At 41.5% G+C, this 57,671-nt stretch carries 50 protein-coding genes and 1 pseudogene (2 of these 51 cut by a window edge); 20 read left to right on the top strand and 31 right to left on the bottom strand.

The window, feature by feature from the left end:
• The 4 genes from folK to mazG form a co-directional block, all read right to left on the bottom strand.
• Positions 1–217: the start of a 2-amino-4-hydroxy-6-hydroxymethyldihydropteridine diphosphokinase gene (folK, locus tag GFH30_RS02370; protein ID WP_153370722.1), read on the bottom strand. Its footprint begins 269 nt before the window's first position; the window shows 217 of its 486 coding nt (coding positions 1–217); its start codon is at positions 215–217; the stop codon falls past the left edge of the window.
• Complete coding sequence (pcnB, locus tag GFH30_RS02365; protein WP_153370721.1) at positions 214–1,689, bottom strand: polynucleotide adenylyltransferase PcnB; 1,476 nt, start codon at positions 1,687–1,689, stop codon at positions 214–216. The genes folK and pcnB overlap by 4 nt, the downstream gene beginning before the upstream one ends.
• A gap of 134 nt (positions 1,690–1,823) precedes the next feature.
• On the bottom strand, positions 1,824–2,183 hold the full coding sequence (locus GFH30_RS02360; protein WP_406565743.1) for a ComEA family DNA-binding protein: 360 nt from the start codon (positions 2,181–2,183) through the stop codon (positions 1,824–1,826).
• A gap of 16 nt (positions 2,184–2,199) precedes the next feature.
• Positions 2,200–3,015, bottom strand: coding sequence for a nucleoside triphosphate pyrophosphohydrolase (mazG, locus tag GFH30_RS02355; protein WP_153370720.1), 816 nt, complete (start codon positions 3,013–3,015; stop codon positions 2,200–2,202).
• An 89-nt stretch (positions 3,016–3,104) separates the two neighbouring features.
• On the opposite strand from mazG, the gene GFH30_RS02350 reads away from it, so the two are divergent.
• Positions 3,105–3,875, top strand: a complete 771-nt coding sequence (locus tag GFH30_RS02350) for an SDR family oxidoreductase (protein WP_153370719.1) — start codon at positions 3,105–3,107, stop codon at positions 3,873–3,875.
• Positions 3,876–3,929: 54 nt separating this feature from the next.
• On the opposite strand, the gene GFH30_RS02345 is transcribed toward GFH30_RS02350, so the two are convergent.
• Positions 3,930–4,574 (bottom strand): 4'-phosphopantetheinyl transferase family protein, encoded by a 645-nt coding sequence (locus GFH30_RS02345; RefSeq protein ID WP_153370718.1) that lies wholly within the window; start codon positions 4,572–4,574, stop codon positions 3,930–3,932.
• Positions 4,575–4,788: 214 nt separating this feature from the next.
• On the opposite strand from GFH30_RS02345, the gene GFH30_RS02340 reads away from it, so the two are divergent.
• A complete protein-coding gene (locus GFH30_RS02340) occupies positions 4,789–5,355 on the top strand; it encodes a hypothetical protein (protein ID WP_153370717.1) in 567 nt (188 codons plus the stop codon).
• A gap of 52 nt (positions 5,356–5,407) precedes the next feature.
• Here the strand turns inward: GFH30_RS02340 and der are convergent, their stop codons facing one another.
• The 15 genes from der to GFH30_RS02265 all read right to left on the bottom strand — a co-directional run bounded on the left by der (position 5,408) and on the right by GFH30_RS02265 (position 20,515).
• Entirely contained in the window at positions 5,408–6,817 is a 1,410-nt protein-coding gene (der, locus tag GFH30_RS02335; RefSeq protein WP_153370716.1) for a ribosome biogenesis GTPase Der, read from the bottom strand.
• A gap of 168 nt (positions 6,818–6,985) precedes the next feature.
• Entirely contained in the window at positions 6,986–8,134 is a 1,149-nt protein-coding gene (gene bamB, locus GFH30_RS02330; protein ID WP_153370715.1) for an outer membrane protein assembly factor BamB, read from the bottom strand.
• Entirely contained in the window at positions 8,131–8,832 is a 702-nt protein-coding gene (locus tag GFH30_RS02325; RefSeq protein ID WP_153370714.1) for a YfgM family protein, read from the bottom strand. Before GFH30_RS02325 ends, bamB begins: the two co-directional genes overlap by 4 nt.
• A 29-nt stretch (positions 8,833–8,861) precedes the next feature.
• Complete coding sequence (gene hisS, locus GFH30_RS02320) at positions 8,862–10,157, bottom strand: histidine--tRNA ligase (RefSeq protein WP_153370713.1); 1,296 nt, start codon at positions 10,155–10,157, stop codon at positions 8,862–8,864.
• Positions 10,158–10,160: 3 nt separating this feature from the next.
• Complete coding sequence (gene ispG / locus GFH30_RS02315) at positions 10,161–11,282, bottom strand: flavodoxin-dependent (E)-4-hydroxy-3-methylbut-2-enyl-diphosphate synthase (RefSeq protein WP_153370712.1); 1,122 nt, start codon at positions 11,280–11,282, stop codon at positions 10,161–10,163.
• Positions 11,283–11,305: 23 nt separating this feature from the next.
• Positions 11,306–12,091, bottom strand: a complete 786-nt coding sequence (locus tag GFH30_RS02310) for a helix-turn-helix domain-containing protein (RefSeq protein WP_153370711.1) — start codon at positions 12,089–12,091, stop codon at positions 11,306–11,308.
• Entirely contained in the window at positions 12,082–12,870 is a 789-nt protein-coding gene (gene pilW, locus GFH30_RS02305; RefSeq protein ID WP_196779986.1) for a type IV pilus biogenesis/stability protein PilW, read from the bottom strand. Before pilW ends, GFH30_RS02310 begins: the two co-directional genes overlap by 10 nt.
• A 26-nt stretch (positions 12,871–12,896) precedes the next feature.
• A complete protein-coding gene (gene rlmN / locus GFH30_RS02300) occupies positions 12,897–14,120 on the bottom strand; it encodes a 23S rRNA (adenine(2503)-C(2))-methyltransferase RlmN (protein ID WP_153370709.1) in 1,224 nt (407 codons plus the stop codon).
• Positions 14,121–14,242: 122 nt separating this feature from the next.
• Positions 14,243–14,674, bottom strand: a complete 432-nt coding sequence (gene ndk / locus GFH30_RS02295) for a nucleoside-diphosphate kinase (protein ID WP_035265623.1) — start codon at positions 14,672–14,674, stop codon at positions 14,243–14,245.
• A gap of 111 nt (positions 14,675–14,785) precedes the next feature.
• The gene (gene iscX / locus GFH30_RS02290; RefSeq protein WP_153370708.1) at positions 14,786–14,986 is read right to left on the bottom strand and encodes a Fe-S cluster assembly protein IscX; all 201 of its coding nucleotides are present in this window, start codon (positions 14,984–14,986) and stop codon (positions 14,786–14,788) included.
• A gap of 227 nt (positions 14,987–15,213) precedes the next feature.
• A complete protein-coding gene (locus GFH30_RS02285; RefSeq protein WP_227551545.1) occupies positions 15,214–15,996 on the bottom strand; it encodes an XAC2610-related protein in 783 nt (260 codons plus the stop codon).
• A gap of 86 nt (positions 15,997–16,082) precedes the next feature.
• Positions 16,083–16,934 (bottom strand): putative phage abortive infection protein, encoded by an 852-nt coding sequence (locus GFH30_RS02280; protein ID WP_153370706.1) that lies wholly within the window; start codon positions 16,932–16,934, stop codon positions 16,083–16,085.
• Positions 16,935–17,177: 243 nt separating this feature from the next.
• Entirely contained in the window at positions 17,178–18,194 is a 1,017-nt protein-coding gene (ilvC, locus tag GFH30_RS02275) for a ketol-acid reductoisomerase (RefSeq protein WP_153370705.1), read from the bottom strand.
• Between the two features lie 105 nt (positions 18,195–18,299).
• On the bottom strand, positions 18,300–18,791 hold the full coding sequence (gene ilvN, locus GFH30_RS02270) for an acetolactate synthase small subunit (protein WP_153370704.1): 492 nt from the start codon (positions 18,789–18,791) through the stop codon (positions 18,300–18,302).
• Positions 18,788–20,515, bottom strand: a complete 1,728-nt coding sequence (locus tag GFH30_RS02265; protein WP_153370703.1) for an acetolactate synthase 3 large subunit — start codon at positions 20,513–20,515, stop codon at positions 18,788–18,790. Before GFH30_RS02265 ends, ilvN begins: the two co-directional genes overlap by 4 nt.
• Before the next feature lie 681 nt (positions 20,516–21,196).
• On the opposite strand from GFH30_RS02265, the gene GFH30_RS02260 reads away from it, so the two are divergent.
• The 7 genes from GFH30_RS02260 to GFH30_RS02230 all read left to right on the top strand — a co-directional run bounded on the left by GFH30_RS02260 (position 21,197) and on the right by GFH30_RS02230 (position 30,952).
• Complete coding sequence (locus tag GFH30_RS02260; protein WP_153370702.1) at positions 21,197–21,529, top strand: DUF4124 domain-containing protein; 333 nt, start codon at positions 21,197–21,199, stop codon at positions 21,527–21,529.
• 122 nt (positions 21,530–21,651) lie between these two features.
• A complete protein-coding gene (gene leuS / locus GFH30_RS02255; protein ID WP_153370701.1) occupies positions 21,652–24,273 on the top strand; it encodes a leucine--tRNA ligase in 2,622 nt (873 codons plus the stop codon).
• Between the two features lie 286 nt (positions 24,274–24,559).
• Positions 24,560–25,084: an LPS-assembly lipoprotein LptE gene (locus GFH30_RS02250; protein WP_153370700.1), complete on the top strand. Its 525-nt coding sequence runs from the start codon at positions 24,560–24,562 to the stop codon at positions 25,082–25,084.
• A 10-nt stretch (positions 25,085–25,094) separates the two neighbouring features.
• Entirely contained in the window at positions 25,095–26,081 is a 987-nt protein-coding gene (gene holA, locus GFH30_RS02245; protein ID WP_153370699.1) for a DNA polymerase III subunit delta, read from the top strand.
• Positions 26,082–26,200: 119 nt separating this feature from the next.
• Positions 26,201–27,547: a MacA family efflux pump subunit gene (locus GFH30_RS02240; protein WP_153370698.1), complete on the top strand. Its 1,347-nt coding sequence runs from the start codon at positions 26,201–26,203 to the stop codon at positions 27,545–27,547.
• A 2-nt stretch (positions 27,548–27,549) separates the two neighbouring features.
• The gene (locus tag GFH30_RS02235; RefSeq protein WP_153370697.1) at positions 27,550–29,523 is read left to right on the top strand and encodes a MacB family efflux pump subunit; all 1,974 of its coding nucleotides are present in this window, start codon (positions 27,550–27,552) and stop codon (positions 29,521–29,523) included.
• A gap of 10 nt (positions 29,524–29,533) precedes the next feature.
• Positions 29,534–30,952, top strand: a complete 1,419-nt coding sequence (locus GFH30_RS02230) for an efflux transporter outer membrane subunit (RefSeq protein ID WP_153370696.1) — start codon at positions 29,534–29,536, stop codon at positions 30,950–30,952.
• Between the two features lie 57 nt (positions 30,953–31,009).
• Here GFH30_RS02230 and GFH30_RS02225 read toward each other — a convergent pair whose 3' ends face one another.
• From GFH30_RS02225 to orn, 3 genes are all read right to left on the bottom strand, one after another.
• The gene (locus tag GFH30_RS02225) at positions 31,010–32,833 is read right to left on the bottom strand and encodes a tetratricopeptide repeat protein (RefSeq protein ID WP_153370695.1); all 1,824 of its coding nucleotides are present in this window, start codon (positions 32,831–32,833) and stop codon (positions 31,010–31,012) included.
• Positions 32,834–32,931: 98 nt separating this feature from the next.
• Positions 32,932–33,702 (bottom strand): tRNA threonylcarbamoyladenosine dehydratase, encoded by a 771-nt coding sequence (locus tag GFH30_RS02220; protein WP_153370694.1) that lies wholly within the window; start codon positions 33,700–33,702, stop codon positions 32,932–32,934.
• 125 nt (positions 33,703–33,827) lie between these two features.
• The gene (gene orn, locus GFH30_RS02215) at positions 33,828–34,385 is read right to left on the bottom strand and encodes an oligoribonuclease (RefSeq protein ID WP_153370693.1); all 558 of its coding nucleotides are present in this window, start codon (positions 34,383–34,385) and stop codon (positions 33,828–33,830) included.
• A gap of 123 nt (positions 34,386–34,508) precedes the next feature.
• On the opposite strand from orn, the gene rsgA reads away from it, so the two are divergent.
• From rsgA to secB, 4 genes and pseudogenes are all read left to right on the top strand, one after another.
• Positions 34,509–35,567, top strand: coding sequence for a small ribosomal subunit biogenesis GTPase RsgA (rsgA, locus tag GFH30_RS02210; RefSeq protein ID WP_153370692.1), 1,059 nt, complete (start codon positions 34,509–34,511; stop codon positions 35,565–35,567).
• A 94-nt stretch (positions 35,568–35,661) separates the two neighbouring features.
• A complete protein-coding gene (locus GFH30_RS02205; RefSeq protein ID WP_153370691.1) occupies positions 35,662–36,069 on the top strand; it encodes a rhodanese-like domain-containing protein in 408 nt (135 codons plus the stop codon).
• A gap of 20 nt (positions 36,070–36,089) precedes the next feature.
• Positions 36,090–36,343, top strand: a pseudogene (grxC, locus tag GFH30_RS02200) (glutaredoxin 3).
• A 38-nt stretch (positions 36,344–36,381) separates the two neighbouring features.
• Complete coding sequence (gene secB, locus GFH30_RS02195; RefSeq protein WP_153370690.1) at positions 36,382–36,840, top strand: protein-export chaperone SecB; 459 nt, start codon at positions 36,382–36,384, stop codon at positions 36,838–36,840.
• A 144-nt stretch (positions 36,841–36,984) separates the two neighbouring features.
• Here the strand turns inward: secB and GFH30_RS02190 are convergent, their stop codons facing one another.
• From GFH30_RS02190 to GFH30_RS02160, 7 genes are all read right to left on the bottom strand, one after another.
• Entirely contained in the window at positions 36,985–37,791 is an 807-nt protein-coding gene (locus tag GFH30_RS02190) for an enoyl-ACP reductase FabI (protein WP_153370689.1), read from the bottom strand.
• Positions 37,792–37,919: 128 nt separating this feature from the next.
• Entirely contained in the window at positions 37,920–38,747 is an 828-nt protein-coding gene (locus GFH30_RS02185) for a TatD family hydrolase (RefSeq protein WP_153370688.1), read from the bottom strand.
• Positions 38,747–39,694, bottom strand: coding sequence for an RsiV family protein (locus GFH30_RS02180; RefSeq protein ID WP_153370687.1), 948 nt, complete (start codon positions 39,692–39,694; stop codon positions 38,747–38,749). Before GFH30_RS02180 ends, GFH30_RS02185 begins: the two co-directional genes overlap by 1 nt.
• 61 nt (positions 39,695–39,755) lie before the next feature.
• Complete coding sequence (locus GFH30_RS02175) at positions 39,756–40,574, bottom strand: hypothetical protein (RefSeq protein WP_153370686.1); 819 nt, start codon at positions 40,572–40,574, stop codon at positions 39,756–39,758.
• Between the two features lie 91 nt (positions 40,575–40,665).
• Positions 40,666–42,258 (bottom strand): peptide chain release factor 3, encoded by a 1,593-nt coding sequence (locus tag GFH30_RS02170; protein ID WP_153370685.1) that lies wholly within the window; start codon positions 42,256–42,258, stop codon positions 40,666–40,668.
• Between the two features lie 228 nt (positions 42,259–42,486).
• A complete protein-coding gene (locus GFH30_RS02165) occupies positions 42,487–44,544 on the bottom strand; it encodes a putative bifunctional diguanylate cyclase/phosphodiesterase (RefSeq protein WP_153370684.1) in 2,058 nt (685 codons plus the stop codon).
• 434 nt (positions 44,545–44,978) lie between these two features.
• Positions 44,979–47,168, bottom strand: coding sequence for a carboxy terminal-processing peptidase (locus GFH30_RS02160; RefSeq protein WP_153370683.1), 2,190 nt, complete (start codon positions 47,166–47,168; stop codon positions 44,979–44,981).
• Between the two features lie 200 nt (positions 47,169–47,368).
• Between GFH30_RS02160 and nagZ the strand changes: the two genes are divergently transcribed.
• Positions 47,369–48,391, top strand: a complete 1,023-nt coding sequence (nagZ, locus tag GFH30_RS02155; protein ID WP_153370682.1) for a beta-N-acetylhexosaminidase — start codon at positions 47,369–47,371, stop codon at positions 48,389–48,391.
• Between the two features lie 105 nt (positions 48,392–48,496).
• A complete protein-coding gene (locus tag GFH30_RS02150; protein WP_153370681.1) occupies positions 48,497–49,363 on the top strand; it encodes a class I SAM-dependent methyltransferase in 867 nt (288 codons plus the stop codon).
• A 20-nt stretch (positions 49,364–49,383) separates the two neighbouring features.
• On the opposite strand, the gene GFH30_RS02145 is transcribed toward GFH30_RS02150, so the two are convergent.
• Positions 49,384–50,721, bottom strand: coding sequence for an alpha/beta fold hydrolase (locus tag GFH30_RS02145; RefSeq protein ID WP_153370680.1), 1,338 nt, complete (start codon positions 50,719–50,721; stop codon positions 49,384–49,386).
• A 316-nt stretch (positions 50,722–51,037) separates the two neighbouring features.
• Between GFH30_RS02145 and GFH30_RS02140 the strand changes: the two genes are divergently transcribed.
• The 5 genes from GFH30_RS02140 to GFH30_RS02120 form a co-directional block, all read left to right on the top strand.
• Positions 51,038–52,303 (top strand): glutamate-5-semialdehyde dehydrogenase, encoded by a 1,266-nt coding sequence (locus tag GFH30_RS02140; protein ID WP_153373335.1) that lies wholly within the window; start codon positions 51,038–51,040, stop codon positions 52,301–52,303.
• 392 nt (positions 52,304–52,695) lie between these two features.
• Positions 52,696–53,916: an acetate/propionate family kinase gene (locus tag GFH30_RS02135; RefSeq protein ID WP_153370679.1), complete on the top strand. Its 1,221-nt coding sequence runs from the start codon at positions 52,696–52,698 to the stop codon at positions 53,914–53,916.
• A 53-nt stretch (positions 53,917–53,969) separates the two neighbouring features.
• Complete coding sequence (pta, locus tag GFH30_RS02130; RefSeq protein ID WP_153370678.1) at positions 53,970–56,108, top strand: phosphate acetyltransferase; 2,139 nt, start codon at positions 53,970–53,972, stop codon at positions 56,106–56,108.
• 301 nt (positions 56,109–56,409) lie between these two features.
• On the top strand, positions 56,410–56,625 hold the full coding sequence (locus GFH30_RS02125) for a cold-shock protein (protein ID WP_153370677.1): 216 nt from the start codon (positions 56,410–56,412) through the stop codon (positions 56,623–56,625).
• A 738-nt stretch (positions 56,626–57,363) separates the two neighbouring features.
• Positions 57,364–57,671, top strand: partial view of a fumarate hydratase gene (locus tag GFH30_RS02120; RefSeq protein ID WP_153370676.1) — the start only. It continues 1,219 nt past the right edge of the window; the window shows 308 of its 1,527 coding nt (coding positions 1–308); its start codon is at positions 57,364–57,366; its stop codon lies beyond the right edge, outside the window.

Raw genomic sequence — 57,671 nt, 5'->3', positions numbered from 1 at the left:
CCTGTAAGCGGTCCAAAAGTGCTAATGCTGCTAAATCAGTTTCTAACTGCACAACAGCATTGAGATAATTCGGCTGATCTTGTGGTCCCATCGGTGGACTTTGATACAACTTCGAAGTCTTGATTGTACCCAATGTGGCAAGTTTACTCACCGCCTCAGTCAAAATCTGACGCGAATCACCTAAATTACTGCCTAAACCGATATAACAACAAATCATTGCGTTGGTCCAAACACCACTTGGCTTAAATCACGTTTTACGCGTTTACGCTTCATGATTGGATGATCCGCTGTTACCACGCTTAAATCGGTCGGTGCTGCACGATGTGCACCACTGTCACGTTCACGCGCAGGTTTATCTTTACGAGGACGACGTGGACGCGCTTCAGGTTCATTTACTAAAGGTTCAATTTCAGTCAAATCTTGCTGCGGCTGTACCTTTTGCTCCACATGATCATCATGTGATGCTTTGCGACGATTCTTCGCACGTTGACGATTATATTGCGCAATGGCACGCTCTTTTTCATCGCCTGTCATTTGTTGATACGCATCCCACCATGTACCCATGCCTTGGGTTGTGTTATCACCAGATTTTTCACGAAGCAATAAGAAGTCAAAGCCAGCACGGAAACGCGCGTGATTCGATAAAGCCGCAATTTGCTGTGGTTTTGGATTCAGCAAACGGGTTTGCATTTCCCATACTTCACGAATAAAGGTTTCAGCAAAACGCGGAATAATGGTTCGTGTTGCTTGACGTTTTAAAACATCCAAGCCAGCTTGTGCACGTGCTTCAGCCGCAACGACACCTTTCGCCAAATAATACTCACAACGTTCTTGGAACGGTTTCCATAACAACACGGCATAGAAGAATGCCGGATTGATGGTTTTGCCAATCGAAATGCGTTGATCGGTATTTTTTGCAGCGCGTTCGATAAATTCAGTGACTTCAGGTTCAATATCGGCAAACAATTGTTGCCAAATACCAAAATCAATCAGCATCGGTAAAACGCGATTTAAATGCCCCATAGTGAATAGCTTTTGCGATTCGTCATATAAACGATGTGGTGATACATCACGCAGCAACTGAGTCATTTCAGGAGTAAAGATATCTAAAATTTTCTCATCAATAGAGAAATTTAATTTTGCTGCAAAACGTAATGTTCGCAGCATACGCACAGGATCTTCTTCAAAGCGGAGTGCAGGATCACCTAATAAACGTAAAGTTTTATGTTCAATATCACTGACTGCATCGCAGAAATCGAGTACCACGGCTTTACGTGGTTGGTAATACAAAGCATTAATCGAGAAGTCACGACGTGCAAAATCTTGCTCAATCGTGCCCCAATTGTTGTCGCGTAAAATCATACCGGCAGCAGAAGTGACTGCTTTTTTTGGCGGTGCACGGAAAGTCGCAACTTCAACCAATTCACGACCTGAATAGACATGCGCCAACTCAAAACGTCGTCCGATAATACGACAGCGTCGACCGAAAACTTCTTTGACCTGAGCAGGCGTTGCATTGGTTACAGCATCATAATCCTTGGGTGCTAAACCCAACATAAGATCTCGGACACCACCACCAACGATATAAGCTTCATAGCCTGCCTTAGTGAGAGCATCAAGCACATCGATAATATAAGCAGGTAATTGTGCGGTTGATAAACCACATTTTGACGCGCGCAAAGTTTGCAAAAGACGCTGTCTCCTACGTCTGAACGTAAAATTCTAAGATGACGCTAATCATATCGCTTACAGGGCTAAAGGGCAATTTGATTATAGCAATCCTTATGTTTGAATAAGGGGATTATACTGAGTAAAAAAAAACGCTATAAGGCTAATCTGGCTTTGTTTTTATTAAAGATTGCAGCACCAATGCCTTTGATGAGCTGAATCTCTTCAATATTCTTGAATTTCCCATGCTTGTTTCGATACGCCACAATGGCTTCGGCTTTTTTAAGCCCAATCCCGTGTAGTTGTTGTAACTGCTCAACACTCGCTGTATTTAAATGAATTTTATCAGCTGATGCTGCGGGATCTAAACTGGGTTTCGACAAATAATGATTGGCAGAGGCAGATGCCGTTTGTTGTTTTAAACGTGCATCTTGCTGCTGTTGCTGTGCCTTCCATGCCGTGTAATCGGTCGAATTGGCAGAGGCAAAATTCAACCACCCAAACATGGTCATCATGAGGATGAGAATAAATTTAATCAACATCCAATTTGGCTGAAGTTTGCTGATCATGTTCATACATTGCCCTTTTTCTTAATTCTAATTTGGCTTGATCCCACAGCTGATCTAGTTCAACTAAGGACAAATTTTCTATCTGTAATTGTTGCTGTTCTGCTTGCTGCTCCATCAAGGCAAAACGCGTCCTGAATTTATGAATCGTGCTCAGCAACGCCATTTCACTCGATACACCTAGTTTACGACCAACATTAATCAGTGAAAATAAGCAGTCACCAAATTCATCCTGAATTTCATCGGAATTTTGATGCGCAATCGCCTGTTGTAACTCATCCAATTCTTCTTCTAGTTTTTCATAGGCACCCGCGACATCGAGAAAATCGAATCCAATTTTTGCAACATTTTTTTGAATTTGATCGGCTTGATTAAGGGCTGGAGCATGCTTAATGTCATCTAAACGCGAACGTGGTTTGCCTTGTTTTTCTTTTTGTTTAATCTCTTGCCAAAGCAGAGAAACATCTTCAGGCGTTAAAGCTGCAAACTGTTCTGCTTGAAATACATGCGGATGGCGACGAATCAATTTATCGGTAATGGCTTGTACGACATCATTGAAATCAAAAGCATCTTGTTCACTGTACATTTGCGACTGAAATACGACTTGCAACAGTAAATCACCGAGTTCATCACGAACATCATCGGTAGAACCTGAGCGTACAGCAGCTTCAACTTCATACGCTTCTTCAATCGCATAACGGGTTAAAGATTCAGGAGTTTGTTGTTGATCCCATGGACATTTTTCACGTAATTCGCGCATTACACTCAACAATTGTTCCAATGTTCATCTCCTATGCTTACTCAACAGTACAAACTTTATGTAGCCCTTATTTGCTATGATAAATGCATAACAAAAAAGGATGAAACCGGATGCACAGTATATTTATTAGTGGTGCAGCACAAGGAATCGGTGCAGCAGTCGCAACATTATTTTATCAACATGGCTACAAAGTCGGCATCTACGATTTAAACCATGACCAAGCCATCGCGCTTGCCAATCAATTGGGCGATCGCGCCAAAGGCGGTCTGTTAGATGTTGCGGATTATGCCTCTTGGCAAACGGCTTTAAGCGAATTTAACGCTTGGGCAGGTGAAATGAATATTTTGGTCAATAATGCTGGTGTTTTATATTCAGGTGATTTTGATCAAAGCAATATTCAAGACCATCACCGTACCATCGACATCAATATTAAAGGTGTGGTGAATGGTTGTCATGCTGCCCTGCCTTTTCTAAAAAAAGCCTCTTTTGCCCGTGTGATTAATCTTTCTTCTGCCTCTGCGATCTATGGTCAAGCCGACTTAGCCAGCTATTCAATGAGTAAATTTGCAGTGCGAGGACTCACCGAAAGCTTAGATATTGAATGGGAAAAATATAATATTCGGGTCTTAGATGTGATGCCCTTATTTGTACAAACAGCCATGGTCAAAGACATGCAGGCTGAAAGTATTAAGAAAATGGGGGTACATTTAAGCCCTGAAGATGTCGCCGCTGAAATCCTAAAATTAGCAGGATTAAAAACAACCATGTGGACAGCAACACATCGACCAATTGGCTTTAAGGGTAAGTTTTTATTCAAACTTTCTCGAATGAGTCCACAATGGTTCAATCGCTATAGTAATCTACTGATTGCCAAAAAATAATGTCACAAATATGGCGGTCACATTTGGACTACACTTCAAATACGATCAGGCATTTTAAATATCATTGATGATTTGAATGCTTGGTCGTGCAAAACCTTTACATGATTGCTCAGAACGCCATGCAACAGTAAGCATGCATCCAGCAAGTTGATAGTTTTGATAAGCAAACACACCAATTTGAGGATGCTCGCACATACCGCCATCATTTAAAGGATGAAGATTGGTATTCAACTCATTCAGATTGATGCGAATACCTAAACCTGAGGCTTTTAACACCGCTTCTTTGGTCGTCCACACTTTAAACCAATATTCAGGATCACAATCCAGTTCATGCCAATGTTGTAATTCTTGGGGGTGAAACGCGTGTTGCGCCAAAGCCTCGAAACGGACTTTACGACTCAGTTCCTCAATATCCACCCCTAAATCCTGAATACATTCACTCATAGCGAGTGCATAAAAGTTTCGGCTGTGGGAATGATTAAAGGTAAATTTTGGATAATCAATTAGATAGGGTTTGCCATGTTCAGTTTTGACAAGCTGATCTTGCAGATCTATCTTAAAGAATTGCTCAAGCAGACGATCTCGAAATTGGTAAATCGCTTGTTTTTTCGCTTTGATATAAGCTGCACGCGCCAAAGAAGTATCGACAGAAATAATTTTCCGAAACGAATAAAGCTGAATCTGAATGTGTTTTGTCACGTGCTTAAAATCAAATTGAATGACAGACGTTTAAGCATACCTGAATCGATACAAAGCATCGTTATTTTCGCGCTACAAAATTAACCAAATTTAAGTTATAAATAAAACTAAAGTTGGATTTCAACATAAACCAATAAAATTAAAATATAATTTTAAAAAATTCTAAATCACAATTATTTATTACTACATAAACTTTGTCTAAGAGGGGCTTCAAATGTATAAACAAATTTTGCTGAGCATATTACTTGGCGGGGTATCTTTATCTGCGTCTGCTGCAAGTTGGTTAGAAGCGGCAACAAGTGTATTAGGCGCGAAAAATGCTGCCATTATGGATCAAGCTGAAGCCAATATGGAACGCAGCCGTGCTCAAGCCAATGCAGCAGTTGCACGTGCTGATGCTGCCTATGCATCTAACTATAATCCAGCATCTCAGAACAACAATAGCGTCTATTCTACAAGCTATTTAAAAAAATTAGATTGTACCGATCTTGCAGTCGAGTCTAAAAGTTTTGAACGTACTTTAGCTGCGGCTCAGGCTGCTCAAGAACAAGCTGCAGCTCAGTCTAACAATAAAATTGCGAAGTTAGCAGGTCTAACGACGGGTGCACTCTCTGCTTTTGCTGGTCAATCAGACTCGGCTGCACGTTTAAGTAAGATTACAGGCGCATTATCGGGCAATACAGCACAAAAAAATGCCCCATCTGATGAAGTCGTTGATGTTGCTTTAGCCAATTTAGAAAATATTCGAATCTATCAAAAAGCAAAAAAATGTAACTTCTAAAATAAAAAAGCCTGCAAATTGCAGGCTTTTTTTGAATCAAAGAAAACAGAACTTAGTTCTTATATTTCTTCTCAGCTTTTTTAAATTTCTGAACGTAACGACGTTTACGTGCTGCGATACGCTCATCCATGACCGTCTTACGACCTTCAAATGGGTTTTCAGAGGTTTTAAACTCAATACGTACAGGCGAACCTTCAAGTTTGTAAACACGACGGAATACATTCTCTAGGTAACGACGATAATCCGCAGGAGTTTTATCCACTTTGTTACCATGTACCACAATGGTTGGTGGATTTTGTCCGCCCATATGCGCATAACGCATTTTGATACGACGACCTTGAACCATTGGTGGTTGGTGTGCTTCAGTTGCATCATTCAAGATTTGGGTGATTTTCGCAGGTGATACTTTCAAATGCGAAGAATCAAAGGCACGGTGAATCGATGGATACATCTCGCCCACACCTGTACCGTGCAATGCAGAGATTAAATGCACTTTTGCCCAAGGAATGAAATCAAAACGACGATCGACATCGAGCTTACATTGTTTACGATCATAATCAGACATGTTGTCCCATTTGTTGATCGCAATCACCATCGCACGGCCTGCTTCTAAAGCATAGCCGATTAAATGTAAATCTTGCTCAACCACGCCTTCACGCGCATCAAGCACTACGACAATCACATGCGCATCTTTAATCGCTTGCAACGTTTTCACGATTGAGAATTTCTCAATCATTTCATCGACTTTACCTTTACGACGTACACCAGCAGTGTCAATCAACGTGTATTGACGACCATCACGTTCGAATGGAATATAAATCGAATCACGGGTTGTACCCGGTTGGTCAAATGCCACCACACGATCTTCACCGAGTAAACGGTTAACAAGCGTTGATTTACCCACATTTGGACGACCAATAATCGCCAAACGTAAGCCAGTCGCTTTGTCATGCTCAGCAGCATCTTCATCTTCAGGAACTTCAGCAAGTACATCTTCAAGCATTTGCTGTACACCACGACCATGGCTTGCTGCCACTTGTAATGGTTCGCCCATACCGAGCTTGTAAAATTCTACAAGTGCAGCTTCAGCGTGTACGCCATCGACTTTATTGGCAACAAGATAAACTTTTTTGCCTAAAGTACGCAGTTCACGCGCAATTTGTTCATCAGATGCCAATAATCCGGCACGTGCATCGACCACGAAGACAATAATATCAGCTTCATTAATGGCAGTTTTAGATTGCTCTGCCATGTATGAATCAATACCGCCTTCGTTTTCACCGATACCACCGGTGTCGACGACAATAAACGATTTATTTTGGAAGACTGCATCACCATATTTACGGTCGCGTGTTAGACCGGCAAAGTCTGCGACCAAAGCATCACGGCTCTTGGTAATCTGGTTGAACAACGTTGATTTTCCGACGTTCGGACGACCAATGAGCGCAATTACGGGTTTCATAGATTAACCTTTTTCTATATCGGCCAGATCAAATGGCCTGAACATCAGAAAGCATAGGAAGAAGTTGAGGACAGATGTCCTAAATAAAAACACGGGGGATTGATTATTCAATCGCCCCGAGCATAAAAATATACGGTTGCTGCTAGTTTAACATAAGGCTCGTTAAAATTAACGGCTCTGCCAAATGCTTAATGCACCCTTACGTGTCGATACATACAATTGGTTATCGATGACACGTAAAGTTCGCACCTCGCCAGAGGTTTTTGAGCGACCAATAAGTTGTCCAGTCGATGGATCAATCAGGTGTAAAACACCATCTAAATCACCCACCACCAATTGACCTGCCAGCATGACAGGATTACTCAATTGACGATTCAGTAACTGGTCATTTTCCCAAATGGTTTGACCACTTGTGATATCAAAAGCGGTGATCTTGCCATCATTTTGTGCAACGATAACAGCATTTCCGACGACTTCAGGACGCTGTGTACTACTTGCATCTTGACTCCAAATCACTTGTTGTGAAGCCAAATCCAGTACAGTTACCTGCCCTTGGTAACTTGTCGTCACGACAAATTGACCTGCAACCACAGGTTCGCCATCAATATCAATCAGACGTTGAATATCAGAACGTCCATCCGATACTGCAACACGACGTTGCATTTTTGGTGTACCTGTTAAGGCATCGAGTACGTAAACATACGCATTTGATGACGCCACTAAAACATTACGCGGATCGAGTACCACAGGCGCAGACATACCACGTAAGCTAAATTGTACATTAGGCAGGTTATAAGTCCAAACTTGCTTACCTGTTGCCACTTCATGACCGTACACAGTACCGTCATTGGTCACACTAATCACACGACCAGCATGAATAAGTGACGGCGCAAGGAGTGCACCTGTCAATTGTGCAGTCCAGACTTGTTCACCACTTTGTTGATTTAACGCAAATAATTGACCTTTTTGGTTCCCTACCACCAAAACACCATCATTTGCTTCAACACCAGCACTTAAGCCGTCCTTACTAATTTTTTTCTGCCATAGTTTTTGCTTGCCGCTAAATGCAGTCACTTCACCATTTGGATTCACCGCAAAAACCACGCCATTTTCAGCATCTAAGCGTAAACGTAATGGATCTGCTGCATCAGTGGCAGCAACACTGGTCGAAAATACAGGAACCAATGATGAGGCTTGTGTCAATTTAGGAAGCGGATTCGGCTTCACTTCAGGCACTTTTGCGCTTTTACCTGCGCAACCTGCCAAAGCAAGGGTTAAAACAGTCAAGGCACATGTGATTTTGTATTTTTGATTCATTCAGTTGCTTCCGCTGCTGTATCTATAATTGGGCGTTCGATCTCAGGATCATCTACCAATACGCCTACACTTTCGAGTTTAATTTGTAAAATTTGACGTTCTTCTTTACGTTCAATCAAAGCATCCCATGCACTTTGATATACTTTTTTAGCATTTTCAATATCGTTTTTCGCAACATAAATATCACCACGCGCTTCATCCGCTGTGGCTTTAAATGCAGGATCTGTCACTGCATCTAAAGTTTTTAACGCTGCATCATATTTTTTCTGAGCCAACTGTGCATAAGCTAAACGTAGTTTTACCACATGTATAAGACCAGCATCATCAAGTTTTGAGTTTTCAACTTTTTGTAATGCTTTTTCAGCCGCTGCAAAATCAAACTTATCATACGCCAATTTAGCCATGACCAATTGGGTTTGAATCGCTTGAACTGAATCAGGTGCTTCTTTTACAATTTTATCGGCTGTATCTGATAATTTTGCAAATGCTTCGCCATTATTGCTGGCACGTGCATCGTCCATCAACTGTTGTACCTTAGCGGTACGCATTTGCGATTCCGCCAAGGTTTTCTTCTGCCAATATTCCCATCCGAAAAAGGCAATCAGCGCAATTAAAATCCCTGTAATGATTGAAGAACCGTACTTCTTCGTGAAGGACTTTAAGCTTTCAAGTTGTTCATCACCACCAATTGCGCTCATGTGATTATCTCTTTCCTAAATGTTATGGATTATTTTGAAGAAATTTTAGTATTAAAAAATGCCACAAAGTCATTAAATGGCACTTCAAATTGTTCTGCTGTTGCCAGCTCTTTGACGGTAAATGCTTTCGCTTCAAGCTCACGCTCACCTAAAATCGCAGCAAATAAAGCACCCGCTTGATCGGCTTTTTTCATTTGCGATTTCATTGAACCTTGTGAACCGACTTTTAAGCGAATGTTGCTGCCTGCCGCTTCAAGTTGGTCACGAATTTGTTCTGCAATCACTAAAGCTTGACCTTGTGATGCTTGTTCTGACACCAAGAAGACTTCGCAATCACGAACAGGTGTATTGTCTTCAACTTGCTCCAGTAAGAGCAATAAGCGTTCAATACCCATCGCAAAACCAACCGCAGGCACAGATTGATCTGCTTTACCTTTCAATTGACCCACTAAGCCATCATAACGACCGCCAGCACATACTGTACCTTGTGAACCCAAATGTGTGGTTGTCCATTCAAAGACTGTTTTGTTGTAGTAGTCAAGACCACGTACCAATTTTTGATTGATGACAAAGCTGACACCTGCATCGGTCAAATATTGTTGTAACTGTGCAAAATGCGCAAGCGTTTCTTCACCCATAAAGTCATGAAGTTTTGGCGCATTTTCCAAAATGCTTTGGGTTTTGGTATCTTTAGAATCCAAAATACGTAGCGGATTCGTGGTTAAACGACGCTGTGAATCTTCATCTAAATCGGCTTTGTGTGCTTCTAAGAATTCAACCAATGCCGCACGGTAATTTGCACGTTCATCAGACTCACCCAGTGTGTTGAGTTCAAGTTGAACTTTATCTGCCACGCCCATACGTTTCCACAAACGCGCAGTCATTAAAATGAGTTCAGCGTCTTGGTCAGGTGTTGCGACACCGAAAGTTTCTACACCAAATTGGTGGAACTGACGGTAACGACCTTTTTGTGGTTTTTCATAACGGAACATAGGTCCGATGTACCACACACGTGGTGTTGCACCGCGCAGCAAGTTATGTTCAAGCATGGCACGTACACAACCCGCAGTCCCTTCAGGACGTAAGGTCAACGACTCAGGTGGATTACCTTTGTCCAAGAACGTGTACATTTCTTTTTCAACGATATCGGTTGCATCACCAATAGAACGTTTAAACAAATTGGTTTGCTCAACGATTGGCAAACGAATTTGCTGATAACCATAAGCATCCATCAAACCCGACAAATGCTGTTCAAGACGTCTCCACGCAGGTGTTTGCGTTGGCAGAATGTCATTAAAACCTTTAATTGCTACAATTGAACTCATGATTTACTCAGAAAAACTTGTGCGAATAATCTCTTTAGACTTAGCTTCATCGAGGTCAGCAACACGCTGACGAACCATCGACTCGATTTCATCAACCAATTGATTGGTATCAATTAAATGGCTCTTTTCACCATTACGATAGACCAGTGAACGTGGACTTGCACCGACCACACCAATATCTGCTTCTTTGGCTTCACCCGGACCGTTGACTTTACAACCAATCACAGACACATCCATTGGGGTACGAATATCTTCCAAACGCTCTTCTAGCGCTTGCATCACTTTAATCACGTTAAATTCTTGACGTGAACAGCTTGGACAAGCAATGAAGTTAATCCCGTTTGAACGCAGACCCAATGATTTTAAAATATCAAAACCAATTTTAATTTCTTCTTCAGGTTCCGCTGCCAATGAAATACGCATGGTATCGCCAATGCCTTCCATGAGCAGACCGCCCAAAGCAATCGCAGATTTGATTGAACCTGTGCGATAAACACCTGCTTCAGTCACACCTAAATGCAGTGGATTATCAATCTGCTGAGACAGCAAACGATAAGCGTCCATGGTCAAGAATACATTCGATGCTTTCACCGAAATTTTAAATTCTTGGAAATCCAGACGGTCTAGAATATCAATATGACGCATTGCAGATTCAAGCAGTGCTTGACCTGTTGGTTCGCCATATTTCTTTTGAATATCTTTCTCTAAAGAACCAGCATTGACACCAATACGCATTGAAATATCATTATGACGTGCGGCAGCAACCACTTCACGGATTTTGGCTTCTGAACCAATATTACCTGGGTTAATACGCAAACAGTCTGCGCCCAAATCGGCAACAGCCAGTGCAATTTTATAATCGAAATGAATGTCTGCCACCAATGGCACACTCACTTGCTTGCGAATTTCACCAAAGGCAGCAGCGGCTTCCATGCTTGGCACAGAAACACGCATAATATCCGCACCCACATCCACACAACGCTGAATTTGCGCAACCGTTGCAGCCACATCACAGGTTTCAGTATTGGTCATACTTTGGATGCTAATCGGCGCATCACCACCGACATACACTGAACCGACACGAATTTTACGTGTTGGACGGCGTTGAATTGGATTTACGATCATGATTTGGTTCTACTCTCGATCCATTAACGTGACAAACGGAATTCTGCTTTTCCGTTCACGGTATATGGAGACAATGAAATACTTTCATTATTTAAAGTCAATGACACAGCAGTCGCATCATCTAAGCGAATTTGGAACGGTGCTTCACCATTGAGTGACAGTGCTGAAGATTGACGACCTGTTGCCAAAACCTTACCCGTTGAATCCACAATATGAACAGACGTTGGACGATTAAATTCCAATTTCAGCTGATTGCCTGACACGGCTGCATCACCATCCATGTTAATCACTTCAACATTCGACGTTTCAACTTCAGTTTCTTCAGTCACATCTGCACTGCTTGACCAGTTTTGTGCAATACCGACAATGGCAGCGATGATCAAGATAATCACCAAGCCAATCACACCACGTTTTAACCATTTACGGTTACGATCACGATTTGAACCTGGGAGTTTACCCATGATTTTAATCGGTGAATTGTTCAGGGCATGATTCGGCAAAAGACCGGTGTCATTGGCATAGATTTCATCAAAACGCTGAATGATATTTGACGCATCAACATTTAAATATTTGGCATAGGTACGATAATACCCCTTAATAAAGGTCGCTTCAGGCAACACTTTATAATCATCTTGCTCAAGCGCAATGAGTGTTTTGACAGGGATATTCAGTTCACGCTCGACGTCTGCCAGCTCACGCTGTTTATTCAAGCGAATTTGACGCAAGTACTCACCAGGACGCTGAACATTTCCTAATGCATTTGGAGCGACGCTCGAATGATTCGATTGTGAATTAGGATTTACTTCCATACGGCCTCAGTACTGTACTGTAATTGCAAATAACGTTGGTATTCTTGGCTTTCCGGGAACAAAGCACGTAATTGGTTCACCAATACTTGCATACCCATCTGATCGCCATCAGCACGCGCAAGACGTATGCCGACCCAGAGTGCACGTGCATTCTGGTTTTTTTGTCCAACGACACGCACGAATTGTTCATACATACGCGTCGCAGCGGGGAAATCTTGCTTTAAATAAGCCAGCTCTGCCAACTCTAACATTGAAATATAAGAATCGCGATTGGCTTGTAAGGCTTGGTTGAACGATTTTTCAGCATTCGCAACATCATTCAACTTAAGATAACTGCGTCCCATGTTCTCAAGCGCACGTGAGCGTTGATCATAACCCAAGGTTGTGCCCGCAATTTGAAACTGTTGGATCGCATCATTATAACGCGCCACTTGGAACAAGTAAGTGCCGTAATTATTGCGCGCTTGGGCATTCTTTGGATCGCTCGCAATCGCACGTTTAAAGTAGCCTTCTGCTTTATCAAGATTGACCTTACTGCCTTCTTGTTGCAGTAATACGCCCATCATCATATTGGCTTGAGAATCACGAGAACTAAGCGCCAATGCTTCATCTAAAACACGTTTAGCTGCATCCAAGTCACCACTTTTTAAATACTCAACAGCCATTTGGGTGCGTACTAAGACCGCTTTTTCAGGATCTTTCTTGGCGATATCCTGTGTTTGACATGCAGTTAAAGCAATAGACACACAAAGTGTTGACGTTAAAACAAGTTGAGACATGAGCTTAGTCAATTGGCGACCTCTTATTATCCTTGTGAGCGCATAATCTCATTGGACTGCGCAATTTTCTTTTTCCACTGTTCCGCACGACGGGTGCGGTCAGCGACTTGTCCGACCAGTTGTCCACACGCAGCATCAATGTCATCACCACGTGTCTGACGAATCGTACACACAAAACCAGCATCAGACAAAGTTTTTTGGAAAGAAATAATGCGGTTTCGGCTTGAACGACCATATGGCGCATGCGGGAACGGGTTAAACGGAATCAAATTAATTTTGCTTGGTAAGTTCTTTAATAACTTAATCATTTGTTGTGCATGTTCAGGATGGTCATTTACCCCATCGAGCATCACATATTCAATCGTCACGTGTTTACGTGAACTTTCATTGCCGTCTTTGGCAATATAGCGCTGACATGCGGCAATCAATTGTTCTAATGGATATTTTTTATTAATCGGTACAAGTTCGTTACGCAATTCATCATTTGGTGCGTGTAAAGAAATGGCTAAAGCAACATCAATGTCTTTCACCAATTGATCAATTTTTGGTACGACACCTGAAGTCGACAAAGTCACACGACGTTTCGACATACCATAAGCAAAGTCATCGAGCATAATGCGCATTGAATTTAAAACAGCATCATAGTTCAGGAGTGGTTCACCCATTCCCATCATCACCACATTGGTCACTGAACGCTCACGTTCAAGGACAGGCACATCTTCCATATAAGAATAGTTTGCCATCCACAACTGACCAATAATTTCGGCTTGGGTTAAATCACGTTGGAAACCTTGTTTTCCTGTCGAACAGAATGAACAGTCCAAAGCACAACCGACTTGTGAAGAAATACACAAAGTACGGCGTAAGCCACTGCGGTGTTCAGCCGGAATTAAAACGGTTTCAACCAGTGAGCCGTCACCATCGCCAACACGGAACACCCATTTACGGGTACCGTCTTTTGAGTAATTTTTATGGACAACTTCTGGTGCTTCAATCACACAAAGCTTTTCTAATTTTTCACGCAATTTACCTGAAATATTGGTCATTTGCGCAAAATCAGTCACGAAGAATTGGTGAATCCATTTCATCACTTGCCCAGCACGGAACTTCTTCTCGCCCATGTCTTCGAAGAATTTTTCCATTTGTGGACGTGACATGCCAAGTAGGTTCACTTTTTCCTGCGCTGGAGCGGATGGAGATGGTTGCTGTTCAGCAGAAATTGCTGATGTAGCGACGACTTCAGTACTCATGTGTATTACCTAAACCATGTCTAAAGATGAAAGGAGAAGCTCAATATTTAAGCGAAGGATTATTCAGAGAATAAAAAAACCAGATAAGTATAATAACACTTATCTGGTTTGAATACTGCGAATTAACGAGTACGTGGAGCAATCTCAGTTTGAGCGAAGAAGTAGTTAACTTCACGATCAGCTGATGCTACAGAGTCAGAACCGTGAGCAGCGTTTTCGTCGATGCTTACAGCGAAATCTGCACGGATTGTACCAGGAGCAGCTTCTTTAGGGTTTGTCGCGCCAAGGATGTCACGGTGAGCAAGAACAGCGTTTTCGCCTTCAAGAACTGAAACAACAACTGGACCAGAAGTCATGAATGCAACGAGGTCAGCAAAGAAACCACGTTCTTTGTGCTCAGCGTAGAAGCCTTCAGCTTCAGCTTGAGTCAAGTGTTTCATTTTAGTTGCAACGATTTTAAGACCAGCTTTCTCAAAACGAGCAAAGATGTCACCGATGTGGTTTTTAGCAACTGCGTCTGGTTTTACGATAGATAAAGTACGTTCGATAGCCATGATAGGCTCCTTAAGTCAATTGTTGACATGAAAATTTTGCCGCATTATACCGAATAATGGCTTATTTTCTGCTTTTACTCTGTAAAAAAATGCATTTTTTCGATATAGCGATTAACGCGCTTCATCAATCCATGCCATTTGAATGCCTTCTAACAAGCCTTCAGTCGATTTTGTCGGATCATCACTGAAGTTTTCAAGCGCACATACCCATGCATGTAAATCGGTAAAACGTACCCATTGCGGGTCAACATCTGGGTGTGCTTCGTATAGTTCAATGGCGATATCAAGTGTATCTGTCCAACGTAAACCCATGTCTATTCCTTATGCGATGTGCTTCGATGCTGTACTTTAACAAATTTTTAAAAATCTGCGAGCGATTCGAGCGTGATGCACCTTATATTCTATCCAAAAAAAAGCTTTTTCTGATTTTTACGCCCGTCTCTTTCAAACTTCATCAGACATAAATAATGTAATTTTTACAAGATTTTAAGACCCTAAAGCAGACCTCCCTGTCGCTTTGACTACATCTTTAAACGCACTTAATTCACCAAAGTTAAAAGCCCATCTTTAACTTGATAAACAACTTTATCGTCATAATGAATTTGTTTTTTCTGCGCATCGAGTTTTGGGAAACCAACGATTTTTTCCATTTGTGGCGAGCGTTGGAATTGACGTGTACTTGGGTTATACACCCAATAGATAAAGCGTTGATCTTCCACTTTATGACCATCTAAATTTGACAGTACTACATCGTAATAACCATCAAAGTTAATATCTAAGTAGCCAATCGTATTTGGAAATGCACTAAACCCTTTCAGGATTTGCATCACTTTGCCATTGGCTTTGTTAATCACATCTACGCGTTTTAAGGTTTTATCACCAAAGAAATTAAACTGTAATGCAGGTTTATCTACTGCTTTAAATGCAGGTCCGAATTGGATTTTTTTATTTGTGCCTTTACCGTTCAACTGCGCTGAAAACTGGCTACTGATAATATTTAAATTACCATCTAAGGCGTACTCTGTACTTGCCACTGCTTTGTCATTCACAGCATAGGAACGTAGTGTGAGTTGCTGCCACTTTTGCAGCCCTTTAAAGTCAATTTTTTGCTTTTGCTGTGTATCGGTCAAATGTGCGTTTGGTGCAGGAATCCCCGCATACAGATCTAAAAAATAACGACCATCGCTGCTTTTCAGCATACGTTGCATCGAAACTTTGACATTTTTGAGTGGCTGTAATGTGTCGTTTGATGTGGTGTTTTGAGCAGAAGAGATTGTAGAAATGCTGAGCGCGAGCGCGCCCAATAAAACATGAGCTTTCACGCTATGCCTCATTTTTTGGGAGAAGTAAAAATAAGGTGGGATTTTAGCACAACTTTATTTTTGACAGTTTGAACAACACATTATCATTAACCAACTTTCTTAAAGTACTCATCTTTATCTGTGAAATTAAAATCATCATATGCCTTCAACACTTCCTTAAACTCAAGTGTTCTAAATTCTAATTTTAAATGTTTGAAAAAATTACTCATTCTTAAATAGGTATGAAAGTGCGATGGTTTTTCCCTATTTTCAGATATATAAATAAACAGAAATTCCAGAACTACATCTTCCTGCTGACTCCTAATAACTTTTATATATTGTTTTAACTTTTCTGTATTTTCTAACCCAAGGATATCTTCCAACATAGAAAATGTTTGAAATAACAATCTAAAATATTTTTTGAAAATTATTCTTTTATTTATTTCATTTCTCAGCCTATCTAGATTTCCATCTGAATAGTACTTACGGCGATTACATTCTTTAACAACCTCAATCTGACAATCTAAGATTTGCTTAAACATAACCGAAAACAAATTATCACTTTGTTGAAAAGTCTGAGTTCTTAACTGCTCATCCATAACTCTTTTTGAATCCTCTTGAGCCTGAGCTGATCTTTCTAAAGCTTTCCTTGTCTCAGCTAATTCCTCACGATTCAATTTCAACTGTTCTTCAGCATTATCCAATTGTTCACGCTGAAGTTTAAGATTTAATAATAAAAGCATAAAACTAAAAAATGCCAAAAGCGGATTTAACGTACCACCTAAGAAGTCCCCAAAGACACCCCAATCGTTTGGATCTAAAGAAATATAATAATCATGAAAATAATATGTGTAAAAACTAACAACCGTCGCCACTATACCCAATACTATGTAATAGACATGGTCAAATGCTCTTTCCCTTTTTCTTAATGCTTTTTCTTTTTGTTTAATCTGATCCATAAAAAAACCCCGCTTACGCAGGGTTTTTTATAGCATAAAAATCAGCTAGATAAGAAAATTAGTTCTTTTCTTTATCAACGATTTTATTTGCTTGAATCCAAGGTACGAAAATAGATGAAAGCACTGCTTTCATCTATTTGAGGCACGAAGTTCAACTCGCAGATCACATCACATAAGTCAGTTTTTATAAGTCATAAAAAAGCCCTTGTAAAAACAAGGGCTTTTCGATTTAGAAATTAGAACTTAGTTCTTTTCTTTGTCTACGATTTTGTTTGCTTGGATCCATGGCATCATTGCACGTAACTTGTTACCAGTTACTTCGATACCGTGAGCAGCATTTTGACGGCGACGAGCAGTCATAGATGGGTAGTTTAAAGCACCTTCTTGGATGAACATCTTCGCATATTCACCAGATTGGATACGTTTAAGTGCATTACGCATCGCTTCACGAGATTGTTCGTTGATAACTTCAGTACCAGTTACGTATTCGCCGTATTCAGCGTTGTTAGATACTGAATAGTTCATGTCCGCGATACCGCCTTCGAACATTAAGTCAACGATCAATTTAAGTTCGTGTAGACATTCGAAGTAAGCCATTTCTGGAGCATAACCAGCTTCAACTAAAGTTTCGAAGCCCATTTTCACTAATTCTACTGCACCACCACAAAGAACTGCTTGCTCACCGAAAAGGTCAGTTTCAGTTTCTTCACGGAATGAAGTCTCGATGATACCTGTACGACCACCACCTACGCCAGAAGCGTAAGAAAGTGCTACGTTACGTGCATTACCAGAAGCATCTTGGTGGATCGCGATTAAATCAGGAACACCTGAACCACGTTGGAATTCTGAACGTACTGTGTGACCAGGTGCTTTAGGCGCAACCATGATTACGTCTAAGTCTTTACGTGGAACAACTTGGTTATAAAGAACAGAGAAACCATGAGCAAATGCTAAAGTAGCGCCTTGCTTGATGTTTGGCTCGATCTCGTCACGGTAAAGTTGAGATTGGAACTCATCAGGAGTCAAGATCATTACTAAGTCAGCTTGTGCTACAGCAGCAGCAACTTCAGCAACTTTAAGACCTGAATTCTCAGCTTTTTTCCAAGAAGTAGAGTTCGCACGTAGACCTACAGTTACGTCAACGCCAGAATCTTTAAGGTTAAGCGCGTGCGCGTGACCTTGTGAACCGTAACCAATGATCGCTACTTTCTTCGATTGGATGATAGATAAGTCAGTGTCTTTATCGTAAAAAATTTGCATTGCTGTCTCCGCGTAAATGCTGGTTTGTTCGTTTAATCAGGCAATGACCCTGTTATAAAACATTGCCTGATACCCTCTTCTTATTGGGATGAGGAAATATTTAAATTAGATAGTTAAAACTTTTTCACCGCGTGCGATGCCTGAAACACCTGAACGCACCACTTCTAAAATGGTATTTTCAGCTAAGGCTTCAATAAACGCGTCAATTTTTTCAGTTGTACCGGCAATTTGAATGGTATATGTCGTTGGTGTCACATCGACAATCTGACCACGGAAAATGTCTGCGGTATTTTTAATTTCAGTGCGTGCTGAACCCAAGGCTTTTACTTTAATGAGCATGAGTTCACGCTCAATATGCGCACCTTCAGACAAATCAACCACTTTCACCACTTCAACCAATTTATTGAGTTGCTTGGTGATTTGCTCGATCTTATGGTCATCGCCATAAGTGGTTAAGGTCAAACGCGAAAGCGTTGGGTCTTCAGTTGGAGCAACGTTCAAGGTCTCAATGTTATAACCACGTTGAGAGAACAACCCCACTAAACGTGAAAGCGCGCCAGCTTCGTTTTCAACAAGTACAGAGATGATATGTCTCATGCTGTGCGCTCCCCTTTGCTTAACCACATATCTTGCATGGATTGACCCGCTACCAACATCGGATAAACATGTTCAGCGCGGTCAACCATTACATTAATAAATACGCATTTATCGTTAATTGCCATGGCTTCAGCAAGTTTCGATTCAAGCTCATCAGCATGATCAATTTGAATGCCAACATGCCCATAAGCTTCCATCAATTTCGCAAAGTCAGGCAGTGACTCAACATAAGAGCTCGAATGACGACCTTCGTAGTTCATGTCTTGCCATTGTTTTACCATACCTAATGCACGGTTATTCAAGCACAAGATTTTTACGTTCAAGCCGTATTGCTTACAGGTTGAAAGCTCTTGGATACACATCTGAATCGATGCTTCACCCGTGATACATACCACTTGCTGATCTGGGAACGCGAGTTTCGCAGCCATTGCATATGGCAAGCCCACACCCATGGTACCTAGACCACCTGAGTTGATCCATTGACGCGGACGTTTGTATTTGTAATACATTGCACCAAACATTTGATGCTGACCCACGTCAGAGGTAATGATTGCATCACCATTGGTTACTTTATCTAAAGCTTGAACCACTTGTTGCGGTTTCATACCACCGTCAACAGCCGCTTCAAAACGTCCACCATGCACTTTGCGCCATTCATTAATCTGAGACCACCAAGCTGCAATTGCTTCAGGGTTCGGCTTAGATACATTAAGCTGTTTCAACTGTACCAACATTTCATTCAATACCGGCTCAACTGCGCCTACGATTGGAATGTGCGCCATGATGGTTTTTGAAATCGTCGCTGGGTCGATATCAATATGAATCACTTTCGCATTTGGACAGAATTTTGCAGGATTATTGGTGACACGGTCATCGAAGCGCGCACCCACACACAAAATCACATCTGCATTGTGCATGGTCATATTGGCTTCATACGTGCCGTGCATACCAAGCATACCGATGAACTGTTCATCATCACCTGGGAATGCGCCAAGCCCCATCAAGGTATTGGTCACAGGGAAACCAAGTAAATGTGCAAGCTCAGTCAATTGTGCTGATGCATTGCCTTGAACCACACCACCGCCTGAATAAATTACAGGACGTTTTGCGTGAATAAGTTCTTCAATGGCTTTACGAATTTGACCTGAGTGACCACGATACGGTGGTTGATACGAACGCATCTTCACTTTTTCAGGATATTCGTACGCAAATTTATCGATCGGATTAGTGACATCTTTCGGAATGTCGATCACAACAGGACCCGGACGACCAGAGGATGCGATATAAAACGCTTTCTTAATGATCGCAGGGATTTCGCTTGCGTGACGCACTTGGAAACTGTGTTTTACGATTGGACGAGAAATACCGACCATATCGGTTTCTTGGAACGCGTCCTCACCAATCAAATGACTTGCAACCTGACCTGACAAAATCACCATTGGGATTGAGTCCATGTAAGCTGTTGCAATTGGCGTCACGGTATTGGTCGCGCCCGGACCCGATGTCACAAGGACAACACCGGTCTTACCTGTTACGCGCGAGTAAGCATCCGCCATGTGACCGGCAGCTTGTTCGTGACGAACGAGGTAATGGTTAATTCGATCTTGCTGAAAAAGCGCATCATAAATATGAAGTACTGCGCCGCCTGGGTATCCAAAAACATGTTCAACGCCTTCGTCCGCTAATGCACGAACAAGCATTTCACCACCAGATAGAAGTTCCAACGTGATTCACCCTAATATTATTTCACTGCACAAATGGGAGGCATTTGCCGTGTTTCATTTGTTAACTCTATGCACTGTTATAGCACATAAATTTCATAGTTTTCAAAGCAATAGGAAAAAAATCTGATCTCTCTGCTGTTCGAGCAATACAAGATCTAAAACATGTTGGGATAAACACATTTTGGTCGCTTTGTTCAATCTCTCGGCTAGAGAAATCGCCCATTGCATGAAATGTCACTTATTCGAAGGGTGATCGAGATAAGGCATATAAAACTATTGCAGCATTCTTGTGTGTTCAGCCATTAATGTCAAGTTTAAAAAACAAGCAATTTCAAGAAAAAAAGTATAGATCTGCTGCATTTCCATCCAATCTATGATTTACCCTCTTAAAACCTTCATTTCAAAATAGTAATAAATATTTATTTTTCATATGTTTAACATTTTTATTTTATAAATTTTTAATATGTTTTATATAAAAAAAATGAATGATTTTTTATAAATGAATATAGGGCGATATCAGCATCTCAAAAGTGGAATTTTAAAATTGTGTTCAATGCGGAATGATTTTGAAGATCAATCCGCTCAACGTCACAAAAAAACAGATAAACATTGCACTGGCATGCGTCAAATTTAAATACAATATGGGTTATATGATCATTAAAATAATGAGGATTCAGGGTCATGCCAAAATTATTATCTTCTTGCTTCGGGTTAAGCTGTGCTGTGCTTTTAAGGTCAGTGAGTAGTACAAGTTTCGCCACCGACTATTATAAATGGGTCGATTCCAAAGGCACGACGCATTACACCAAGACACCGCCACCTGCTTCTGCAAAGAAAAAAGCCAAAGTTGAAACCTATGGTTGGAAAAATTCGGCACCAACGCTGCCACGTACAGCAGAACAACCCGCGTATGAATCAAATACACCACAGCAAGTCCCTGTTCAACAAAGCACACCACAGCCCGCTGAATCGGAACAAGCGGCACCTGCTGAAACTACGACGCCTGCCGTTTAAGCTTTCTCTCTAAAAAAATACCGCATCATTTCATCAAGAAAAGACGGCGCAAAATTCACTTTTAGGTGCATTTTGCGCTATGCTGTGCCTTAAATTTTTAACCGTTCTCTTGTATTACGTATATGACTACTCACATTGACTCAGAATACCAAGCCAGTGCGATTGAGCCTCAAGTCCAACAGGACTGGGAATCGCAGAAAGCCTTTAAAGTTGCCGACACTGTAGAAGGTCCACGTCGTTATATCCTCTCGATGTTCCCTTACCCAAGTGGCAAACTGCATATGGGTCATGTACGTAACTACACGATTGGTGACGTGATCAGCCGTTTCCACCGTTTAAAAGGTGAAACAGTGCTACAACCGATGGGTTGGGATGCTTTTGGTTTACCTGCTGAAAATGCTGCGATTGCACACCAAGTTGCACCTGCAAAATGGACGTTTGAAAACATTGATTACATGCGTAATCAGTTGAAAAAACTCGGTCTATCTGTGGATTGGGATCGTGAATTTGCAACCTGTACACCAGAATATTACCGCTGGGAACAATGGTTATTTGTTCAGCTTTATAAAAAAGGCTTGATCTACCGTAAACTTTCAACTGTGAACTGGGACCCTGTCGACCAAACTGTGCTTGCAAACGAACAAGTTGAAAATGGTCGTGGCTGGCGTTCAGGTGCATTGGTTGAGAAACGTGATATTCCAATGTACTACTTCCGCATCACCGACTATGCGCAAGAATTACTTGATGACCTAGAAACGTTAAAAGACGGTTGGCCACAACAAGTCTTGACCATGCAACGTAACTGGATCGGTCGCTCACAAGGGATGGAAATTACCTTCCCTTCAGTAAATCCAGACATCTATGCAGATGGTTTAACTGTATTTACCACACGTGCCGATACCTTGATGGGTGTAACTTATGTTGCTGTAGCAGCAGAACATCCAATGGCATTAAAAGCTGCTGAGAATAACCCTGAACTTCAAGCATTTATCGAAGAATGCCGTATGGGTTCAGTGGCAGAAGCGGATCTTGCCACTGCTGAGAAAAAAGGCATGGCAACAGGTCTTTCTGTGAAGCATCCTGTGACTGGTGAAGACGTTCCTGTTTGGATCGCAAACTACGTATTGATGTCTTACGGTTCAGGCGCGGTGATGGCGGTTCCATCGCACGATGAACGTGACTTCGAATTTGCTAACAAATACGGCCTCACCATCAAGCAAGTGATTGATGCCAAAGGCGCTGATGATGCTGACTTCTCGGCTACAGAGTGGCAAGAATGGTACGGCTCGAAAGAAGGTAAACTGGTTAATTCAGGCGAATTTGATGGTTTAGAGTTCCAAGGTGCATTTGATGCATTCTTGGCGAAACTTGAACCGAAATCGCTTGCCAATGTAAAAGTTCAATTCCGTTTACGTGACTGGGGTGTATCTCGTCAGCGTTATTGGGGTTGTCCAATTCCAATGATCAACTGTCCAACATGTGGTCAAGTGCCTGTACCTGAAGATCAGCTTCCAGTTGTGCTTCCAACCGATGTGGTTCCAGATGGTTCAGGTAATCCACTGAATAAAATGCCTGAATTCTATGAAACTAAATGTCCATGCTGTGGTGGCGACGCACGTCGTGAAACAGATACACTTGATACATTTGTAGAATCATCTTGGTACTATGCGCGTTATGCATCTCCTGACTTTACGGGCGGTATGGTAAAACCTGAAGCAGGTCAAACTTGGCTTCCTGTGAACCAATACATCGGTGGTGTTGAACACGCGATTCTGCATTTACTTTATGCACGTTTCTTCCACAAATTAATGCGTGATGAAGGTGTGGTACAAGGCAACGAACCATTCACTAACCTGTTAACTCAAGGTATGGTGCTTGCAGATACTTACTACCGTGAAGCGGAATCAGGTAAGAAAACATGGTTTAACCCTGCGGACATCGAACTTGAACGTGATGAGAAAGGTCGTATTCTTTCTGCCAAATATAAAGGTGATGGTCAAGAAGTCACTGTTGGCGGTCAAGAAAAAATGTCGAAATCGAAAAATAACGGGATCGACCCACAAGCGATTATTGACCAATACGGCGCAGATACAGCACGTGTGTTTATGATGTTTGCAGCCCCTCCTGATCAATCTCTTGAATGGTCGGATGCTGGTGTTGAAGGTGCAAACCGCTTCTTGAAACGTGTATGGCGTTTAACCACGAGCTTCCTTGAAAAAGGCAATGCTGCAACTGAGTTTGATAAAGCAAAATTATCAACTGCTGCGCAAGACCTACGTCGTAAAACACATGAAACCATCCAAAAAGTGGGTGATGACATCGAACGTCGTCATGCATTTAACACTGCCATTGCAGCGATGATGGAATTGCTGAATGCAAACAACAAGTTTGAAGCAAAAGATGACAATGACGTGGCTGTTGCTCGTGAATCAATCACTACCCTGTTAACTTTACTTGCACCATTTGCACCGCACTTAAGCCAAACGTTATTGGCACAGTTTGGTATCGAGTTAACATCAGCTCAATTCCCTGTGCTCGATGCATCTGCGTTAACCCGTAATACCCAAACCATCGTGGTACAAGTCAACGGTAAACTTCGTGGCAAACTTGAAGTATCTGTTGATGCATCGAAAGATGACATCTTGGCGCAAGCCAAAGCATTACCTGAAGTTCAACAATTCTTAACGGGTCCAACCAAGAAAGAAATTGTGGTGCCGAATAAACTCGTGAATTTGGTGGTTTAAATTCCTTGTGTTCCCTCTCCTCTCAGGAGAGGGTTAGGGAGAGGTAAATAACAACCCCTCATCCTAACCTTCCCCCTGAGCCATATATGGCGCAAGAGAAGGAACTTCAAGGAATAATCCCTCCAAACCTCCCTTTAAAAAAGGGAGGCTTTACCCTCTTTATTAAAGAGTGGAACTTAAGGATTTCACAATTCCCAAACAAAGCCCGTTGCCAGTCAACGGGCTTTGACTTTACAATCCCCTATAGAATTTTTTAATCATTCCCGTTTGGGAAAAGAGGATAAACATGCGTTTAGGCAACCGTTTAGCAGTCATTGTTTTAACTTGTGGTCTAAGTGCAGGTTTAGTCGGCTGTGGCTTTCATTTAAAAGGCATGAACCCAAGTGTTGCACCCATTGCATATCAAAAATTGAATTTGATTATGCCTGCCAATACTGAAGAACTTGAAGAAAAATTGGTCATGTATTTAGGTGCTGCAGGCGTTCAGCTCAGTAACCAACCCGATGCCTACACGCTTCGCATTTTGGATTACACCCCACGCCGCTTAGAACTCAATGGTAAATTGGTTGAAACATTACTGCGTTTAAATGTGACGTTCCGTATTGAAGATGCGCAAGGTAATCCACTTACTGAACCGCGTACATTATTGGCAACACGTAGTTATCAATATGATATCGAAACCGTGAATACCGATGACCAAGAACAAAAATACTTAAACCAAGTGATTATTGATGACATTGCACAGCAAATTGCACGTCAAATTTCATCAAATCGTTTACCGCTTATCCAAAATACTTCTGCTGCCAAATAAAGACCTCATTATGAAAATTGACTATCTGCAAGCCCTTAAACGTGTCGATGACGCTCGCGGTGCATGGGTTTTGCATGGTCAAGAGCCTTTACTTGAACAGAACTTGATGGATGCCTTCCGTGCGAGTTGGCAAAAGCAAGAGATTGAACGTCAACGTTATGACATTAGCTCGGTGAGTGACTGGAAAACTGTATTTAATGCTTTAAACAGTTTGTCATTGTTTTCAACCCAACTTGCGGTTGAAGTACATGGCAATATCAAACCCGATGCAGCAGGTCTTAAGCTCCTCAAAAGTTTCTTACAGCATAATGAGCAGAACTTGCTTTTGATCGTCATGCCAAAACAAGACAGCAGCAGTTTAAAAACCAGTTTCTTCCAAACCATTGATGCCAATGGCGTCAATGTCGCACTTACTGCCAATTACCCTCGTGATCGTCAACAAATTTTAGCCATTGAAGCAGATAAACTTGGGATTAAACTTGCTAATGATGCGTGGGCTTGGCTTGAACAACATCACGAACATAATTTGCTGGCAGCAAAAAATAGCTTGATGCGTGTATCAGATACGTTTGCTGAAGTCGATGTCATCGAGATTGAGCATTTATATGCATGTCTACAAGATCAATCACGCTATAGCACTTATGACTTAAGTGATGCCTTATTGGCGGGTAATCTTGCCCAGTCGATTAAAATATTTCAATATTTAATGGCTTCAGGTGAACCCTTAAGTTTAATTTTGTGGAGTATTAGTAAAGAGATGCGTTTGCTCATGCAACTGTTTGAACAACCGCAAAATGCTTTACAACTCGGTATTTGGAAAACTAAAGTCAGTCAGTATCAACAAGCCTTACGTCGTTTAAGTCCGCAAACGTTTTTAGCATGGCCTTCGCTCTTAATTAGAATCGACGCATCCATCAAAGGCTTAGGTCACGAGAATGCTGAACACCTTGTACAACAGGCAATTGCGAGTATGTGTGGCAAATCTCTGTTCCATTAAATCCCTTTAAAATTAGATAAATAAAATAATAATCATTCTTATTTGTTAAAAAAATTCACGATTTATCCTCAATTCGATTCTATAATCACAATCAAATCTCCGACTTAAATTTGTTCATCATGCCAAAAATAAAACCGACTAAACTGATTATGGCTGTCGTGATTGCCATTGCTGTCGCAGCGACCGCATGGTACTTCCTCAAACCAAAAGAAAAACCAATGCAATTCATTACGGCTGAAGTCACCACAGGCGATATTGAAAACTCCGTGTTGGCAACAGGTGTACTTGAAGCGACCAAAATGGTGAGCGTAGGTGCTCAGGTCTCGGGTCAGGTCAAAAAAATGTATGTGCAGTTGGGCGATCAAGTTAAACAAGGTCAACTGATTGCGCGTATTGATTCTGTGCGTCAAGAAAATGAATTGAAAACCGCTGAAGCCAGCATTAAAAATCAACAAGCGCAATTGACGGTAAAACAAGCGAATTTGGCGAAAGTAGAAGCAGAATATAACCGCCAAAAAGCCATGTATGCTCAAGATGCAACCTCAAAATCTGAGCTAGAAGCGGCAATGGCAAGCTTTAAAACAGCACAAGCTGAAATCACGGCCATCAATGCACAGATTGAACAATCGCGTTTAACGCTTGCAACAGCCAAAGAAGACTTAGGCTATACCCAAATTGTTGCACCGATGGACGGTACGATTGTCGCGATTGTGACTGAAGAAGGTCAAACCGTGAACGCGAACCAAAGTGCACCAACCATTGTAAAGCTGGCTAAATTAGACAACATGACCATTAAAGCTGAAATTTCTGAAGCCGATGTCATGAAAGTGGAAGAAGGTCAATCGGTTTACTTCACGACCCTTGGCAACAGTGAAAAGAAAATTTATGCGAAACTTCGCCAAGTTGAGCCTGCTCCAAACTCTATTAATACCGACACCAATACGGCGTCATCTTCAAGTTCAGCCGTGTATTACAACGCTTTGTTTGATGTGCCGAATGAAGACGGCAAACTGCGTATTGATATGACCGCGCAAGTGTATATTGTGCTTGATGAAGCGAAAAATGTACTGACCATTCCTGCTTCTGCGATTGAAAGCTCAAACCGTCCACAACGTAGCCGTGGTGAAGGTTCGGGTGCAGCAAGCGAAGCTAGCGCACGTGGTCAACATGCTGAACGTGGTACAGGCGATCGTCCTCAGCGTTTGGAATTATCTGATGCAGAACGTAGTTTGATTGCGCAAGGTAAAGCAACGCGCGCAATGGTTCGTGTGGTACAAGCGGATGGTACAGCTAAACCAACCCCTATTCTTGTTGGTTTAAACAACCGTGTGACTGCTCAAATTATCAAAGGTTTGAAAAAAGGCGATCAAGTTGTAATTGCAGATGGCTCTGATTCTTCTAATAACGCAGCAAAACGTAGCAGCGGTGGTAGCCGTGGCCCAGGTGCTGGTCCAATGAGAATGTAATCATGACCCAATCTAATCAACCTCTACTCGAGGTCAAAAATCTGATTCGTGAGTTTCCTGCCGGTGACAGCACGATTCAGATTTTAAAAGGTGTAAACCTCGAAATTTATCCGGGTGAATTGGTCGCGATTGTCGGTCAGTCTGGCTCGGGTAAATCGACGTTAATGAACATTTTGGGCTGTTTGGACAAACCCACCACAGGTAGCTACAAGGTAAAAGGGCGTGAAACACGCGAACTTGAAGCAGATGAATTGGCAAAATTGCGCCGTGAATATTTCGGTTTTATTTTCCAGCGCTATCATCTACTCGGTGATTTAACCGCAGCGGGCAACGTTGAAGTTCCTGCTATTTATGCGGGTGCCGATGCGGTAGAGCGTAATAAGCGCTCGACTGAACTGTTGACCAACCTTGGTTTGGGTGAAAAAACTGAAAACCGTCCAAGTCAGCTTTCAGGTGGTCAGCAACAGCGTGTTTCAATTGCACGTGCTCTCATGAATGGTGGTGATGTTATTCTTGCCGATGAGCCAACAGGCGCACTCGATAAGAACAGTGGTATTGAAGTCATGCGCATTTTGCGTGAGCTGAATGCCAAAGGTCATACCATTATTTTGGTCACGCATGATCATAACGTTGCCAAAAATGCTACGCGTATTATTGAGATTTCTGACGGCAATATTATTTCCGATCAGCCGAATGTCCCTGAAGTCGAAGATGGTTTTGTCAAACAGGAGCTTGTACCTGCACCACAAAAGAAAATTCCGGCATGGCGTGCTGCATTTGACCGCTTAGGTGAAGCGTTCCGTATGGCGCTCTTGGCCATGAATGCACATCGTATGCGAACCTTCTTGACTATGCTCGGGATTATTATCGGGATTGCATCGGTCGTGTCCGTCGTTGCGCTGGGTAATGGCTCGCAAAAGCAAATTTTAGAAAATATTAGTAGCTTGGGCACCAATACCATTACCGTGTTCCAAGGTCGCGGTTTTGGTGATAATTCTAGATCATCCCAAGCCAAAACGCTGATTCCTGCCGATGCAGATGCCTTAGCTGAACAACCCTATGTGGATGGCGTGAGTCCATCAGTAACCAGTAGTGTCACCGCTCGCTTTAAAGAAGTCGAAGCCTCTGCAACTGTGAATGGTGTGAGTGCTGATTTCTTCTATGTGAAAGGTTTGAACTTTAAATCAGGTCAAGCATTTGATAAGCACAGCGTGACTCAACAAGCCCAAGACGTCGTAATTGATACCAACACCCAAAATACATTCTTTAAAGATGGCACTAATCCCGTAGGTCAAGTGCTGTTATTGGGCAGTGTACCAAGCCGAATCATTGGTATTGTGGAAGCACAAGCTGGAATGGGCAGTTCTGATACTTTAAACGTGTATCTGCCCTACTCGACCGTCATGAGCCGTATGCTGGGTCAGTCTAATGTACGTAATATTATTGTGCGTATTAAAGATGAATACCCAAGTGCTGCTGCGGAAAATGCCATCTTGAATTTGTTGGTTCAACGCCATGGCGCACAAGATGTATTTACCCAAAATGCCGATAGTATTCGTGAAACCATTCAACAAACCACGAAAACGATGACCTTGCTGATTTCAGCCATTGCGGTCATTTCATTGGTGGTTGGTGGTATTGGCGTCATGAATATCATGTTGGTGTCTGTCACTGAACGTACTCAAGAAATTGGCGTACGAATGGCAGTTGGTGCACGTCAAAGTGATATCTTGCAGCAGTTCCTGATTGAAGCCGTTTTAGTCTGTATTCTTGGTGGTATTTTGGGTGTCTTGCTCTCGCTCGGTATTGGTCAGCTGATTACTCATTTTGCTGGTGGTACGTTCCAAATGGCGTATTCAACCACTTCAATTATTGCTGCCTTTGTCTGCTCAAGTCTCATTGGTATTGTGTTTGGTTTCATTCCTGCACGTAATGCCGCACGTTTAAATCCAGTCGATGCTCTGTCTCGTGAATAAGGAATATGTCATGCAAATGAATTTAACCAAACTTGCCAGTGCCCTTGTTCTCGCTAGTTCTTTGGTCGGCTGTGCTGCTGTGGTCAAAACGCCTTATGAACAACCCAGCATTCAGATTCCAAGTCACTTCCAAAACAGTTCAGGTTTGAATCAGCAGATTCATGAACGCGTTTTAGCTGATCAATGGTGGACTTTATTTCAAGATCCTCAGTTAAATGCATTGGTCGATCAAGTGCTCGCACGCAATACTGATTTAGCAGTTGCTGGCATTAACTTGCAACAAGCGCGTATTCAAGCCAAACAAAGTGCAAGCCAACAGGGCATTCGAGTCAGTAATGCGAGTGTCTCAACAGGTCGCGCATTTGAATTGGATGGTGGTGGCAGCTCTTCACGTGGCATTAACTTAAACTATCCCGGTTTAAGTTATGAACTCGATTTGTTTGGCAAACTTGCCAATCAAACGGAAGCGTCGCGTTGGGAAGCCTTGGCGACCGAGCAAGACTTACAAGCGACTGCGCAAAGCCTAATTGGTACAACAGCGCAGTTATATTGGCAGTTAGGCTACCTGAATGAGCGTTATAGCGTGGTTCAGCAAAACTTAGCGACTGCGCAAAAAACCTATGATTTAGTCCAAGTGCAATATCGCGCAGGTGCCGTATCAGGTTTAGATTTAACCCAAGCCGAACAAGCCATTCAAAGCCAAAAATCGAACCTGAGTCAGATTGATCAGCAACGTGTGGAAACTCGCACGGCTTTAGCAGTTCTGTTAAATGAGCCAGTTCAACAGCTAAACTTTAGTGAGCCTTCGCGCTTAGCCAATATTCAGCTACCGACGATTCAAGCCGGCTTACCCGCAAGTTTATTGGCACGTCGTCCAGATCTACAAGCAGCGGAACTACGTTTGCGTAAAGCCTTAGCCAATAAAGATGCTAATAAAGCCAGTTATTACCCTTCGATTAGTTTGACTGGCGCATTGTCGACGGGTGTAGGAACAAGCTCATCACTCTCGAGCGCATTGAAAAATCCTGTAGCAACCTTAGGCGCAGGTTTAACTTTGCCGTTCTTGCAATGGAACGACATGAAGCGTGATTTGCAGGTCAATGAACTCGATTATGAAAAATCGATTTTGCAATATCGTCAAACGATGTATGAAGCCTTTGCTGATGTTGAAAATGCACTTTCAGCTCGTAACGAAATCAACAAACAAGTCCAACTGCAACAACGTAATGTTGAGTTGGCAGAGAAAACGGCGCGTTTAACGGAAGTTCGTTATCGTAATGGCGCGGTTGCATTAAAGAACTTGTTAGATACGCAAGAAACCCTGCGTAATGCACGTTTAACTTTAATTCAAACCAAACAAAGCCAATACAATGCCTATGTCACACTCATGCAAGCCTTAGGTGGTAGTCCAATTCAACAATTGCCTTAATCTTTAAAATGAAAAAAACCGAAGCTCAGGCTTCGGTTTTTTATGCCTAATTGTTAACTATTCATTCATCTCTAAATATGCATTTACATTTTTTAATAAGGTCTGAGAGCCTTCATGTCCCAGTAAACTGCCTTTTTCGAGCCATTCACGTGCGATATTGACATCACGTTCAACCCCAATGCCTTTGGTATATAAACGCCCTAAATGGCTGTACGCATCTGGGTTCACTTTAGCAGCAGCCTGAACATAATAACGAATCGCTTGCTGAATATCAGGCTCAACCCCGAAACCATTCTCATAAGCTTCACCCAATGTATTCAACGCGGAACCATTCATTTGTACTGCACTTTGCTGTACATATTTCAGACCCAACGCTAAATCTTGCTCAACACCCTCACCCATTAAATACATATGACCGATTTTAGCCTGCGCTTGTGTATGTCCAAGTTGTGCCGCCTCATGTAAATAGCGTTTTGCCAATGCTTCATTTTCTTCAAAAATTAACAATACACCGCTCAATGCTTGATAAAAATACCACGCTGCATCTTTTGAGCCTTTTGACACGGCTTGATTCAGATAATGAACAGCTTTAGCACGCGTTGGCAATGGATATTCAGGCAGACTATAAAAACGCCCCACGCTATAAATCAAATCTGCTTCAGAGGATGCGTTAAACTGCCAATGCTCTTTAACCGAGGATTGAATCAAGCGTGTTGCTTGATAGGTATCTTTAGCAATCCCAATACCGCTCATGTAACACAATGCCAAGCCCATCTGGGCATGAAGATGCTGCGGATGAATCTGAAGCGCTTGTTGATATAACTCAAACGCTTTTTCAGCTCCACCCTCAACAATGTACTCCTCAAAATACAAGGCAGCAATCATACACATTGCATCAGGATGTTTTAGTTTTGCGGCTTCATCCCAATAGCGATAAGCCATAGTTTCATTTTTCTTAACATACCAGCCATGAAAATAAGCCAAACCTAATAACGTTTTTGCAGAGGAATCCTTATGTTCTTGAGATTGTTGCTGTAAATGTTGCAATACACGTTGCCGTTGATCAATATCAATTCGACCATTTAACACACCCGCATAATAAGCATACAGACTTTGCTGATCGCCCAACGCCACGCTACGCTTCATAAATTGCAAGGCTTGAACGGGATCGTATTCAAGGATCTGTCCATGCGAATAATAATGTGCAATCTGTTGATTGGCAGCCAAATGATCTTGCTGTGCGGCTAAGAATAAATAATGAATACCCAAGCTCAAATCTTGCTGATCTGAGTCTTTTAAATAATATTGCGATAATTGAAATTGTGAATTGGCATGCCCTTGATCCGCATTTTTTTGCAATAACTCATGTTTCTGCTCGGCAATGCTATGTTCGTCTTGAGCCGCAAGCTCACTGATTTTAAGTTGGGCTTCAACATTGCCACGTGCAACCGCATGTCGATACCAATATAAGGCTTTTTCTACATCTTGATGCGCATAGTCATCTGTTTCATAAATACGCCCCAAATGATAAGCCGCTTCATCACTACCGAGCCGAAAGGCATTGTCCAATAAACCAATCGCACTTTCAGTACTTTGCGGTCGACCCCAACCATTCAAATGCATCAGCCCCATATGCATATACGCTTGCGGGATATCTTGTTGCTGTGCCAATTGATTTAAAATATCGAAACCGCGTTCATAATTCGGCTGAATCGGATCTGAAATTAAACGCAAAGCATGTTTCAGCTGCGCATCAATTTGTTCAATCCATAAGTCATGATGAACTGCTTTGGCTTGGTCACGTTTGACCGGATCTGGACGCTTCCACATCCAAACACTTAAGGCTGCGATCCCCAAAATCAGCACCAATAAAAACCACATAGCGGCTCCAATACATTGTTTTTGTTATATGAATGAATACATTCATTTTAGACTGCATATAAAAAAAAGCACATAGATCGTGCTTTTAATTTTGTAAATCAGGCTTTTGCCCGTTTAGCATCTAATTTCTTCAGGACTTCAGACACAGCCACCATGGCAAAACTTGACGTCACGACCACAGCTGAACCATAGCCACCACAACGTAAGCCCGCGCTTGGACAAACATCCGCACTTGAAAACGGATTATCAATCGAATACACGCAGGTAATACCGAATTTTTCTTTTAGTTTTTTACAAATGCCTTTGCTACGTAGCTGTGCACGAAGCTTTGCAAGCATTGGGTCTTGTTCAGTTTTTGATAAATCTGCGACACGTATTTTCAGTGGATCAAGTTTACCCCCTGCGCCACCCGAGACAATCAATGGAATTTTGTTAAAACGGCAATGCAGCATGAGTGCAAACTTGGCTTTGACATCATCAATACAGTCTAAAATAATGTCAGGACTGCCGGCGAGCACGTCTTTAACATTCTCAGGTGTTAGATAATCATCAATCAAATTGATTTTAATGCGCGGATTAATCGCACGGCAACGTTCTGCCATGACTTCAATTTTTTCATGTCCTAAAGTGGTACTCATGGCAGGCAACTGACGATTAATATTAGATGCAGCGACCACATCCATATCGACCAAAGTAAGCTCGCCTACACCTGTACGCGCCAATGCTTCCACTGCCCATGACCCTACGCCACCAATCCCAATGACCATGACATGACTTTTTTCATAATGACTAAAGCTGTCTTCGCCATAAATTTTGGCAACACCCGCAAAGCGGCGGTCATATTCATCGTCTTGGAGCAAATCAGTCATAAGTCTTGAGGCAGAGTTAAATCAGCGGCTATTTTAGCAAATTCGATGTTTTTTTTCTGACAAAATACAAGTCAAGATTATGAAATAAAAAAAGAGGCTTTCGCCCCTTTTTGAATTCTTATAACTTAGTCTTTATTCATGATAAAGAAATAGTCACGGTAGTATTTCAATTCTGCAATTGAATCACGGATGTCATCCATCGCCAAATGCGATGCATTTTTCTTTAAGCCATCCATAATTTCAGGGCGCCAGCGTTTTGCTAATTCTTTAATAGAAGAGACATCCAAATTACGGTAATGGAAGAATTGTTCAAGTTCAGGCATTAAACGGTGCATGAAGCGACGATCTTGGCAAATCGAGTTACCGCACATCGGTGAAGTCTTCGGATTGACCCATTTTTTCAAAAATTCTAATGTTTGTTGCTCTGCGTCTTGTGCTGTTAATTTACTACGGCGTACACGTTCAATCAGACCTGACTGACCATGTTGGCGTGTATTCCACTCATCCATCGCATTTAACAGAATTGGAGACTGGTGCACCGCAAGCACAGGACCTTCTGCCAGAATGTTTAAATTGTCGTCGGTTACAATCGTCGCAATTTCAATAATTTGGTCGTTATCAGTATCTAGACCTGTCATTTCAAGGTCAATCCAAATCAATCGGCTATCAGGGGTGCTGCTCATAATTGTGCAATCTTAATCAGCTTAAAAACAACATAGTAGCAAATTTCTTATGACTTGGCTGTAATTACCCCCCTGCTTCATGCTATTTTTGCCATCTCGCTCCCATGGTTTTTTAGGATTTGAATGGCTTTAATACGTAAACGTCGTTTAACTGAACAACAACAACGTCGTATTCAGAAACAGCAAAAAACACGTCAAGAAGATCTTGATACCTCTGACGATTTAGAAGGTTTGGTGGTCCAGCATTATGGGCGTCAACTTGAAGTCCAGACGCTGTCTACTCCTGCAATTCATCCCGAAAAACCTGTTGTGGCAGAAGGCGAACCTGAACCCGCTTGGAAAGAGATTGAACTGGGCAGTGTATGGCGCTGTCATACTCGTACCAATCTCGATTTATTGGTTACAGGCGATCGTGTTAAATGGCAGGCCGATCCAAATACAGGTTTGGGCATTATTACCGCGATTCATCCGCGCCAATCTTTATTGACCCGTCCTGACCGTTATCACAAGGTTAAACCGGTTGCAGCCAATATTTCACTGATTGTGATTGTGTTTGCACCATTGCCTGAACCAGCTCCAGGTCTGATCGATCGTTACTTAGTGGCATGTGCGGATGCTAAAATTCCTGCACTTTTAGTGATGAATAAATCGGACTTACTCAAAGAAGATGATCACATTCTCAAGCTTCTGAAAGAATATGAAGATTTGGGCTATGAAGTGATGCAGACGCAATCGGCAGGTGATTTAAGCGAATTATCTGCACGCCTTCAACATGAAACTGTGGCATTTGTCGGTCAATCAGGTGTCGGTAAAAGTACCCTGATTAATGCGATCGTGCCGGACGCTGCACAGAAAACCAATATTATTTCTGAAAATTCTGCGCTTGGTCAGCATACCACCACGTCAACCCGCTTAATTGGTTTTGGTGAAGGTGCAGCACTGATTGACTCTCCGGGAATTCGTGAATTTGGTTTGTGGCATTTGAATTTAGATAAAGTTCAAACCGGCTTCCCTGAAATTGAAAATTTACTCGGACATTGCCAATTCCGTAACTGTACGCATAAACATGAGAAAAAATGTGCTTTGCGTCTAGCCGCAGAAAACGGTGAAATCTTGCAGCGTCGTTTGGACAGTTATTTGCGTCTAATTGATGAAATTACGGAAGCACAGCAAAAAAATTAGTTTTTATTCTGCTGCTGCCCTTGAAGCGGTGATTTTGATCACCATATTTATGAGCTATACTCTTAGCAATTTTAAAATTGTAATTAGGTGAATTGTGGAACGTTGGTTCGAGTTTATGGGGAATCATCCCTTCTTGTTTGGCGCACTTGCGGTACTCGTGGTTTTATTCTTCATCATTGAAGGTCAACGTGGCGGACGTAAAATCTCTCCACAATCTTTGGGTATTTTAGTAAAAGCTAAAAATGCCATGTTGATTGATTTACGTGATGGGAAAGATTTCCGCGAAGGTCATATCAGCGGTAGCCGTAGCATTCCGTATAGCCAACTTACAAAACATGTTGAAGAGTTAAAAACATCTGATCGCCCGTTGGTGTTCATTTGTAATTTGGGTCAAGTTGCAGGAACTGCCCTACAACAAGTCGGTCATGCAGATAGCTACCGTCTTGACGGTGGTGTAAGCAACTGGAAAGCCCAAGGTTTACCTTTGGTAAAAAGCAAATAATCAGCAAGAGGAGATTGATCATGGCTGAAGTTAAGATTTATTCGACCACTGTTTGTCCATATTGCGTTCGCGCGAAACAACTCCTTGAGCGTAAAGGTGTTGCTTATACTGACATCAACTTATCTCAGGAAGCCCACAGGTTCGTCTTGATTTGATGCAGCGTACGAATCATCGTACTGTTCCACAGATTTTTATTAATGATCAATTTATCGGTGGGTTTGACCAACTTTATGCCTTAGAGCGTGAAGGCAAACTTGACGAATTATTGGCGTAACTTAGATTTAAACATCACCTCATATGAAGGAATAAAGAATGAGTGAAGAACAACAAGCTCAGCCACAATTGGCATTAGAGCGTATTTATACTAAAGATATTTCTTTTGAAGTACCTGGGGCGCAAGTTTTTACCAAGCAATGGCAACCTGAGTTAAACATCAACCTTTCTTCTTCTGCAGAAAAAATTGATGAAACTCATTTTGAGGTGGCTTTAAAAGTTGTTGTTCAAGCAACGAATGAAGGTGATACAGCATTCATCGTTGACGTGACTCAAGCGGGTATTTTCCTGATTGATGGCGTTGAAGAAGAACGTCTGCCTTACATTCTTGGCGCATACTGCCCGAACATTTTGTTCCCATTCCTTCGTGAAGCGGTGAATGACATGGTTACAAAAGGTAGCTTCCCACAATTGCTTCTTACGCCAATCAACTTCGATGCTGAATTTGAAGCGAATATGCAACGTGCACAAGCTGCTGCACCTGAAGGTCAAGCTTAATCGCTTTCCTTTAGATCTAAAAAAGACCGCAATTGCGGTCTTTTTTATGCCCCAAAGCCCCTCTTTTTTAAAGAGGGGTCTGGGGAGATTATAAAGTGTTAATCCCCCTAAATCCCCCTTTATTAAAGGGGGACTTCACAAGGCTTATTCAGCATCCAACATCAATTCAGCACTCATACCGACAGTATTAAAGCCGGCATCTACATATAGAATTTCACCAGTAATGCCTGAAGCCCATGGCGAGCAAAGGAATAATGCAGCATTACCCACATCTTCAATCGTCACATTACGTTTTAATGGCGCAACTTTTTCATTTAGATCAAGCATCTTACGGAATGACTTAATACCTGATGCCGCAAGTGTACGAATTGGACCCGCAGAGATCGCATTGACACGAATGCCTTCTGCACCCAAGCTCGATGCCAAATAACGCACGCCTGCTTCTAATGATGCTTTTGCCATACCCATCACGTTGTAGTTCGGCATTACACGCTCAGAACCTTGATAAGTTAGCGTTAATAAACAGCCTTGGCGTGCAGCCAATAACGGTTTTGCCGCACGTGCCATCGCAATAAAGCTATATGCACTAATGTCATGGGCAATTTTAAAGCCGTCACGGTCGGTAATATCAGTAAAGTCGCCATCAAGTGTATGTGCTGGTGCAAATCCAATCGAATGCACCACGCCATCTAAACCATCCCAATGTTTTGCCAGTTCAACAAATGCTTGGTCAATTTCAGCATCTACAGCGACATCACACGGAAAGACCAATTCAGAACCAAATTGTGCAGCAAAATCATCGACACGTTTTTTTAGTTTCTCATTGGGATAGGTAAAAGCGAGTTCCGCACCTTCGCGATGTAAAGCTTGAGCAATACCAAAAGCAATGGATAATTTACTTGCAATACCTGCGATCAAAAAGCGTTTACCCGCCAAAAGTCCTTGTGCCATGTGAATCTCACTCAAAATAATATAGATGCATGATGCCAAGTCTAGCGCATTTTAGAAATTGCATAATGCATCTTTTTTTTCATGTTCGATCAATTGCTAAAACAGCTCACAGATCAATATTGGAAAGTTTAATCTGCTGAATCAAGCTTTAATGCTTGTAATGTGTTATGCCAAAGTTGCTCTGCCAATTGTGCTTGATCTATGGATAAACTTTTTGCCAAACCATCCAAGACATAAGGCAAATTGACCGGTGTATTTCGCGTGCGATGCGCTGTCGAAGACTGACAGCATAGTGGCGTCATGTCTGGACAATCGGTTTCTAAAACCAAATGCTCTCTGCCTACACGTTGTACTACTTCATGTAGTTTACGTGCATTAGGATTGGTGATTTGACCGGTAATGCCAATCTTAAAACCAAGTTTAATAAAAGCTTTGGCTTCCTCTACTCCGCCCCCAAAAGCATGTGCAATACCGCCATGTGGAAACTTTTGGTCTTTTAACATTTTTAAAACATCAGCATGCGATTTACGAATATGCAGCAAAATCGGCTTATCAAACTGTTTAGCAAGGTCAATTTGCGCAGCAAAATACTGTTTTTGCTTTTGTAAAATCTCAGGCTGTTTATGCTGTTTGAGAAAGGTATCTAAACCAATTTCACCAATCGCAATGCAAGGCTCCGTTTGCAACAGTTGCTCTAAATGAGCCAAATGTTCAGGCTGATGATCTTCAATATAAAATGGATGTAAACCCGGCGCTAAATAGCTTTTTGGAGCATCTGTTAATTGATTCAAAAAATGATGCGTTTTAACTAAATCGTTAAATCTATGCTGTAAAAAACCAATCAATACTAAACCCTCGACCCCTGCTTCTTTTGCAGCATAGGCAAGCTGTTCCCGATCATGATCAAAATCGGGAACATCAAAATGGGTATGGGTATCAAATAGTTTAAAAGGCATTAATGGGCTTGAGTACTTGGTTTTGCCTCTGAAGCTGCTTGTTCAGCTTGAGGCAAATATTGTGCTTTTAATACACCTTGTAATTGCTCATACGGAATGACCAATTTGGGTAATCCGACCACATACGGTCCAATCTCATATTCAGCATATTGCAAGACCAAACCTTGTTTAGATAAATAGAAGTTATCCGTCAGGCTAAAAGGCCATGCTTGTTCATATTCGGCAACATTCGTTGCTAACTTAGAGTCTGTCACCCAAACTTTAAAGACCTCATGCGCTTGCTGTTCAAGCTTAGCTTTTTGTTTGGCGACGATAAGATCATCCAACTTCACCTGCTGCTTTTTATCTAAGTCGAAATTGTAAAAAGTCTGAGCCGATGAACCATGCGCACCACCTAAATAGCTACTGCTATTCAAAACAACTGTCGCCAATGGATCACTCGAATTTAAGATCTTCGGCTTTACCATCATACTAATACTATGACTGGCATTTAAGGTTTTGAGTTCTTTATCTAAGTTTAAGAACCCTTGCATATGCGGCAGCATTTGCTTTTCTAAGATTTGTTTTGGCGTTTCAACCTTGGCAAGGCTTGCTTCAGAGGCAGGCTGATCGTTCTCATCTAGCTTAACTTGAGCAGGTTCAATCGCTTCAGGTGAAAGTACACCTTTAACCACTTCTAGAATTTTTTGATCTATGAATGTATCAATAAATGCTTGGTTGCTGCTTAGACGTTCGATGTTGATCTCTGGACAATCTTTACCATCGCAATCAGGTACATTCAGTTTTAGTTTTTCATTTTCGCCAATCAGTTTAAGCTGCTGCTCTGCAATTTGAGCAGTTTCAGTGACTTGCTTATCTTTCGGTTCAGCTTCTTTGGGTTGACAGGCACTTAACATGACCGCAGATGCCAACACAGATAGACATAACACATTCTTATATTTTGGCATTGAATAACCTTTTGACATTATTGCATTTGATTCCGCTCAGCGTGAGTCAGAATCTTAAAAATTAAAACATATGCTGATACACATCTGCTTTCAAGACCTGTTGTGTTTGTTCTTTGCTTAAGTAGATGTCTAATTGTTTCGCCTCTTTGACAATCGCATCACCACGGTAATGTAAGCCAATGCCCTGCTGATCAAAGAACCAGTCTGCTTGTCCCCAATAGAGCTTTTGAGGCGCTTGTTGCTGCACATCTTTTGTGTTGTCTTTCAGCCATTTTTTGTAGGCATCTTGAACGATGTTATCCATATTTACTTGTTGTTTTGCATCTACAACGTCCAAAATTTTCAGATTTTTTTGCGAACGACGATCAGCCACATAAAAGTAATAACGGTCTTTAACACTGACGCCCTCTTGCTCGGTATCCACGCCAATTTGCATGAGTACAAATTCATTGCGCTGGTATGGAATGCGCGTATATAACGATAATGTATAGGCTTTATTGATTTTAAGCTCTGCTTGCCAAGCATCCGACTTTTTCACAAATGCATTCACCGCTTGCTGCAAAGTCATGTCTTGCTTTAAGCCAATTTGATCTTGAATGACCAACGCTTGCTGCTTAGCAATCCATGTATTCATCCATGGATCGACCGTGTTTAAGGTTTGAATATCGATATCAATACAGTTTTTACGTTCACAAAATGGCAAAGCTATTTTTGCAGGCTGTTCCTGAATATTTAAATAGGGCAGCACATCCGCTTTTTCGACCACCACTTCAGGTGGTTGTACATCTGCTTTTTCAGGAGCTTCAGGCTTTTTTGAATCACACGCCATTAAAGCCAAGCTCAAGAGTGAAACAACAATAACATCCCTATTCTGCTTCATAATCCACTGCACTGTTTTATTCATGGTTTAAATGTAGCACAAAATAAAACAGCCTCCTGAGAAGCTGTTTTATATTTATTTTATTTTGAACTTAGTGTTCACGTGTACTACGGAACACTATATCAGGATAACGTTCTTGCATGAGCTGTAAGTTGACACGGCTTGGCGCAAGATAAGTCAGATGACCACCACCGTCGACAGACAATTGGTCATGCGCTTTTTTCTTAAATTCGTTGAATTTTTTCTCATCATCACATGACACCCAACGAACTGTATTAATGCTCACTGGCTCATACACGCAATCGACTTTGTATTCTTCTTTCAAGCGATATGCAACCACTTCAAACTGAAGCACACCAACCGCACCAACAATCAAATCGTTGTTGTGCTGCGGCATAAATACTTGCGTTGCGCCTTCTTCAGAAAGTTCTTTCAAGCCTTTTTGCAATTGTTTCGATTTGAGTGGATCTTTTAAACGTACACGGCGGAACATTTCTGGCGCAAAGTGCGGAATACCCGTGAAATTCAGTTTTTCACCTGAGGTGAAGGTATCACCAATTTGAATGGTACCGTGGTTATGCAAACCAATAATATCACCCGGCCATGCTTCTTCTAAATGCTGACGATCGCCTGCTAAGAAGGTTAAGGCATCACTAATACGCACATCTTTATCTAGACGTACGTGTTTCATTTTTAAGCCACGTTCATATTTACCTGAACAAATCCGCATAAAGGCGATACGGTCACGGTGTTTCGGATCCATATTGGCTTGGATTTTAAAGACAAACCCGGTAAAGCCTTCTTCGGTTGCTTCAACTTTACGATCTGCGGTTGGATGTGCTTTAGGTTTTGGCGCATATTCAACAAAAGTATCAAGTACATGATCGACACCAAAGTTACCGAGTGCAGTACCAAATAAAACTGGGGTCTGTTTACCTGCAAGGAAAAGCTCACGGTCAATCGGTTCATTGGCCATTTGTACCAATTCCAGCGATTCTTCAAAGGCAGCAAAAGCTAAATCGCCAACTTTTTCACGAATATCTGGATAGTCGTAGCCGTCACGAATTTCAATATCAGTAATGGTTGAACCAAAACCTGCTTTATAAACATAAAGCTTTTCTTCGATCAGGTTATATACACCCGCAAAGTCACGACCTGTACCGAGTGGCCATGTAATCGGCACACATTGAATTTTGAGAACGCTTTCAATTTCACTGAGCAGTTCTAGTGGATCACGGATTTCGCGGTCCATTTTGTTCACGAAAGAGATAATCGGTGTATCGCGCATACGACACACTTCCATCAATTTAATGGTTCGATCTTCGACACCTTTTGCACCATCAATCACCATTAAGGCCGAATCGACAGCCGTCAATGTGCGATAAGTATCTTCCGAGAAATCTTCATGTCCCGGGGTATCAAGTAAGTTGATCATGTGATCTTTAAACGGGAACTGCATGACCGACGTAGTAATCGAGATCCCACGCTCTTTTTCCATTTCCATCCAATCCGAAGTGGCTGCACGATCGGATTTACGGCTTTTTACCATGCCGGCAACCTGAATCGCTTGCCCCCATAACAACAGTTTTTCTGTCATTGTGGTTTTACCAGCATCGGGGTGGGAAATAATGGCGAATGTACGTCGCTGAGCGACCTGCGCCGCTAACTCATCTTTAAAACTCATGCAAATTACCTACTGCGACACGCAGTGCTAAAGATCAAATTGATCAATATTAAAAATTGGCGATATTGTAGCAGAAATATGCGTTTGATTATGTAGAGATCGGTATGCCAGATTTTAGAGGGAAAGATCACTTCATCCTGTATAAATTACTCGTTTTAAGCAGTGATTAGGTCATATTTATGCATAAAAAAACACAGGATGATCCTGTGTTTTTTTATCGTGCTTCAATTAAGAAACCAGTTGTTTTTCTGCTAACTGTTCGACTGGCATTGGACGTGCAAGTAAAAATCCTTGTAATTGCTGACAGCCTAAACGGGTAAGAATATCGGCTTGTAACTGCGTTTCAACGCCTTCAGCGGTGACTTTAAGACCAAGTTTAATCGCAAGATGAATGATACTTTCTAAAATCATTTCTTCTTTAGAACCCACAGTTAAATCATCAATAAATTCTTTATCAATTTTGAGTTCATCAACAGGTAAATTCTTTAAATACAAGAAGCTCGAATGACCTGTTCCAAAGTCATCAATCGCCAATTGAATACCCATACTTCGTAAACGTTGCAGCGTTTTAACACTTGAATCGATATGATGCATGGCCGTCGATTCAGTAATTTCAATCATTAAATGCTGCGGATCAATTTTGTATTTCTCGAATAAATCTTCAAGGATTTTAAATAGATGCTTATGTTCAAACTGGACTGCAGATAAATTGACCGCAATTGGGAACAGACCATCGCCTTCTCGCTCCCAAATTTGAATCTGTTTACACGCTTGTTCAAGTGCCCAATAACCCATTTGAATAATCAGACCGGTTTTTTCAGCACCGCGAATAAACATATTGGGCGTGAGTAAACCTAACAGCGGATGACGCCAGCGAATCAGTGCTTCCACACCACAATTTTGTAAACTTTTAGTTAAGAATTTTGGCTGATAGAACAATACAAATTGTTGTTCTTCCACGGCTTTATATAAATCATTAATGAGTTTGGTTTGGCTTTTAGACTCATGCTGATCTTCAGTAAAGTTAAACACTGAATAAGTATTACGCCCTTGATGCTTTGAGGTCAGCATGGCGGCATCCGCATTAATCATTAAATCTTGCACATTACTGCCATGTTCTGGATACATGGCAATACCAATACTGCCAGAAATATTAATCGATTTTCCTGCGATTAAAAAACCCTCTTGGATCATCTCCAAGATCTTTTCTGCCTGTTCTGATGCTTTTTCAATAGATGCCTTTTCAAGCACCATTAAAAATTCATCTCCACCAATACGCAGTAACTTCGAATCATCATTCAGTAAGCCATGGATACGGTTAGCAAGCTGAATCAGGAGCTGATCTCCCACATGATGCCCGAAGACATCATTGACCGCTTTAAATCGGTCTAAATCAATATATAAAAATGCGATTTCATTTTGATTATAACGATGATCTGCGAATAAAAAATGGGCGTATTCTGCAAGATATAAGCGATTTGGCAACTTGGTGAGATTATCTTGTACAGCAAGATTAGCGAGTTCTTTATTGGCTTTAGATAACTGCCGATTGCGATGCTCTAAGCGCTGCTCAAGCACAGCCACACTAAAGGCCGCGACTAAAATAAGACAGCTAATAAAAATTACGGCAAAGAGTAAATCACTCCCTGCCGTATGTGAAACCCCATGTGTAAGATCAAGGGCTTGGAATTGCATGGCTGCCATACCGGTATAGTGCATACCAGCAATGGTCAACGTCAGCATTAATGCCACAACCATTCTCACCGTCAGGGCATGCCTAATCAGATTGCGATTTTTAAATGCCATCCAAAAGGTCAGACCTGCCCCGCTAATCGCGATCAGAATTGAACATGTGGTAATAATGGGATCATAGCTAACAACATGATCTTGCATGATGAGTCCCATCATGCCGGTGTAATGCATGCCCGAAATGCCAAGCCCCATTAAAACCGCACCTAGAACAAGGCGTGCAAAAGGCAAAGTCGAACGTGTGGTTAACCAAATAGCAAATGTCGATGCAATAAAAGCAATAATATAAGAAGTAAACGTTAAGCCCACATCAAACCGGTATTCAGTCGGCATATGACTTGCGGTCATGCCCACAAAATGCATACACCAAATGGCAAGCCCTAAAACGGCACCACTCATGACCAAGATGAGTTTTTCATACTTGGGGCGATTACCTCGGAACAACATTTGCTCGATGGAAACTGCAAAAAAGCAAGCGACCAAAGCAACAACAATTGAACCTATCACCCAACCGACATCATAGTGGATATGAATCATAAATATGTTCCGTATAGGTTTTGACTTTCATTCCAACCGCACTGATCCTGCTTTATTGCTGTATCCAGCATGTCCTTTTTAGGTCGCCACTTTCTCAAATTTTGAATGTTACTTAACCTTTCAATTTATGCATTAATCGTTTTGAAACACCCAAAGGAAGTTATCTTGAACGCTTATGGCATCTATTTATAAGCCATTCAGTAAAAGTACAATCTTCTTGTTATATATTATGAATCTTTGAAATTTTAGCAAATCATAATAATTGTCAGTTATGCGCAATTCTTCGATGTAGATCACATGTTTAGTGTGATGTACTACGTGGGTAACACTTTCCTTAAGAACAAATAAAGATTTATTTACGGTTATAAAACAAATAATAAAAAATCAGCCTATCGAAGTAGACTGATTTTTTAAAAGTAAAACTAATTAGATGATTATTTTGACTTAGTTTGAAGATTTGTATAATCCAACAGCACATTCGCTGCCTCTTTTACAAACACTTCTTCCTCTGGTAATGCGGGACGATCTTTCACTTTCATTTTCGCGCGTGATTCAATCAATGCGTCCATCGATGCTTGATAACTTTCCCAATTTGAATACGGTTTCAAGCCTGTCGCTTGACGACGTGCATTTTCGGCTTCAAGGGTTTTCTTCTCAATCTCAAGCAATTCAGCTTTACGTTGATTTAAGTCTAAAACCACACGTTTCTTTTCATCAGCTTTTTTGACTAAACTTTTGCGCTGTTCCAAATATTTAAACTGTGGATCAAGCGTTACACGCATTGTTGATGATTTAATCAAATCCGGTACGTATTTTTGAATCTCACCTTCACGTTTAAACGGTGCGGTTGGAATGGTATCCCACTTCAAAGCATTCTTGGCTTTACGCTCACCAAACTCTTCATTGTAAATATCAACAAGTTTAATGTCTGGAATCACGCCTTTATTTTGGGTACTGCCACCCGTCACACGGTAGAATTTACGTTGGGTTAAAGTGGCTTGACCATACGCCAATGAATCGAGTTGCACTTGGGCTGTACCTTTACCCGTTGTAGTGCTACCAATCACGATACCGCGTTCATAATCTTGAATTGCAGCCGAATAAATCTCACTTGCTGATGCTGAAGCGAGGTTAATCATGACCGCCAATGGACCCGCATAGGTTTGCGCGCCACCATCATCATCTTCAAAGACACTAACATTACCATTGCCGTCACGAATTTGTACCACAGGTCCTGATTTAATCACTTGCCCAAGCATACGCGCGACTTCTTCAAGTGAACCCCCTGGGTTATTGCGTAAATCGACAATAATCCCCGCGACATTTTGCGCAGATAAATCTTTCAATGCTTTGTTGGTATCTTCAGACACTGAACGATAATCCGTACCTGCACGACGCGCACGATAGTTTAAATAGAACGATGGAATTTCAATCACACCATATTTATATTTTTGACCATCACGTTCAATGTCAACGGTACGGGTACGTACACCCGCGTCTTCTTCTTGAATCACATCACGAGTAATAGTGACGTTGCGTGCTTGGCCGATTGCAGCACCCGCACCTAAAAGACGAACAGTCACTTTAGTGCCACGCTTACCACGGATTAAGCCGACAATTTCATTGCTTGGCCAACCAATCACGTCGACCATTTTGTCGCCATCTTGTGCCACACCAATAATGCGATCACCTGATTTCACTTGACCTGTTTTACTCGCAGGCCCACCTTCAACAATGGTTTCAATCTTGGTGTAATCTTCATTGCCACGTTCAGGACGAATAGATACACCAATGCCTTCTAGCTGTAAGGTCGTTTGACGATTCAGCTCCATCGCATCAACAGGTGGGAAATAGTTACTATGTGGATCATAGGTCAGCATCATTGCATTTAATGTTTTGTCTAAAACATCATCGCTCTTAATTCGACTTAAACGTTCCAATTGACGGGTATAACGCTTGGTTAAGGTCTGTGCTGGGGTTAAATCTTCTGGCCCTGCCAAATCTTGACCATTGGCAAGCTCAGGATTGTCCTTCAAGGCTTTTTGTTTCGCTGCTTCTTCTTCTTTACTAATCGTAAGATTAATCAGCTGAGAGACCAACATTTTATTCCAATGTGACCGCTGTTCTTCACTGGTTTTAAAGAATGCTGCCTTTTCACGATCCGTATCAATATAGACATTCGGTTGATTCAAATTCTGCGGTTTTTTCAACTCAGCCAACATATAGCTGTAGAACTGTTTCAAGCGATCACGATATTGCGCATGAATCTCAAACGACCCTGATAAATCACCTGCTTTTAGATTCGCACCAAAATTAGCAGCAAAGCGCTTTTTATAACTTTCAAGCTCAGGCGCTAAAAATAGGCTATGTTCAGGATCTAGACTGTCAATATAAAAATCGAAAATACGTTGTGAAGTCGCTGCATCTAAGCGTTGATTTAAATAATGCTGACGATCGACCAACGTTGCCAACTGACGAGAAACTAAGGCTTGTTCTTTTGATGGCTGAATCGTGGTGCTGACCACAGCCGCTTTTTCTGCTGCGATGGCATCATTGACGATATGGGTAAAGAACAATCCGCCAGTTGCAAGCGCAACTGCACAAGCTATCGTTTGAAGTTTCATAAATAATTCGTACGTCCTTGGTCTCTAAACCAATTTAACTGTGTTGTTTTTCGATCAGAATTGAAAGGATTCAATATCTTAAACAACTTAATATGTTTATATCGTGTAGTTTTATCATATTCTGTGCTAATAAAGTGTAGCAAATCATTGCGAAATTCAGGTATTGTTTTTGCTGAAAAATTTAAACTCGGATTCCGCATATGATTGGCGCATTGATGCTCGACATCGCTGGCACAACACTGACTCAAGAAGATATTCAACTCTTGTCCGCTCCGCAAGTCGGTGGCGTGATTTTATTTGCTCGAAATATTGAATCACCTGCCCAAGTACGTGCCTTAACCGATCATATGCGCCAACTTCGACCTGATATTTTAATCGCAGTCGATCAAGAAGGTGGACGGGTACAACGCTTAAAAACAGGTTTCACCTTACTCCCTGCGATGGGACGTTTTGGCGAACTATATACAACTGAATCGAAGCGTGCGCTTGAGTTAGCTGAAAAATGCGGTTGGCTGATGGCAACTGAAGTGCTTGCTGTCGGCATCGACTTTAGCTTTGCGCCTGTTTTGGACTTAAATGATGTCAGCGATGTAATTGGCGATCGTAGTTTTGCTAAAAATATGGACGACATTATTCCACTCGCAAGTGCCTTTTTAAGCGGGATGAAACGCGCAGGTATGGCCTCAACAGGGAAACATTTCCCGGGTCACGGCTCGGTTAAAGCCGATTCCCATGTCGCAGCTGCTATTGATTCGCGCTCTTTAGATGAAATTCGTCAAAAAGACATGCAAAGCTTTGTACAACTTCAACCACAGCTTGATGCTCTCATGCCAGCGCATGTCATTTACGATCAAGTCGATCCGAACCCTGCAGGTTTCTCAGAATTTTGGATTCAAAAAATACTTCGTCAAGAACTGGGCTTTGACGGCGTTTTATTCTCAGATGACTTAAGCATGCAAGCCGCATGTGTCGCGGGTGGCGCAGATGCGCGTATTCAAGCTGCGCTTAAAGCTGGTTGCGACATGGGCTTAGTCTGTAATGACCGAGCTGCACAATGTGTGGCACTTGAAGGTATTGCAGATTTACCACTACCGAATCAACAGCGTCTTGAACGGATGCGCGGCAATATTCCAAACATTCAAATCAACGAGATTTTAGACTTAGGTGATGAGTGGCGTCACATTGTGGATGAAGTTTCTGCCTTTAAAAATCAGACGAATTGATCCTTAAAATAAGCCGAATTTAAAAAAGGAACACGACAAGGTGTTCCTTTTTGATTAAGATGTATTTTTATACAATCGACACAATAAAAATAAGGTCAGGATGACATGACACAACCCCTTTCAGAGCATCGCCATATATCTTTTACTGCACATTATACCGGTTATATTTGGTACAAAATGGGCATTTCACATCCCGTATTTGCTACCTCGAAAGGTAAGTTTTTGGCAAAACTGGTGCATCCACTAGAGTCATGGGCGGAGAAAAATGTCGGTGGTAGTATGCGCACCACCCTAAAACAACGCCATCAAATGATCGATGATCATTTATCTACATTAATTCAGCAACACCCTGATATTCAAGTGTTAGAGATTGCCAGTGGTCTCTCACCGCGCAGTTGGAATTTCAGACAAAAACATCCTGATCTCAATTATCGTGAATTAGATCTGCCCGATATGGCAAAAACCAAAACAGCCGCATTAAAAATGATTGATGCCTCTGCACCTGAGGTATTAACAGCTGATATTTTTACAGCGGAATTGGCACAGGTTTTTTCTGTATTCAATCCGAATAAGCCTTTGGTGGTGATCAGTGAAGGTCTGATCAATTATTTCAACCAAGATATGCTACACACCCTATTAAAAGGCATAACACAGTACAGTGAAAACTTTGCTGAAGTGCATTATTTAAGTGATATCTATCCTGAGCCTGTCAGAAATCGCCTTGCGAATTTTATTTGGACCTGTAGTAAATTATTGAAATTTATGTCGCGCAGTGCTTTTACTTTCCATTTTCAATCACCGCAACAATTAACCAACTTTTTTCAACATGCGGGCTTTGACAGCGTTCAAGTCAATCAGCCGAAGCAATATTTTAATAAAGACCACTCAAATCCATCTTCTACGGATATAGAAGAACATTTGGGTGATTTGGTGTGGATGATTCATGCAGTGAAAAAAAACAGCGTCAAATGACGCTGTTTTTTTATACTCAATTAAATGACAGCATCAAAAGCGTCTGCGGTGATCAACGCTTTTTGTTGTTCAATATAATGACCTAAGCGTTCAGCTATTTCGAAACTACCATGTTTAAACAACGCGCGAACCTGTTGATCGTCATGTTCAAAGATCAAACATTCAATTTTAAACTCGCCCTGCTCATCTTCTAAATGTAAAGCGAGGTCACGTGGAAATTCTGCTGCCCGCTCTGCATCACCTTCATTCATGTCAAGCAACACACCAAAGAAGTTGATATCTACAATATTGGCTTGAAGTTGCAATGCAGAATGTCGATGACTTAAGAAACGCTGAACATCTTTCACCTGAATACGTTCTTCACCACGGCGTTCGATCTGTTGCATTTCTTCACGAGTAAATGGAATCACACCCTCAACTTGGTTCAGATCTTTACCACGCAAGAAGGTTGCAAATAAATGCATGGTTTCTTTACGGCGTTGTAGTTGCGGAACATGATCAGCATTGGCAATTTGTACGTATTGCATGTCAGGGCATTGCAATGCGAAATTTGCATTCTCATGTGGCAAAGTGAAACTGTCGTATTGTCCACAAGCAACCAAGACTTTACATTGGGGAATCGGCACATTGGTTAAGCGCAGTAAGCGTTTACAGTTCACTTCATAACGGTCTTTCTCCGTCATGGAAAACTCAGCCATTTGCTTAAAGAACAAACGTTTTGCTGTCGGAGACATGCGGGTTTCTTTTAAACGCGCATGATTGACCAAATATAAAATAACCGCTTGACCAAACTCATCCATGCGCCCTTCTTTCATTAACGCGATAGATTCTTCGAGCAGCATGCGCCAACTCTTACGGGTTTTTTGCATCACACCCATTAAAATCATACGATCAATGAGTTCAGGACGCTCATCTGCTAAACAAGATGCCACCACAGAACCCAAGGACATGCCCAAAACAGACACTTTCGGGAGTTGCATTTGGGAAATCCATTGCCCAAGCATCGAGGCTAAATCTTCAAGCTCAAGTGTGCCTGCTGAAATACCCGTGTCGGCATTGGTCAATTGTTGATTGGCGCCCATGGATGGCATATCAATCAGAATAATAGGACCTGCATCAAAGAGTTGTTCAACACAATATTTATAGGAATTAAAGTTTTGGAATGCCCCACCAATAATCACCATCGGCGTGAGATGTAAGGTATCTGGTCGAGCAATCGCCATATACTCAACTTTCCAACCGTCAATCCATGTGGTGCGTGGCGGTTGTTTGAAGCTGTTTCTATCGTATAGATCAAAAAAACCGTGATGTTGTTTTTGATCGTTTGTTGGGTAATCCATTTGGATAATGGAATTCATATTCCTTTCCTCCATCCTTGCTTATTGTTATTGTGCAAGAAATTTTTTAGCGTTTTCATACATCAAGGTTCATTCACTCGATGATGCGTCCTGCTCTCTAATCGTTATTGGTATGACTTCATGTCGCTTATTTCATTTTATACAGAGGTTGTTTTGACAAGCAACCGATAATACAACCGCTTATCTACTTTTAAGCAGAAAACAATTTCAAAATGTTTACAAAGACTGACTTCTCTGTGATTTTTCTGTATTGCACTTCATTGTCGAGTCACAGACTGTTAATATCGAAGTGAAATTTCTAAGTGATCAAACCGCCATGCAAGAGTCTATTCAACAATATATGCAAACGGTCGGACAACAAGCACGTCAAGCATCTCGTGTGTTGGCTCGCGCGTCTACCGAAATAAAAAATAATGCATTGTCAGCGATTTACACCGCTTTACAAAACAGCCAAGCTGATATTTTGGCTGCAAACCAAGTGGATATGCAAAGAGCACATCAAAACAATTTAGACAGTGCCTTGCTTGATCGCTTAGAACTGACTCCCGCACGCTTTGCAGCAATGTTAGACGGCTTAAAAGATGTCATTAGCCTGAAAGATCCGATTGGTGAAATCACCGATATGGCATTCCGTCCGTCAGGTATTCAACTCGGTAAAATGCGCGTGCCTTTAGGCGTCGTCGGCATGATTTATGAATCGCGTCCGAACGTGACCATTGAGGCTGCATCACTTGCGCTAAAATCAGGTAATGCCATTATTTTGCGCGGTGGTTCAGAAGCAATTGAATCGAATAAAGCCATCGCTATTGCGGTACAGCACGGTTTAAGCGTTGCAGGTTTGCCACAAGCAGCGGTTCAAGTGATTCAAACCGCAGATCGTGCTGCTGTGGGTCAATTGATTACCATGTCCGAATATGTGGACGTGATTGTGCCACGCGGTGGCAAAAGCTTAATTGAACGTATTAGCAACGATGCACGCGTGCCAGTGATTAAACATTTGGATGGTAACTGCCATGTTTATGTGGAAGCGCAAGCCGATCTACAAAAAGCATTACCAATTGCGCTGAATGCAAAAACGCATCGTTATGGTGTGTGTAATGCGATGGAAACCTTACTTGTCGATGAAAAAGTCGCAGCAGAATTCCTACCTTTAGTTGCTGAACTGTATGCAGAAAAACAAGTTGAACTACGTGGCTGTCCACAGGTGCGTGCTATTTTAGGTGACCGTGTCGTCACTGCCTCTGAAGAAGATTGGTATGAAGAATATCTCGGTCCAATCTTGGCAGTAAAAATTGTTTCAGGCATTGAAGAAGCCATTGAGCATATTAATAAATATGGCTCACACCATACGGATTCTATTATTACTGGAAATTATAGCCTTGCCCGTGAATTCTTGGCAGCGGTCGACTCAAGCTCAGTAATGATTAACGCATCGACGCGTTTTGCCGATGGTTTTGAGTATGGTTTAGGTGCTGAAATTGGGATTTCTACCGATAAAATTCACGCGCGTGGTCCTGTTGGACTTGAAGGTTTAACCTCACAAAAATGGATTGTGTTCGGTGACGGACAAATTCGCCAATAATTTACTCATAAAAAAAGCCCTGTTTTCAGGGCTTTTTTTATCACGGCAGATAAAAGAGATCTAGAGATCTGTATCAATGTGTCATTGTATTCACAACAAGCTTTGGATCGGATAGAGAATAAAAAAGATCCATGTTATAAATATTCTAAGTGGTCAATGCGTTTAAATATTCAGCATCATTTTATTTATAAATGAAAACGATCAGCTGATAAATTTTAGTTATTATTGTCACGTTGGTCGATAGTGCTTAAGTCTAATCTGCTAAAGTCTATCTAGAGTCTAGAAAAATCTAATGATAAAACAATGCAACTGATCTGAAATGTTCGCCATTTGCCAGCAAAAAAGATCAACTAATGGATGAGAATTTTAATTAAAAAATTGGGTGTTCAATCGTGTCTAAATCAGTATTGGTAATTAATTGTGGTTCGTCTTCAATCAAGTTTGCGCTACTTTTAGAGCAACAAGATTTCCGTATTCATGGTTTAGCTGAAAACCTAGGGACAGCAGATGCCCGTATTAAAGGGGTCACCGTTGGCAATGAACCGGTCGATATTCATATCCCCTTTGCCGATCATAAAAAAGCACTTGAAGTGGGTTTAGAACGCCTTGCGAATTATAAGCCTGACGCGATTGGTCACCGTGTAGTTCACGGCGGCAGCTTAACCAAAGCTGAACTCATTAACGATGATATTATTGAACATATTCGTGCTGCAATTCCTTTAGCACCTTTACATAACCATGCCCATTTGATTGGCATTGAAGCGACACAACGTTTATTCCCTGACCTACCACAAGTGGCTGTGTTTGATACTGCCTTCCATCAAACCATGCCTGCGCATGCTTATCGTTACGCTGTGCCAAAGTTTTTATATACTGAGCATGGGGTACGTCGTTATGGCTTCCATGGCACCAGTCATGCCTATGTTTCTGAGCGTGGTTCTGCATTAGCAGGCAGTTTTAAACAGGGCGGTTGGCTCACTGCACATTTGGGCAATGGTAGCTCAACCTGTGCCATTTGGAATGGTCAAAGCGTCGATACCTCTATGGGCTTAACCCCGCTTGAAGGCTTAGTCATGGGTACGCGTAGTGGTGATGTAGACCCAAGCTTACATAGCTTCCTTGCGAAAAACCTCGGTTGGGATATTTACAAAATTGACAAAATGCTCAATAGCCAATCAGGTCTCTTGGGGCTGTCAGATTTATCTAATGATATGCGTACTTTGATCGATGCCTCTGAAAAAGGGAATGAAGATGCCACTTTAGCGATTGAAGTCTTCTGCTACCGTTTAGCAAAATCTTTGGCTGCATTAAGCTGCGGACTGCCTGAATTAAATGGTTTGTTCTTCACAGGTGGTATTGGTGAAAACTCAGCTTATATTCGTGAAAAAACGATGTCTTACTTGCCACACTTCGGTTTCAATTTAAACAAAGATGCCAATAATGCCTTAAAACGTGGCACTGAAGGACGTATTGATGCAGGAACAGGTCCACAAATCTGGGTCGTTCCAACCGATGAAGAAGGTCGTATTGCACAAGAAGTCCATCATGTGGTGGATGCTCATGTGGGACAGCAATTACTAAAAAAGTCTGAATTGAAAACTGAACTTGCGTAAGCAAGTTTAGTGTCGCTATACCTTTATTTAAACTTTAAAGATCTTGATCCCTTATGAAAACAATAGTATTGGTTCCAACTGGTGAAGGCGTTGGCTTAACGTCTGCATGTTTAGGTTTAATCTATGCCCTTGAATGCCAAGGCGTGAATATCGGGTTTTTGAAACCTTTTTCACAAGATCAATTTTCTGATGAAGACCGAACCACTGCCCTCTATCGACATTTGTCACATCAGCAAACAGTCGAACCCATTGCCTATAGTACCGTGATGCAACAACTGAGTTTAGGCGAGCAAGATGAACTGTTAGAAGAAGCGGTTCGTTTACATCGAGAAGTCGCAAAAAATCATGATTTTATTATTGTCGAAGGCTTAGTGCCGAATGGGCATGATCGTTTCGTAGATGATTTAAACGCAAGCCTTGTACAAGCCCTTGATGCAAAAGTGGTGATTGTCAGCCAAGCAGATTTGAATCAACCTGCAATCTGTGCGGATAAAGTTGAAAATCAAATTCGTCATTTTGGTGGTGCGGATACAACTCGTCTGTCTGGCATATTGTTTATGCGTACCAAAGGCTTATCTGAAGAATCTGCGCAAATTCCAGTGACACTCGATCCGAATTTACGCTTAACCACAGAAACAGCGCAATTTACTCAAGCCTTGCAAAAAATTCATGCACATATTGGTACAGAAAAATTACCTGTTATTGGTTTGGTGCCGTTTAGTAAAACACTGAGCGTACCGCGCATGAGCGATTTGGCAGCACACATTTCAGCACATTGGATTAATGAAGGCGAAGCGAGTCAACGCCGTGTTCAGCATAGCAGTTTAATTTCTGCCAATATTGAGCACGAATTACATAAATTTGTTGCGGGTGAACTGATTATCAGTGCGTCAGATCGAATTGATGTTTTACTCGCAAGTAGCTTAGCCAGCAGTAATGGTATTCCGCTTGCAGGTTTGGTGCTGACTGAAAATCACCAGCCGAACAACAGTGTACTTAACTTCTGTCAAAGTGCGATTAAGCAAGGCTTACCGATTTTACACACGACATTAAACACCTTTGAAACCGCACAAAAACTTAGCAATTTAAGCAATGAAATTCCAGTCGATGATACTGAACGCGCGCAACAAGTGACACGTTTTGTATCAAGTCACCTCAATCCTGATTGGCTTACAGCTACATTAAACGGCTCTTATCAACCACGTTTATCCCCTTCTGCCTTCCGTCATGAGTTGGTACAAAAATCGATTGCAGCTAAAAAACGCATTGTACTGCCTGAAGGCGATGAACCACGTACCATTCAAGCGGCAGCTATCTGCCAATCGCGTGGTATTGCGCATTGTATTTTATTGGCTAAACCTGAAGCGGTGGTTGACCTTGCAAAAGCGCGTGGCATTGAACTTCCAAATGATCTAGAAATCATCGATCCTGATTTAATTCGTGAAACTTACGTATCTTCAATGGTCGAGCTACGTAAAGGCAAAATCAATGAGTTGCAAGCGCGTGAGCAACTGCAAGATAGCGTGGTTTTAGGCACGATGATGTTGGCATTGGATCAAGTCGATGGCTTGGTATCGGGTGCCGTACATACCACCGCTAATACCGTTCGTCCTGCATTCCAGCTCATTAAAACTGCACCTGATTATTCATTGGTATCATCGGTATTCTTTATGTTGTTACCCGATGAAGTCTATGTCTATGGTGATTGCGCGATTAATCCAGACCCTAATGCTGAACAACTGGCTGAAATTGCAATTCAGTCTGCAGACTCTGCCAAAGCCTTCGGTATTGATCCACGTATTGCCATGATTTCTTATTCAACAGGTACATCGGGCACAGGTGCTGATGTTGAAAAAGTGGCTGAAGCGACCCGTATTGCCAAAGAGCGTCGTCCTGATTTACTCATTGATGGACCATTACAATACGATGCAGCCTCTGTAGAAAGCGTCGGTCGTTCAAAAGCACCCGATTCAAAAGTGGCTGGTCGTGCCAATGTCTTTATTTTCCCTGATTTAAATACCGGAAATACGACCTATAAAGCGGTACAGCGCTCTGCCAATGTCGTCAGTGTTGGACCGATGTTACAAGGTTTAAATAAACCCGTGAATGACTTGTCTCGTGGTGCATTGGTCGATGATATTGTCTTCACCATTGCATTAACCGCGATTCAAGCTGAACAACAAAGCGATTAAATACTAAAAAGAAGCTGCCATTGAACATTTTTTAGATGACAGCTTCTTTTTTTATCCCTTACAAAGGTATTTAATAAATAATTTTAATATATATATCAAAAAACTTGATTATTCATGAAATAGCTGTATAGTGAACTTAACTAGAAAAAAGTATTGTTTCGGTAAATCTTCTTTAAGTATCGTCGTTTTAGTCATAATCCTGCGTTTTTTTCAGATTTTAAGTTTCATTCTTTGTTATTTTTCCAAGTTATAATCAGTCATTAAAATGGCTAAAAATTATTAAAAATCAATAGGATTTATTATGTCTAACTCAGCTGTTGTTAAAGGTACTGTAAAGTGGTTCAACGAAACTAAAGGTTTTGGTTTCATTCAACAAGAATCAGGTCCAGATGTTTTTGCTCATTTTAGCGAAATCGCAAGTTCAGGCTTTAAGACGCTTCTTGAAGGTCAACAAGTTGAATTCAGCGTTGCTCAAGGTCAAAAAGGCCCGAATGCTGTAAATATCGTTGCAATCTAAGCAGCAATAAGCATCTCAAAAAAGCACTTTTAAGTGCTTTTTTTACGTCTGATATTTAATGAATCTATGAAATAAGTTTTGGCAGCAAACATTAATATTTTTGGGAATGCTGAAAAGCGAAAGGATTAAATGAAGCTGATCATCAATTTGAGATTTGAGATTTGAGATTTGAGATTTGAGATTTGAGATTTGAGATTTGAGATTTGAGATTTGAGATTTGAGATTTGAGATTTGAGATTTGAGATTTGAGATTTGAGATTTGAGATTTGAGATTTGAGAAGAATATTATTTTTATAAAATTAAAAGCAAAAAAAAGAAGATAAAGCCTTATGCTTGATCTTCTTGCTGACCGTAGAACCAAGTTGCTGCGATATACATAGAAAAACCAACAACAGAAGCAACGATTGTAATCATAAAAACATCCTCTAGTTTCGATATGTGCATTATGCGAAAGTTATATGACAGTTATATGACAATATGAAAAGCCTTGTAATATTCACTATATAAATAAAATTCAAATACTTACAACAATATTATGTATTTTTGATCGTTTATGACATGAAATATGACAACTTATATGACACTTTCATTGTCATATATGACCATTTTCATCATCAATATGACAGGCAATCATCACATTAAACTTTAGACCCAAATCGGCGTATAAACGCCCACAACTTTGGCTTTTTATCTTATAATTTAGCCCGCTAGCTATCAGCCCGCTCAAGAGATTTTTGTATGACAACTATTATCAAGCAAGATGACTTGATCACATCGGTTAAAGATGCGCTTCAGTTCATTTCTTACTATCACCCACAGGATTTCATCCAAGCGATGAGCCGTGCTTACGATCGTGAAGAAAACAAAGCTGCAAAAGATGCGATCGCACAAATTCTAATTAACTCTCGTATGTGTGCAGAAGGACATCGTCCAATTTGCCAAGATACCGGTATTGTAAACGTATTCGTTGAAGTGGGCATGGACGTTAAATTCGATTTAACGATGAGCTTAGACGATGCGATTAACGAAGGTGTGCGTCAAGGTTA

The sequence above is a fragment of the Acinetobacter wanghuae genome (assembly GCF_009557235.1).
Classification (GTDB): Bacteria; Pseudomonadota; Gammaproteobacteria; order Pseudomonadales; family Moraxellaceae; genus Acinetobacter; species Acinetobacter wanghuae.
The sequence above is the reverse complement of the archived record's forward strand: the minus strand, read 5'-3'. Positions and strand labels throughout refer to the sequence as shown.

Coding starts and splice junctions, on each gene's coding strand:
- der (WP_153370716.1), bottom strand. CDS start 6,817: ATGAAACCCGTAATTGCGCTCATTGGTCGTCCGAACGTCGGAAAATCA.
- rlmN (WP_153370709.1), bottom strand. CDS start 14,120: ATGAGTACTGAAGTCGTCGCTACATCAGCAATTTCTGCTGAACAGCAA.
- holA (WP_153370699.1), top strand. CDS start 25,095: ATGAAAATTGACTATCTGCAAGCCCTTAAACGTGTCGATGACGCTCGC.
- orn (WP_153370693.1), bottom strand. CDS start 34,385: ATGAGCAGCACCCCTGATAGCCGATTGATTTGGATTGACCTTGAAATG.
- GFH30_RS02225 (WP_153370695.1), bottom strand. CDS start 32,833: ATGTGGTTTTTATTGGTGCTGATTTTGGGGATCGCAGCCTTAAGTGTT.
- GFH30_RS02220 (WP_153370694.1), bottom strand. CDS start 33,702: ATGACTGATTTGCTCCAAGACGATGAATATGACCGCCGCTTTGCGGGT.
- pilW (WP_196779986.1), bottom strand. CDS start 12,870: ATGTCTCAACTTGTTTTAACGTCAACACTTTGTGTGTCTATTGCTTTA.
- hisS (WP_153370713.1), bottom strand. CDS start 10,157: ATGAGTTCAATTGTAGCAATTAAAGGTTTTAATGACATTCTGCCAACG.
- GFH30_RS02250 (WP_153370700.1), top strand. CDS start 24,560: ATGCGTTTAGGCAACCGTTTAGCAGTCATTGTTTTAACTTGTGGTCTA.
- nagZ (WP_153370682.1), top strand. CDS start 47,369: ATGATTGGCGCATTGATGCTCGACATCGCTGGCACAACACTGACTCAA.
- GFH30_RS02140 (WP_153373335.1), top strand. CDS start 51,038: ATGCAAGAGTCTATTCAACAATATATGCAAACGGTCGGACAACAAGCA.
- rsgA (WP_153370692.1), top strand. CDS start 34,509: ATGGCTTTAATACGTAAACGTCGTTTAACTGAACAACAACAACGTCGT.
- pta (WP_153370678.1), top strand. CDS start 53,970: ATGAAAACAATAGTATTGGTTCCAACTGGTGAAGGCGTTGGCTTAACG.
- ilvC (WP_153370705.1), bottom strand. CDS start 18,194: ATGCAAATTTTTTACGATAAAGACACTGACTTATCTATCATCCAATCG.
- GFH30_RS02150 (WP_153370681.1), top strand. CDS start 48,497: ATGACACAACCCCTTTCAGAGCATCGCCATATATCTTTTACTGCACAT.
- GFH30_RS02360 (WP_406565743.1), bottom strand. CDS start 2,183: ATGATGACCATGTTTGGGTGGTTGAATTTTGCCTCTGCCAATTCGACC.
- GFH30_RS02145 (WP_153370680.1), bottom strand. CDS start 50,721: ATGAATTCCATTATCCAAATGGATTACCCAACAAACGATCAAAAACAA.
- GFH30_RS02325 (WP_153370714.1), bottom strand. CDS start 8,832: ATGAGCGCAATTGGTGGTGATGAACAACTTGAAAGCTTAAAGTCCTTC.
- GFH30_RS02240 (WP_153370698.1), top strand. CDS start 26,201: ATGCCAAAAATAAAACCGACTAAACTGATTATGGCTGTCGTGATTGCC.
- GFH30_RS02160 (WP_153370683.1), bottom strand. CDS start 47,168: ATGAAACTTCAAACGATAGCTTGTGCAGTTGCGCTTGCAACTGGCGGA.
- GFH30_RS02170 (WP_153370685.1), bottom strand. CDS start 42,258: ATGAGTTTTAAAGATGAGTTAGCGGCGCAGGTCGCTCAGCGACGTACA.
- GFH30_RS02175 (WP_153370686.1), bottom strand. CDS start 40,574: ATGAAGCAGAATAGGGATGTTATTGTTGTTTCACTCTTGAGCTTGGCT.
- ispG (WP_153370712.1), bottom strand. CDS start 11,282: ATGATCGTAAATCCAATTCAACGCCGTCCAACACGTAAAATTCGTGTC.
- iscX (WP_153370708.1), bottom strand. CDS start 14,986: ATGGGTTTACGTTGGACAGATACACTTGATATCGCCATTGAACTATAC.
- GFH30_RS02310 (WP_153370711.1), bottom strand. CDS start 12,091: ATGGAAGTAAATCCTAATTCACAATCGAATCATTCGAGCGTCGCTCCA.
- GFH30_RS02165 (WP_153370684.1), bottom strand. CDS start 44,544: ATGATTCATATCCACTATGATGTCGGTTGGGTGATAGGTTCAATTGTT.
- GFH30_RS02235 (WP_153370697.1), top strand. CDS start 27,550: ATGACCCAATCTAATCAACCTCTACTCGAGGTCAAAAATCTGATTCGT.
- bamB (WP_153370715.1), bottom strand. CDS start 8,134: ATGAATCAAAAATACAAAATCACATGTGCCTTGACTGTTTTAACCCTT.
- GFH30_RS02230 (WP_153370696.1), top strand. CDS start 29,534: ATGCAAATGAATTTAACCAAACTTGCCAGTGCCCTTGTTCTCGCTAGT.
- GFH30_RS02340 (WP_153370717.1), top strand. CDS start 4,789: ATGTATAAACAAATTTTGCTGAGCATATTACTTGGCGGGGTATCTTTA.
- secB (WP_153370690.1), top strand. CDS start 36,382: ATGAGTGAAGAACAACAAGCTCAGCCACAATTGGCATTAGAGCGTATT.
- ilvN (WP_153370704.1), bottom strand. CDS start 18,791: ATGAGACATATCATCTCTGTACTTGTTGAAAACGAAGCTGGCGCGCTT.
- leuS (WP_153370701.1), top strand. CDS start 21,652: ATGACTACTCACATTGACTCAGAATACCAAGCCAGTGCGATTGAGCCT.
- GFH30_RS02185 (WP_153370688.1), bottom strand. CDS start 38,747: ATGCCTTTTAAACTATTTGATACCCATACCCATTTTGATGTTCCCGAT.
- GFH30_RS02180 (WP_153370687.1), bottom strand. CDS start 39,694: ATGCCAAAATATAAGAATGTGTTATGTCTATCTGTGTTGGCATCTGCG.
- ndk (WP_035265623.1), bottom strand. CDS start 14,674: ATGGCTATCGAACGTACTTTATCTATCGTAAAACCAGACGCAGTTGCT.
- GFH30_RS02350 (WP_153370719.1), top strand. CDS start 3,105: ATGCACAGTATATTTATTAGTGGTGCAGCACAAGGAATCGGTGCAGCA.
- GFH30_RS02190 (WP_153370689.1), bottom strand. CDS start 37,791: ATGGCACAAGGACTTTTGGCGGGTAAACGCTTTTTGATCGCAGGTATT.
- GFH30_RS02280 (WP_153370706.1), bottom strand. CDS start 16,934: ATGGATCAGATTAAACAAAAAGAAAAAGCATTAAGAAAAAGGGAAAGA.
- GFH30_RS02260 (WP_153370702.1), top strand. CDS start 21,197: ATGCCAAAATTATTATCTTCTTGCTTCGGGTTAAGCTGTGCTGTGCTT.
- GFH30_RS02125 (WP_153370677.1), top strand. CDS start 56,410: ATGTCTAACTCAGCTGTTGTTAAAGGTACTGTAAAGTGGTTCAACGAA.